This window comes from Aliiruegeria haliotis (assembly GCF_003003255.1).
GTDB classification, from domain to species: Bacteria; Pseudomonadota; Alphaproteobacteria; order Rhodobacterales; family Rhodobacteraceae; genus Tropicimonas; species Tropicimonas haliotis.
The window spans coordinates 1-57233 of sequence record NZ_PVTD01000011.1; the positions used below are offsets into that span (position 1 = coordinate 1).

Annotated in this window: 51 protein-coding genes and 1 tRNA gene (1 of these 52 running past the window's edge); 28 read left to right on the plus strand and 24 right to left on the minus strand. The window is 61.9% G+C overall.

From position 1 onward, the window contains the following. Positions 1–150: 150 nt before the first annotated feature. The 4 genes from CLV78_RS19420 to CLV78_RS19435 form a co-directional block, all read right to left on the minus strand. The gene (locus tag CLV78_RS19420; protein ID WP_106207163.1) at positions 151–876 is read right to left on the minus strand and encodes a hypothetical protein; all 726 of its coding nucleotides are present in this window, start codon (positions 874–876) and stop codon (positions 151–153) included. Positions 877–1622: 746 nt separating this feature from the next. Then, complete coding sequence (locus CLV78_RS19425) at positions 1623–1913, minus strand: hypothetical protein (RefSeq protein ID WP_146136735.1); 291 nt, start codon at positions 1911–1913, stop codon at positions 1623–1625. Continuing rightward, positions 1906–2184 carry a hypothetical protein gene (locus tag CLV78_RS19430; protein ID WP_106207167.1) on the minus strand — a complete coding sequence of 93 codons (279 nt, stop codon included), beginning with the start codon at positions 2182–2184 and terminating at the stop codon, positions 1906–1908. The genes CLV78_RS19425 and CLV78_RS19430 overlap by 8 nt, the downstream gene beginning before the upstream one ends. Continuing rightward, positions 2177–2446 carry a hypothetical protein gene (locus CLV78_RS19435; protein WP_106207169.1) on the minus strand — a complete coding sequence of 90 codons (270 nt, stop codon included), beginning with the start codon at positions 2444–2446 and terminating at the stop codon, positions 2177–2179. Before CLV78_RS19435 ends, CLV78_RS19430 begins: the two co-directional genes overlap by 8 nt. A 1859-nt stretch (positions 2447–4305) precedes the next feature. Between CLV78_RS19435 and CLV78_RS19440 the strand changes: the two genes are divergently transcribed. The 4 genes from CLV78_RS19440 (at position 4306) to CLV78_RS19455 (ending at position 9051) form a co-directional block, all read left to right on the plus strand. Continuing rightward, positions 4306–5052, plus strand: coding sequence for a hypothetical protein (locus tag CLV78_RS19440; RefSeq protein WP_106207171.1), 747 nt, complete (start codon positions 4306–4308; stop codon positions 5050–5052). Then, positions 5049–7370, plus strand: coding sequence for an integrase catalytic domain-containing protein (locus CLV78_RS19445; protein WP_106207173.1), 2322 nt, complete (start codon positions 5049–5051; stop codon positions 7368–7370). Before CLV78_RS19440 ends, CLV78_RS19445 begins: the two co-directional genes overlap by 4 nt. Next, positions 7367–8308, plus strand: coding sequence for an ATP-binding protein (locus CLV78_RS19450; protein ID WP_106207174.1), 942 nt, complete (start codon positions 7367–7369; stop codon positions 8306–8308). Before CLV78_RS19445 ends, CLV78_RS19450 begins: the two co-directional genes overlap by 4 nt. 542 nt (positions 8309–8850) lie before the next feature. Further along, the gene (locus CLV78_RS19455) at positions 8851–9051 is read left to right on the plus strand and encodes a hypothetical protein (protein WP_106207176.1); all 201 of its coding nucleotides are present in this window, start codon (positions 8851–8853) and stop codon (positions 9049–9051) included. Between the two features lie 95 nt (positions 9052–9146). On the opposite strand, the gene CLV78_RS19460 is transcribed toward CLV78_RS19455, so the two are convergent. The 3 genes from CLV78_RS19460 to CLV78_RS19470 all read right to left on the minus strand — a co-directional run bounded on the left by CLV78_RS19460 (position 9147) and on the right by CLV78_RS19470 (position 13452). Continuing rightward, positions 9147–10199, minus strand: a complete 1053-nt coding sequence (locus CLV78_RS19460) for an ABC transporter ATP-binding protein (protein ID WP_106207178.1) — start codon at positions 10197–10199, stop codon at positions 9147–9149. Positions 10200–10208: 9 nt separating this feature from the next. Continuing rightward, positions 10209–12353 (minus strand): ABC transporter permease, encoded by a 2145-nt coding sequence (locus tag CLV78_RS19465; RefSeq protein ID WP_106207180.1) that lies wholly within the window; start codon positions 12351–12353, stop codon positions 10209–10211. Positions 12354–12420: 67 nt separating this feature from the next. Further along, entirely contained in the window at positions 12421–13452 is a 1032-nt protein-coding gene (locus CLV78_RS19470; RefSeq protein WP_106207182.1) for an ABC transporter substrate-binding protein, read from the minus strand. A 221-nt stretch (positions 13453–13673) separates the two neighbouring features. Here CLV78_RS19470 and CLV78_RS19475 point away from each other — a divergent pair, with 221 nt between their 5' ends. The 3 genes from CLV78_RS19475 to CLV78_RS19485 are packed head-to-tail and all read left to right on the plus strand — an operon-like array spanning position 13674 to position 17462. Continuing rightward, complete coding sequence (locus tag CLV78_RS19475) at positions 13674–14405, plus strand: response regulator transcription factor (protein WP_106207184.1); 732 nt, start codon at positions 13674–13676, stop codon at positions 14403–14405. After that, positions 14402–16876 (plus strand): ATP-binding protein, encoded by a 2475-nt coding sequence (locus tag CLV78_RS19480; protein ID WP_106207186.1) that lies wholly within the window; start codon positions 14402–14404, stop codon positions 16874–16876. Before CLV78_RS19475 ends, CLV78_RS19480 begins: the two co-directional genes overlap by 4 nt. After that, complete coding sequence (locus CLV78_RS19485; RefSeq protein WP_158263611.1) at positions 16863–17462, plus strand: HAD family hydrolase; 600 nt, start codon at positions 16863–16865, stop codon at positions 17460–17462. Before CLV78_RS19480 ends, CLV78_RS19485 begins: the two co-directional genes overlap by 14 nt. A 259-nt stretch (positions 17463–17721) precedes the next feature. On the opposite strand, the gene CLV78_RS19490 is transcribed toward CLV78_RS19485, so the two are convergent. The 4 genes from CLV78_RS19490 to CLV78_RS19505 all read right to left on the minus strand — a co-directional run bounded on the left by CLV78_RS19490 (position 17722) and on the right by CLV78_RS19505 (position 22627). Next, positions 17722–19257: a sulfatase-like hydrolase/transferase gene (locus CLV78_RS19490; protein ID WP_106207188.1), complete on the minus strand. Its 1536-nt coding sequence runs from the start codon at positions 19255–19257 to the stop codon at positions 17722–17724. Between the two features lie 4 nt (positions 19258–19261). After that, positions 19262–20128 (minus strand): carbohydrate ABC transporter permease, encoded by an 867-nt coding sequence (locus CLV78_RS19495; protein WP_106207190.1) that lies wholly within the window; start codon positions 20126–20128, stop codon positions 19262–19264. Continuing rightward, complete coding sequence (locus CLV78_RS19500; protein ID WP_245925186.1) at positions 20125–21042, minus strand: carbohydrate ABC transporter permease; 918 nt, start codon at positions 21040–21042, stop codon at positions 20125–20127. Before CLV78_RS19500 ends, CLV78_RS19495 begins: the two co-directional genes overlap by 4 nt. Positions 21043–21112: 70 nt before the next feature. Next, a complete protein-coding gene (locus CLV78_RS19505; RefSeq protein WP_106207194.1) occupies positions 21113–22627 on the minus strand; it encodes an ABC transporter substrate-binding protein in 1515 nt (504 codons plus the stop codon). Between the two features lie 118 nt (positions 22628–22745). Between CLV78_RS19505 and CLV78_RS19510 the strand changes: the two genes are divergently transcribed. Continuing rightward, positions 22746–23663 (plus strand): LysR family transcriptional regulator, encoded by a 918-nt coding sequence (locus CLV78_RS19510; RefSeq protein ID WP_106207196.1) that lies wholly within the window; start codon positions 22746–22748, stop codon positions 23661–23663. Between the two features lie 186 nt (positions 23664–23849). Here the strand turns inward: CLV78_RS19510 and CLV78_RS23710 are convergent, their stop codons facing one another. Beyond that, entirely contained in the window at positions 23850–24842 is a 993-nt protein-coding gene (locus tag CLV78_RS23710; protein WP_158263612.1) for a LacI family DNA-binding transcriptional regulator, read from the minus strand. A gap of 115 nt (positions 24843–24957) precedes the next feature. On the opposite strand from CLV78_RS23710, the gene CLV78_RS19525 reads away from it, so the two are divergent. The 4 genes from CLV78_RS19525 (at position 24958) to CLV78_RS19545 (ending at position 29272) form a co-directional block, all read left to right on the plus strand. After that, entirely contained in the window at positions 24958–25965 is a 1008-nt protein-coding gene (locus CLV78_RS19525) for a phosphotransferase family protein (protein WP_106207200.1), read from the plus strand. Beyond that, positions 25962–27272, plus strand: a complete 1311-nt coding sequence (eno, locus tag CLV78_RS19530; RefSeq protein ID WP_106207202.1) for a phosphopyruvate hydratase — start codon at positions 25962–25964, stop codon at positions 27270–27272. Before CLV78_RS19525 ends, eno begins: the two co-directional genes overlap by 4 nt. Then, positions 27269–28132: a fumarylacetoacetate hydrolase family protein gene (locus tag CLV78_RS19535; protein ID WP_106207203.1), complete on the plus strand. Its 864-nt coding sequence runs from the start codon at positions 27269–27271 to the stop codon at positions 28130–28132. The genes eno and CLV78_RS19535 overlap by 4 nt, the downstream gene beginning before the upstream one ends. A gap of 387 nt (positions 28133–28519) precedes the next feature. Then, on the plus strand, positions 28520–29272 hold the full coding sequence (locus CLV78_RS19545) for an SDR family oxidoreductase (RefSeq protein WP_106207207.1): 753 nt from the start codon (positions 28520–28522) through the stop codon (positions 29270–29272). Between the two features lie 511 nt (positions 29273–29783). Here CLV78_RS19545 and CLV78_RS19550 read toward each other — a convergent pair. The 8 genes from CLV78_RS19550 to leuC form a co-directional block, all read right to left on the minus strand. Next, a tRNA-Pro gene (locus tag CLV78_RS19550) sits at positions 29784–29860 on the minus strand. 52 nt (positions 29861–29912) lie between these two features. Beyond that, entirely contained in the window at positions 29913–30893 is a 981-nt protein-coding gene (locus tag CLV78_RS19555; RefSeq protein WP_106207209.1) for a DMT family transporter, read from the minus strand. Between the two features lie 191 nt (positions 30894–31084). Next, positions 31085–32191, minus strand: a complete 1107-nt coding sequence (gene leuB / locus CLV78_RS19560; protein ID WP_106207211.1) for a 3-isopropylmalate dehydrogenase — start codon at positions 32189–32191, stop codon at positions 31085–31087. Between the two features lie 168 nt (positions 32192–32359). Beyond that, positions 32360–33424, minus strand: coding sequence for an endonuclease/exonuclease/phosphatase family protein (locus CLV78_RS19565; protein ID WP_245925188.1), 1065 nt, complete (start codon positions 33422–33424; stop codon positions 32360–32362). Positions 33425–33450: 26 nt separating this feature from the next. After that, positions 33451–34287: a hypothetical protein gene (locus CLV78_RS19570; protein ID WP_245925194.1), complete on the minus strand. Its 837-nt coding sequence runs from the start codon at positions 34285–34287 to the stop codon at positions 33451–33453. A 747-nt stretch (positions 34288–35034) separates the two neighbouring features. Continuing rightward, positions 35035–35640 (minus strand): 3-isopropylmalate dehydratase small subunit, encoded by a 606-nt coding sequence (gene leuD / locus CLV78_RS19575; protein WP_106207215.1) that lies wholly within the window; start codon positions 35638–35640, stop codon positions 35035–35037. Between the two features lie 99 nt (positions 35641–35739). After that, entirely contained in the window at positions 35740–36264 is a 525-nt protein-coding gene (locus CLV78_RS19580; RefSeq protein ID WP_106207217.1) for an HdeD family acid-resistance protein, read from the minus strand. A 42-nt stretch (positions 36265–36306) separates the two neighbouring features. Next, the gene (leuC, locus tag CLV78_RS19585) at positions 36307–37713 is read right to left on the minus strand and encodes a 3-isopropylmalate dehydratase large subunit (protein WP_106207219.1); all 1407 of its coding nucleotides are present in this window, start codon (positions 37711–37713) and stop codon (positions 36307–36309) included. Positions 37714–38016: 303 nt separating this feature from the next. Here leuC and CLV78_RS24055 point away from each other — a divergent pair, with 303 nt between their 5' ends. From CLV78_RS24055 to CLV78_RS19615, 7 genes are all read left to right on the plus strand, one after another. Beyond that, positions 38017–38163, plus strand: coding sequence for a hypothetical protein (locus CLV78_RS24055; RefSeq protein ID WP_158263613.1), 147 nt, complete (start codon positions 38017–38019; stop codon positions 38161–38163). Positions 38164–38312: 149 nt separating this feature from the next. Beyond that, entirely contained in the window at positions 38313–38744 is a 432-nt protein-coding gene (rsfS, locus tag CLV78_RS19590) for a ribosome silencing factor (RefSeq protein WP_425427971.1), read from the plus strand. Then, complete coding sequence (rlmH, locus tag CLV78_RS19595) at positions 38744–39214, plus strand: 23S rRNA (pseudouridine(1915)-N(3))-methyltransferase RlmH (RefSeq protein WP_106207221.1); 471 nt, start codon at positions 38744–38746, stop codon at positions 39212–39214. Before rsfS ends, rlmH begins: the two co-directional genes overlap by 1 nt. A gap of 45 nt (positions 39215–39259) precedes the next feature. After that, positions 39260–40132 carry a YdcF family protein gene (locus tag CLV78_RS19600; RefSeq protein WP_106207223.1) on the plus strand — a complete coding sequence of 291 codons (873 nt, stop codon included), beginning with the start codon at positions 39260–39262 and terminating at the stop codon, positions 40130–40132. A 110-nt stretch (positions 40133–40242) separates the two neighbouring features. Further along, positions 40243–41772, plus strand: a complete 1530-nt coding sequence (gpmI, locus tag CLV78_RS19605; RefSeq protein WP_106207225.1) for a 2,3-bisphosphoglycerate-independent phosphoglycerate mutase — start codon at positions 40243–40245, stop codon at positions 41770–41772. Then, a complete protein-coding gene (locus CLV78_RS19610) occupies positions 41769–42899 on the plus strand; it encodes a murein hydrolase activator EnvC family protein (RefSeq protein WP_106207227.1) in 1131 nt (376 codons plus the stop codon). The genes gpmI and CLV78_RS19610 overlap by 4 nt, the downstream gene beginning before the upstream one ends. A gap of 19 nt (positions 42900–42918) precedes the next feature. Next, complete coding sequence (locus CLV78_RS19615) at positions 42919–44262, plus strand: S41 family peptidase (RefSeq protein ID WP_106207229.1); 1344 nt, start codon at positions 42919–42921, stop codon at positions 44260–44262. Between the two features lie 349 nt (positions 44263–44611). On the opposite strand, the gene CLV78_RS19620 is transcribed toward CLV78_RS19615, so the two are convergent. Beyond that, positions 44612–45457 (minus strand): class I SAM-dependent methyltransferase, encoded by an 846-nt coding sequence (locus tag CLV78_RS19620; protein ID WP_146136737.1) that lies wholly within the window; start codon positions 45455–45457, stop codon positions 44612–44614. A gap of 137 nt (positions 45458–45594) precedes the next feature. On the opposite strand from CLV78_RS19620, the gene CLV78_RS19625 reads away from it, so the two are divergent. Then, positions 45595–46872 carry a lytic murein transglycosylase gene (locus CLV78_RS19625; protein ID WP_106207233.1) on the plus strand — a complete coding sequence of 426 codons (1278 nt, stop codon included), beginning with the start codon at positions 45595–45597 and terminating at the stop codon, positions 46870–46872. 6 nt (positions 46873–46878) lie between these two features. Here the strand turns inward: CLV78_RS19625 and CLV78_RS19630 are convergent, their stop codons facing one another. Both CLV78_RS19630 and ribA read right to left on the minus strand, forming a co-directional pair. Beyond that, entirely contained in the window at positions 46879–47358 is a 480-nt protein-coding gene (locus CLV78_RS19630; protein ID WP_106207235.1) for a L,D-transpeptidase family protein, read from the minus strand. Positions 47359–47381: 23 nt separating this feature from the next. Beyond that, positions 47382–48464 carry a GTP cyclohydrolase II gene (gene ribA, locus CLV78_RS19635; protein WP_106207237.1) on the minus strand — a complete coding sequence of 361 codons (1083 nt, stop codon included), beginning with the start codon at positions 48462–48464 and terminating at the stop codon, positions 47382–47384. A 162-nt stretch (positions 48465–48626) separates the two neighbouring features. Here ribA and CLV78_RS19640 point away from each other — a divergent pair, with 162 nt between their 5' ends. The 5 genes from CLV78_RS19640 to CLV78_RS19660 all read left to right on the plus strand — a co-directional run bounded on the left by CLV78_RS19640 (position 48627) and on the right by CLV78_RS19660 (position 52188). Then, positions 48627–49313: a response regulator transcription factor gene (locus tag CLV78_RS19640; protein WP_106207239.1), complete on the plus strand. Its 687-nt coding sequence runs from the start codon at positions 48627–48629 to the stop codon at positions 49311–49313. A 227-nt stretch (positions 49314–49540) separates the two neighbouring features. Beyond that, positions 49541–50329, plus strand: a complete 789-nt coding sequence (locus CLV78_RS19645; RefSeq protein ID WP_106207241.1) for an exodeoxyribonuclease III — start codon at positions 49541–49543, stop codon at positions 50327–50329. Positions 50330–50399: 70 nt separating this feature from the next. After that, entirely contained in the window at positions 50400–51320 is a 921-nt protein-coding gene (locus CLV78_RS19650) for a tetratricopeptide repeat protein (protein ID WP_106207243.1), read from the plus strand. A 26-nt stretch (positions 51321–51346) separates the two neighbouring features. Next, complete coding sequence (locus tag CLV78_RS19655; protein WP_106207245.1) at positions 51347–51994, plus strand: LON peptidase substrate-binding domain-containing protein; 648 nt, start codon at positions 51347–51349, stop codon at positions 51992–51994. Next, positions 51991–52188: a Trm112 family protein gene (locus tag CLV78_RS19660; RefSeq protein WP_106207247.1), complete on the plus strand. Its 198-nt coding sequence runs from the start codon at positions 51991–51993 to the stop codon at positions 52186–52188. Before CLV78_RS19655 ends, CLV78_RS19660 begins: the two co-directional genes overlap by 4 nt. 9 nt (positions 52189–52197) lie before the next feature. Here CLV78_RS19660 and CLV78_RS19665 read toward each other — a convergent pair whose 3' ends face one another. Further along, positions 52198–53427, minus strand: coding sequence for a UbiH/UbiF/VisC/COQ6 family ubiquinone biosynthesis hydroxylase (locus tag CLV78_RS19665; protein ID WP_106207249.1), 1230 nt, complete (start codon positions 53425–53427; stop codon positions 52198–52200). Positions 53428–53514: 87 nt separating this feature from the next. Between CLV78_RS19665 and CLV78_RS19670 the strand changes: the two genes are divergently transcribed. From CLV78_RS19670 to CLV78_RS19680, 3 genes are all read left to right on the plus strand, one after another. After that, entirely contained in the window at positions 53515–54846 is a 1332-nt protein-coding gene (locus CLV78_RS19670; protein WP_106207251.1) for an amidase, read from the plus strand. A gap of 207 nt (positions 54847–55053) precedes the next feature. Next, the gene (locus tag CLV78_RS19675) at positions 55054–56238 is read left to right on the plus strand and encodes an aminotransferase class I/II-fold pyridoxal phosphate-dependent enzyme (RefSeq protein WP_106207253.1); all 1185 of its coding nucleotides are present in this window, start codon (positions 55054–55056) and stop codon (positions 56236–56238) included. 15 nt (positions 56239–56253) lie between these two features. Further along, positions 56254–57233, plus strand: the start of a protein-coding gene (locus tag CLV78_RS19680) for a DNA translocase FtsK (RefSeq protein ID WP_106207255.1). Its footprint extends 1942 nt past the window's final position; only the first 980 of its 2922 coding nucleotides appear in the window; it begins with the start codon at positions 56254–56256; its stop codon lies off the right edge, out of view.

Sequence of the window (57233 nt, forward strand, 5' to 3'; positions counted from 1 at the left end):
CAAATCTCCTGAACCTGACCGGCTTAGGAGTTGGATATAGGGACGGTTCCGTCCCTCGAAAACTCCCCGCGATCCTGGCGGCGAAGACTTTGACCAGCCTTGGGGTTACCGAAAGAGCTCTCGAAACAGCAAAAAAAGGAAACCCTACATTTAGTGACGCGGTTGCTTGGCGACCTCCGCATCAGTGTCCAGTGTCAGAGCCGAATGCCAAAGTGGTGTCTTGATGAAGTGCCTCTCGCGCCATCGTCCTGTCTGGCCGGTTTCAACTCGTGCCAGAAGACCGATCCAGGTGAGAGGGCGAAGCACACCGGTGAAGAACACACTCTCGGCGTGGATCGCATCGATGCCTTTGCCACCGGGTTTGCCGTAGAAAACCTCAAAGAGTTCGCTGCCCGAAACGACGTTCTCGGTTTCGACATTCAAGACATTCAGCCAGATGTCCCAGCTACCGACCGGGCTGTCGCCAAAGCGGTCCGTCCAGGAGTGGTCGACATGCATCAGGTAGAAGGGCGTGATCACGCCGAAAAGCTTCCCTCGAGATTGGAACAACTCCGTTCCGGCGCGCGTCGCTCGAAAGGTGCCCTTGTAATGCCGCGCCAGCTTCAGTTCGAGATACAGATAGTGCAGGAGTTCCAGCGGCAGAACGTCGGCCTCGTTCAGTACCTTGTTAACACGTAGCAGCTCAGCCTCGGTGTGACCCGGCCAATCGATCTCTCGTACCGCCCAGGTCACGAACTCCCTCTTGAAAGCCTTCGTCTGCGTCAGGCCGATTGATCCGTGCTCGGTCATGTACCGAAAGATTGCCTCGGCGCCGCGCAGAAGAGGCGAGTGCCCCAGATCAGGGTGGTCGTCTGGGATGCTCTTGAACTCGATCACTCTAAGGCCTTCCCATCTCAGTTCCCATGCTCAACGAAAGCCCTAGCGTGCTACACGGTCGCAACGGAAGATTCTTGTGCAGTCTTTTTTCGCTGCCTGGCAACCCTGGTTAGCCTACCGGAGCTCGGGCTTGTGGGTCACCGCCTTGACCTCTCGAGCTTCTTGATCACGTCTTCCCTATCGGGAGGCGCCCACTCATCCGGTGCCCGCGATGATGGCCAACGAGGTAAATCTCTGGCTGGCGTCTGGTGCGAGAAATTCCGCTCACAGGTCGAATGGCAAAACAGCGGCCATCGATCCCGGTCGCCGCATCTCGAATCTGTATGGTGCATCGCGAGGGGAGCACCACAGTTTACGCAGTAGCATCGGACATTGATCATCGGAGCTGCCATGAAGGTGAGCGATTTCCCGAGAGTGCTCGTCGTCTTGCGCAAACGTTTAGACGACCCAGAAATCCCCGCAAGCCCACCCTTCCCGGTCCTCCACCGTTCAATCCTACCTCCACATCGTCAGTTTGATCCGTACACCACCAGCACAGGCGTTTGGCGGGTTCCCGTCCCGTCTGGGCTCCATAATGTCCGCACCGCTGGCACTTGGGCTCGCCATGAGCGTCATTTGGAATGTATTTGTTGATGCGCGCGACACCTCTTTCAATCATCGCCGGACGAACGCAACTCACGCACAACGTCAGCCATTCAACGCGGACATTCTTGGGATAGGCTGCATTCTGGCAGCGCTGGCAGGTCTCAGCTTTCATGAATCCCATCCTTCTGGCGAGCCCGATCCTTCCAATCGCTCCGGATCGGCACCGCGACCACAATCTTGGGATCGGTTTCGACCCACTTGATCAGGGTCAGCATTTCCTGCTCGTGGAGCCAGTGTTTATCGGCGTCCCTGCCTGCACCTTCGAAGACCCAGCCATTGGTGAGAACATGTTCAAGAGAGGCCGAACCATGGCCGTGAACTTCTACCTCGTAGCGGTCCTCGCTCAGGTAGAGACGGATCAACCTTTCATGATGGATGAGCCTGCTAGCCATCGTCATCGTTCAGATGTTTCATGAGATCGTCACCACGCACGATCTTGACGCCATCGGGGGTGTGGAACCGGATGCTGATGCTTGCGAATGCCTCTGGCGGTGGCTCCACCTCGTCCATGGCACGCGATGCCTCATCCATCACGCGAAACTGATCGTCTTCGCACTCGAACTCGGTGGTCTCTTCGCCCCAATTCTCGGTCCAAGTGACCCTGTAGCGAAAGTGGGAGCCTTCACCCTTGCCAAGTTTTTTGATGACAACCCGGTCAGTCATCGCTTTCACTTCCACGCAGGAGCGCAGCCGCTTGTTCAGCGGCCATCAGGTCCTCCAGCGTCAACCGAGGCTCGGCGATCTCCTTGGGATCCGCTGCATCAACGGCATCCGCTGCGGCCCTCAGGCATGCTGCGAGGCCAGCCTGTCGGACATGGTAGAACTGGAGGAGATCCCGGCGGCCATGTCGGCTCGCGATCCCCAGCTGATACAGAGTCGCACCGTCATCGCGCTGTTCGCTCATGTTCTGGACAAAAACAGCCATATCTTACCTCACTAAAATGCTTCGGTTTTCGTGTCGCTCACACTCAATCTGCCCCCGAATGCACAAGCCGGACACAGCTTGTCGTCGATGCCTCTCACGAACTGGACGACTTAGCCGCAGGTCGAGCACATGACGCACCTTCAAGCGCCAGAATTGAGGCCCTTCGCCCACACAGGCGGCTTGGAAACTTCAATCTTGAAACCAGAGTAGACGGGGAAATTCGAGGACATGTTGAGCTCCTCCAAGAATGGTAGGAGTGCAGGGACTCGAACCCTGAGCCACACAGTAATCTGCTGCTAGTAGGAGGTATAAGCTCCGCGCCGCACCTTGCCACTCCCCAACGAACTGACGATGTCAGTTGGGTATCGAGTGCCGGTACTGGGTGCGCGTGTAAGCCATGCTTTTAGACATAGGCCCGTGAACCGCTTGCGTCAATAGGGATGAAAGTCGCCGCAAAGATGGGCGTATAAGTACATGTTTTCAGATACTTACGGATTTCGACGTTGTCTGAAGGGCGTCCAGGCAGGTATCGCCTGGCATCAGCACCGAGCGTGACACTGATCCAACCTCATCGTTATCGACTGGAGGCCACGCAGAAGGCAGACAAACTCCATGGTCCATGTGGTCAATCGAGGTTCGATTGCACAGATTTCCCGTCTGCATTCCAAAAACACTTTGGAACTAGTTTCAAATCGTTGCATTATCAACCTCCCTGCGAAACTCCACTATTTGGCCCTTGATGATTCCAACTCTCCTGAACTCAAATGCAGAGATCAGCAGGTAATAATGTCATCCATGCCTTCCTGATTTCACCTCCTCTCATCGTGCCGGACAGTCTCCCATCGACAGACTGAACGTAGCAGTTCCGCCGCCAAAAAGCAATTAACCCACTGTTCTTGAATACTATTCTTGAATTTCACAAAATAAAAAAGTCCAAGCCAATTGAATTAGGCTCCGCCTAATTCAATTGCGCACCGATTTGAAGAATAGTTTATCCATGCGACAAGAATAGTGGCTCGAAATTGTGCCGATTTTTTGGTCACCGCCCCTTACCGCTCAATAGGCTTGGAAGAGTCGATCCATGCTCAACTGATTCGCCAGATTCGCACTCCCAAGATGCGCAACATTAAGTAGAGAAGCGATGGGACACGTAACATCGACTGAGTATTTCAGCTAGTTTTGCGAACAACAAAACGAAAGGCCGAATGCGAAACTTTGAGGCAAAACTGTTTCCAAATGGACGGACTTCCAAGTGGCGCAACTGGGTATTTTTGAGGGGCAGAATGCAAGTGATGCAAACACGACACATCCCACATGACATTCAGATTTCCCGAGAACAACCAAAAAACATGGGGCTTCATGCCCTCATCCCTCGTGTGTCGGTGGTGTGCTTCATGAAAAACGCACGCCACTTCACATTTTGCCTTGCGTTCTGCAATTGGATCGAGTGATAAAGAATGCCATGTTGAAGACAACGGCTCATATCCGCCTGATTGGCACCGTCTAACACACCGCCCCGCGCGGTCTGTTTCGGTGACTGCTTCTACGTTTCAGCTTTGCAAGCCCGACCTTCAGACCGCTCACATCCTCTCGGTAGAGCGCTTTTGTCAATGCAATCAAGTCGATCCAGAAAAGAAAACTCATGCCACCCTTGGGTGAGATGGGTTCCCGCATGGTCGGATCATGTCTCCGGCAACCCAGATCCTTTCCTCACAAAAATAGCTGTCTGAAGTCAGCAGCTTGGGCGTTCGATTAGTACGGATATCTTCCGTCTGTTGGCGAGCGTCTATCTCTTTCGCGCTCTTCGGCTGCGTTTTCGTTGCCGTGCGCCCGGACAATGTGAGGATAGTGGAACTTCTGTGTCTGATGGAATGATCGCCCACGACGAGTGGAATTACTCGCCACCCAAACTGGCAAAAATGCCAATCATTGAATTAGGCAGCATTAAAGGTGTGTTGCCATTTGATGGCGTAAGAAACCCCGGATCCCGGAGTTCAACCTCACACAAAGTCTGGTTTGGCTACAGAACTCCGGCAAACGATTGGCAAATCCAACTGGGGATTTGTGAAAGTGCCGCAGAATTTGCGGTAGCTCTCGAAGCCCTGATGTCGCCGAACATCTATGATGTCAAGTTTCAGCCGATGACTGTGCGGTTCGCCTTGGACGGGAAGCAGCGGCACTACACCCACGATCTCCTTGTAGTTTATAAATGCGGATTTCGTCAGCTGATCTTCGTTAGGAACGGGAAGAGCCTGAAGAAGCCGAAAACCCAGCGCGAGATTGATGCCATCTTCAAGGCCACAACCGCGCATCAGGCTGACGGTCTGATTGTCGTTAATGCCTCCGACTACTCACGACAGCGACGTGAGAACCTGTTTCGGATGCACCAACTGCTTCAAGAGGACGACCCGGAAGCGGATGAACTGGTTCTTTCCACGGCCAGGGGCCTCAAGACGCTTTGGCAAATGAAAGATATCTTCCCTCACGTTGACCTGGATCCGTGGAGGGTGTTTCGAGCGTGCTACCGTCTTGTCGCGCTCAAACATCTCAAGGCCGATCTGGACAATGTGTTGCTTGAGACCTCGCGGATCGAGGTGGCGGCATGAAACTCGAGCCCAAGTACAGATTTGAGAACGGAACCGGGATTGCCTTCGGCAACCAAAACCTCGTGCTCCACGCCATGAACGAGCAAGGGTATGAGTTCGCGGATTCCGAGACCGGCGAGGTGTCGGTTACGTCATTCTCCAAGTTCGCTAAGCTTCTGCAATCTCGTCAGATGCGTGTCACGGATACGAGCGGGCTGGCGTCAAGTGTGGTGGAACTACGCTTGGGAAGTCTGAAGATTGCGGAGCAATTGGCGGCGCCGCAGCGCGAGAATGGTGAGTTCCATTTCGCAATTTGTTCTGCCGCTGCGGCACTTCGAACCCACTTGCGCCATGAACGTGGGAATCCCAGTCTTCAGATGACTGAGCCCCTGCTAAACTTGGCCGGAAACCGGCAATTTATCTGCAATCTCGCCAGTGACATCTTCGGCAAGAAGGTACGCTTATCGCCTGCTCGCGGCGGGAATAATAGCGATTGGGTGCTGTACAAGGGGCGTACGCTCCTGAAGTACCTCAAACTGTTTGACGCGCTTGGAGTTGACGAGGACGCCATTGCCGCCCTGAGCACTCGGGAACATTTGAAGGGCAATCGAATCCCACGGATCGATATCAAGCTTCTGGAACTCATGACCCGAGCTTGGGAGGAAATCGGGCTTGATCTGAAATGCACCGCTCCGGCCAACGTGCATAGGCACCTCACGACACTCGTTCACGAGCTCAACAAGATCCGTAAAACGAACGAGCTAAGGCCTCTTATCGTTCCGTCTCAAAAGACGCTGAAGGCACATCGAGACAACTTGCTTAGTCCAACGGAGTACCTCGTTGCTACCAAGGGTGAAAAACACGCCCGCAACAAGAGGGGCCGAGGAAGCACAGATTTTCGGGCCTTGATGCCCGGAGAGCTTGTCGAAATCGATGAGTGCAAGCTGTCAACGGTTTCTTCTGCCAAAGAAATTGGCCTTTGGGCGAGCCTGACAGACAAACAGAAACAGCGTCTCGAGGAAATCGACAAGGAAATTCGGGATCGCCTTACGCTGCTTGTCATGATCGATGTTGCCTCAAGAATGCCGTTGGCCTGGATCCTGAGCGATCAGCCGAAGGCTGAAGCAACACTCGCACTTCTGAGAATGGCAACCCGCGACAAGACAAAAGAAAAGATCAAGTTTGGCTGTAGCGGCAACCCAGCTCCAGCGATGGGGTTGGGGAACATCAAGAGTGACAATGGCACCGGGCTCAGGAACGAGGCGGTTATCAGTAGTGCCGTTGGAGTGGGGTCGGCGTACACAGCAGTCAAAACCTATTCTCCAATTGACAAAACATACGTAGAGCGAGTGTTCGGGACTTGCGAGTCAGTTTTGATCAAGTTGCTCCACGGGTACACGGGGCGCAAAGCCGGAGAACTTCCCGGATATGATGCGAAAGCCAACGGTGTTCTGAGCACCGAAGAACTCTACGACATCCTGACGCGCTTTTTCATCGACGAGTATCCTTCGATGCGACACCACGGTGTTGGAATGGGAGGACGCCGTCCGGTTGAGGTACTCAAAGAACTCAACAATACGCGCGGTTTGTTTCGACCCATCTGCGAAGATCTACGCAGAAGGCACCTTGGTTGGAAGAGAGAGGTCAAGCCCAACGATGAAGGTGTCCGCGTGTTCGGAGGTATCTACTACAACTCCGATGAGTTTCAGCGTGAAATCGATAAACACCCGAAAGAAAGAGTTTCGGTCTTCGTCGATCCTGATGACGTGTCTGAGGCCACAGTCACCATTCCGGGCGTCGAACAGGTGTTCAGGCTTCCGCTACAGGTGACCGCCTTCAGGGACATGACTCTTCCGGAGGTTCTCGACCTGGTTCAAGCGTATCGCCGCGAACACCCCAATGTCACCGAGATCCATGAAGACCGCCTCGCCACAGTGCGCCGTGAGAGGCACACCCAACTTCTCCAGATTGGCGTCGAGAACAAATTGCCGCGCAGCTATTCGACCTTTGAGGAGGTCATCGCCAAGGCAGATGTCGTTTTTGCTGGCTCTCGTGTTGTTCCGAATCCCGAACCAACCGGGTCAGTGCGACCCGGAGAAATTGGCCCAGGCGTGAGCGGGCCCGGCGTTCTGTCCCTTAGGGAGGCTGCCCAGGATCAGGGAAATCCGGATGACCATCCGACGAGTGCTTCGCCTGAAGTTTCGCGCGCCGAAGCCGAAGTGCCTAGGCCGGTCGTTACGGATGATCGCTCGTCGGATGATGCACGCAACCCAAAACGCTCTGTGCCTAACAAACATCGGCCACTTGGACGGCCCAAAACTAAAGGTAGTTTCAAATGAACTTCATCAACCCAGAGAAGATCGCAATCGCAGCCAAGCTCAATCAAGCACATTTCGAATTTCCTCGCGCAGACACCCTGAAGCAGGCGTTTCAAAGGTGCGTGGAAGAACGCTACATGTGCCAAGAAATCAATGGCATGGAAGCGCGCGGCTTGGTCGTAACCGGTGCATCTCGCGTTGGAAAGACGCGCGAGCTGAAGAAACTGATCAGCGACTTCAATGAGAGCAAAACGCCCATGCCAGATGGGCGTCCAGCAAAGATTGTGAGTTGTTTGCTTGCCGGGCGTGTGACCTTCAAAGACCTTGCGCTCAGGACACTGACAGCGCTTCAATACGACCCCCAAAGGTCCCGAACCCAAGAGTACCTCTGGGAGCGAGTTCTTGATCAGGCCAAAGGCCAAGGCGTCATTGGCATCCACTATGATGAGTGCCAACACGTTTTCATCGAGGGCGCCAAGTCAAACCCGATCTTCCTGGACAGCTTCAAATCCATGATGAAGGAGCCGCGCTGGCCGCTGATGATGATCCTGTCCGGCGTACCATCGTTGTCAAAACATGTACGTTCCTACGAGCAGCTCGACAAACTGGTTGACCCGGTGCATTTCAGCGAGATCAAGCTCAAGCGCGATGAAGACCTGCTCGTCGCACTCTTGTACGGCTACGCCGATCAGGTCGAAATCGACATTGAGGGACTTGTTACTCGAGATTTCCTGGCCCGTCTCGATCATGCTTGCGCCAATAGGTGGGGGCTCGTGATCGAGCTTCTGATCGGCACCTTGATTGCGGCAAAACTGGAGCGAAAGAGCTGCCTGACGAAAGACGATTTCGTGGAGCAGTTTGCACTTCGGTCAGGTGTTCCTGCAAGCTACTCACCATTCGTCGTTGCGGATTTCGAGAAGGCTTACGATCCACGGGTGTTGTTTGAGCTTTGTGAGTAGCCAAGCCGCTTTCAACAGAACGAACAAATGAAAATGGACCCGCCATTTCGTGGCGGGTTTTTCTTTGATCGTCGCATGCACGCTTATGCTTCCGTGATGCATGCTTATGATGACGTGGCTTTCCAGCATAGCCGCAACACGCTGTTAATAAACAATTTATTCCGATGAAATTTCGGACTAACACGTGATTCGCGCACGCTTATGCCCAATTGGCACTTCCGGATCAAAGATCCAAAGAAAATCGATGCCCTTACCGGGCGTTGATTTTGACACCCTCCCGTCCCGGCCAGACTGTGACACAATCCTCGCCAAACCAGCCTGCCGCACGTCCCTATGGACGCCCCAATCGGCGCCATCGACCTGTGGGTCCCTACCTGATCCGCCGGGGCGTGGTCTTCTGCTTCCGCAGGATGCCTACCCAACATCATATCAAAAAACTGCGAAAAAACCTGTGCCTCTCGCTGCGAACCCCTCTGCACGCGGAGGCGATAAAAAGGGCCGGCCGGCTCCTCCTCGCCTAAAATCGCGAAGAGGCAAAAGTGATGCAAGATCTGAACAATCAGGCGCTGACAGCAGAAGAGGCCGCCGTGATCCTTGGCGACATGCTCCGACGTGACCTCGCGCGGATCGTACACGACAAGGACACCGCACAGATCCGAACGGACCAGATTATTGACAGGCCCATCGGAGCCCCGAATGCCGGTCCGACCGCATCCGTCGCGTGGCGCTACGCGGCGCAATGATTTCACCCAGGTCGAGAGATCGGCAGTCAACACAACAACTGCCATTGGCGCCGCACTTTGGGTCGGGACACATAGCCAAACGCCGGTGGTGCTCGTCACACCGAGACGAGGCGGGCCGCTGTCGGGTCGAAACCCACATGCACCGTGTCGCCCTTGCGGAAGGGTGCGGCGTCGGGCACCGTGACCGCGAAGATCTCGCCAAGAGCCGTGCTGAGCGTGTATTGCACCTGATTGCCGAGATAGGCCGCATAGCTCACCTCGGCGGGCAAGGTGTCAGCCGCAGCCTCGCGGGTCAGCCTCAACTGGTGCGGGCGCAGCACGAGATTGGCCTGTCCGGTGCTCGCGAAAGCCGTAGGCAACTCCAGGCGGCGTCCGTCGATCACGATATCGACGGTCTCGCCGGCGCGCGCCACCTCGACCGGAAGCAGGTTCGCGTCGCCGATGAAATCGGCAATGAACGCCGAGTTCGGGCGCTCATACAGATCGGCGGGGGTGCCTTCTTGCGCAATTTCCGCGTTCTTCATCACGATGATACGATCGGAAACGGCCATGGCTTCTTCCTGATCGTGGGTAACATAGATCGCGGTGAGGTTCAGGCGCTGCTGGATTTCGCGGATCTCCTCGCGGACGTGCCGGCGCAGCTTGGCGTCCAGATTGGAGAGCGGTTCGTCCAGCAGAAGCACTTCCGGTTCCAGAACAATCGCGCGCGCTACGGCCACGCGCTGCTGTTGCCCGCCGGACAGTTCGGATGGCAGGCGGTCGCCGAAGCCCTCCAACCCGACCATCGCCAGACCCTCCTCAACCCGCGGGCGGATCTCACTCTTGGGTGCGCGTTTTACCGTGAGGCCGTAGCCGACGTTCTCCGCCACGGTCATGTGTGGAAACAAGGCGTAGGATTGAAACACCATCGAAACCCTTCGGTAGGTCGCAGACAGGTGGGTCACGTCCTCGTCCCCAATGAATATGTGGCCTGACGTCGGCGCCTCCAGCCCGGCCACGAGCCTCAGCGTCGTCGTCTTGCCGCATCCGGACGGCCCCAGAAGCGTCACCAGCGTGCCCGGAGCGATATCCAGATCGAGGGGCTTCAGGGCGACAACGTCGTCAAAGTGCTTCGTGACGCCTTCAAATCGAACGGATCCCTTGGTCATGGGGCTCTCCTAGTGGGCTTCGACGCGATCTGCGCGACGCAGGGTGCGCCGGCCGATCACGAGTTGCATGGCGATGATGACGGTGAGCATCGTGACGATCAGCACCGAGGCATAGGCAATGGCGATGCCGTATTCGCCGTTTTCAACGCGACCGACGATGAAGCTGGTGGCCATGTTGTGGCGCGCGGAAACAAGGAAGATCACCGCAGACACGGACGTGATCGCGCGCACGAAACTGTAGGTCAGCGCAGCGAGGATGGCGGGCCCCATCAGCGGCAGGATCACCCGTCGCAATGTCGTTGCGGAGTTTGCGCCGAGCATGATCGAAGCCTCGTCGAGCGACTTGTCGAGCTGGCTCATCGCAGCGATGCCGCCGCGCACGCCCACCGGCATGTTGCGGAAGATGAACACGATGATCAGGATCAGGCCGGTGCCGGTCAGCTCGATCGGCGGGAAGTTGAACGCCATGATATAGGCCACGCCGATTACGGTACCGGGGATCGCGAAGGAGAGCATGGTCGAGAACTCGAAGGCGTCCTTGCCGGTGAACTTCTGACGCACCAGCAGATATGCCGTGGCCAGCCCCACCGCGGCCGTAAGCGGCGCGGCGATGGCCGAGATCGTCAAGGTCGTGAAATAGCTGTCCCAGGCAGCGCCCGTGAAGTGCACCCCGTTCCGCACCACGATCTTGAAGCCGCGCAGGTAGTGCTCGAACGTGAATGTGTGGTCGTACCCCCAGAGCTTCACGAACGAGCCAAAGATGATAAGCGCATAAAGCACCATGGTGAAAAACGCCCAAGGCAGTGCCAGAAGGTAGGCCGTCCACCGCAGCGCAGGGTTCAGCGCGGCATGCCGGCCGGAATCGGCCTTTCCGGTAACGGTCGCGTAGTTCTTCTTGCCCACCCAGAAACGTTGCGCGAGGAAGGCCGACAGCGTGAAGGTCAGCAGCGTGATCGACAGGATCGCCGCCTGCGCCGGATCGGCGATAGTGCCGACGATGGCGAAATAGATCTCGGTCGAGAGCACGTTGAAGTTGCCGCCAAGGACCAGCGGGTTGCCGAAATCGGCAATCGACTCGATGAAACCGAGCAGGAAGGCATTGGCAAGACCCGGGCGCATCAACGGGAACGAGACATAGCGGAATGTTTGCCAGCGGTTGGCGTCAAGCGTCTGGCTCGCCTCCTCCATGGAGGGGCTGACGCCCTCGACGACGCCGATGAGCACGAGGAAAGCAATGGGCGTGAATGACAGCATCTGGGCCAGCCAGACACCATGGAACCCATAGAGCCAGCGGGTCTTTTCCCAACCGAAGGCCCAGGAGAAAAACTCGGTAATGGTGCCCGCGCGGCCGAACAGAAGGATCAGTGCGAGGCCGATGACAAATGGCGGCGTGATGATCGGCAATACCGTCAGAACGCGCAGCAGTTTCTTTGCCCGGAAATCGGTCCGGGTGAAGATCAACGCGAACATCAGGCCCATGAGCGTGGTGCCCGCGGCGGTGGAGAGACCAAGCAGGAAGGAGTTGATGGCCGGCCCGCAACTTCCGCCGCCGGTGATGCAGCCAATGCCCCAGATGGACGACGAAAGGAACCGCGGCAGGAACTCACCGAAACCGAGGCCCGCGCCCCCTTTCAGCTCGAAGGCCCGCACGAGAATGAAGGTGAGTGGAAAAAACACGAAGATCGCAACGAGCGCGACAATGGCTCCGACGAGGCCAGTGACAAAAGCGTCGCCCCGTCCCTTGCCAAGTCCGGAGATGCCCGTTGTGGCGATGAAGAGAAGGGCTGCGGCGGTTACGAAGGCACCGCCGCCAATGCCCGGATTGTCGGCGTCCCAAAGCCCGTAGCGGGTCCCGACCAGAAGGGCTTGCCCGATCAGCAACGCGAGCCCGGCAGTGCCAGACACGAACAGCCCACGCGCGGTCGCAAGCTGCGTTCGTGCGAATGCCAACGAAAGGGCCGCACCGACGAAGCCAATTGCGGGCAACCAGAGCCATGGCTTGCCGTTCAGCGCCGCGTCGATCGCCGATATGTGCGTCCCAGACCTGTCGACGAGCCAGCCAAACCGCCAGAACCCGTTCTCCGTCAGGTACCAAGGCAGCAGGGCCCAGCCAATCACGCCCACAACGAGCCAGAACACCGCAACGCGTCTCATGCCGCCACTCCCCAATAGGTCCGGCCCCGCGCGCGGCGGGGCCGGTCATATCATGCACGTCTGAGGATCACTCCTGGACGACGCCGCCGGCGCCTTTCACTTCCGCTTCCCACCGATCAAGCAGGCGCGCACGGGTTTCGGATGCACCGTAGGTCGCGAAGTCGTAGTCGATCAGCTTCACCGCCGCCATGTCGGGGGCATCCGGGTCAGTCGACGCATCCGGGTTCGACGGGATGTTGTAGACGCCAACCTCAAGTCCGGCGGATTGGGCGGGAGCAGAGATCACGTACTCAACCCACTTCTTGGCGGACTCCATGTTCGGCGTGCCCTTGATGATGGACACTGCACCCACCTCGTATCCGGTGCCTTCACAGGGCGCGACGATTTCCACCGGGAAACCCTGTTTCTTGAGGTTCACCATGTCGTGCATGAAGCCGATGCCAATGGTGTTTTCACCACGCGCGGTGGCCTTGCCCGGCGCCGAGCCCGACTTGGTGTACTGGTTCACGTTCTTGCCAATCTCGGCCAGAAGCTTGAAGCCCTCGTCCTCGCCGAACAGCTGTACGAGCGTCGCCAACTCGGTATAGGCCGTGCCCGACGATTTCGGGTTCGCAACCTGAATCTCTCCCTCGTATTCGGGCTTGGCAAGGTCGCGCCAGCAGGCAGGGGGTTCAAGCCCCTTCTCGGCAAGGATCTCGGTGTTGTAGATGATGCCGAGCAGGCCAACGTGCACACCAACGGCCTTGCCGCCGGACATTTCGGTCATGCTCTGCGACCAGCCGAGTTGGCCGGACACGTCAACGCCCGACGGAACCGTCAGGTCTTCGGCTGCGGCGATCAGGTGCGGATCGCCCGTGCCGCCCCACCAGACATCGACCTTGGGATTTCCGGCTTCGGCGCGGATCTGCGCGAGCGTCTCGCCGGTCGACTTGCGCACGATGGCAACGTCAATGCCGGTATCGATCTGGAAATTCTGCGCCATCAGATCGCACCAGGACTGTTCGTTCGAGCAGACCACGTTGAGCGACTGAGCCATCGCGGCGGATGCGCCGAGGCTTGCCGTCAGCACCACGGCGCCGAGTGTGAATGTCTTGTACATGTAATCCTCCCAGATTTGCCGCGCGGTCCTCCACCGCATGGTCGCGGAAAGTGTGGCATCAAGCAGAACGCCAAGCGAGCGATGTGAGCGTTATCAGCGCGCGTTTCGGCTGTTTTTTGATGAACAATGTTACAAACCCGGCCAAAGAGGATGACGTTTACCCCTGTCAGGGCGCATGTTGGCCACCAGATCGTCGAGCGCAGGGGAGGCGCGTGAGACAGATGACGGACCCCAAGGACAGACGACCCGTGGTTGCGGTGATCGATGATGACGCCAACCTTCGGCGGACCGTCACGGCATTGCTGCACGACAGCGGATTCGAGGCCGTCCCGCTGGCCGACGGCGCCGCCTTTCATGCGCGCGGACCGAAGCCCGGGGTTGATCTTGCACTGATCGACCTGAGACTGGCGAACGAGAATGGATTGGAGCTTGCGCAGGCCCTGCGTCGGCGACACGGACTTCCCATCGTGATGCTTACCGGCCGTGGTGATGAAACCGACCGGATCGAAGGGCTCGAAACCGGTGCCGACGACTACATGATGAAGCCGTTCAACCCGCGCGAGTTGATTGCCCGAATTCGTGCCGTCCTGAGACGCGCCGGCCATCCCGGCATGGTGTCACCCGACCGCGATGACGCGCATCAAATTGCGTTCGGCGGGCTACGACTGGATCTGGAGCGGCGGGATCTTGTCGCCGCCAATGGCACCGAGATCGCGCTGACCAATGCCGAATACAGGATTCTGCAATACCTGGTTCTGAACCCGGGCCGCGTGATTCCACGCCCGGAACTCATGGCCGAGCTTGGCGCGGATCTGAACCACTACGGCGACCGAACGATCGACGTGTTGATCCTGCGGCTTCGGCGCAAGATCGAGCCCGTGCCCTCAAAACCCGTCCATCTGCAAACTCGACGCGGCCAGGGCTACATTTTCCTGACTGGCTCCTCGCCATGAAACGCATCTCTGTTCGCGCACGTCTGCTTTTCGCGCTTGCCGCCCTGACCCTTGCGACCTTCCTTGTCGGAGCAATAGCGTGGGCGGTCCTTGAACGCACGACGTCCCGCGTCGACAGGTTGCATGGCGATACGCTTTCTTCGGTCGACGCTGCAATGACCCTCTCGCGACAAGCCGCCGCGATCGCCACGAACGCCCCCTACCTGCTTCTCCTCGACAGCCCGTTCCGCATTGCACAGGAGGGCGAGGAAACAGTCACAGTGATAGACGAGATTGCCGCAGGGCTGGCCGAAGGGGACCCGCTTGCCGAAACACTCGCCGACATGCGGACGGCGACGCTCGAAATGGTCTCCGATATGCAGGCGCGAGCTGGCTATCGCGATCAGACACTTCGCACCAATGCGACCCTGGCAAAGGCCGAACGACGCTTCGCCCAACTGGCGGCGAGTACCGATACCCCGCTTGCGGAGCGGCAGGACTGGTTCGCGCTCCAAAGGCTTGCGGATGCCTTGCTTGGCGCGGGTCGGGCGGAGAACCTGATCGGGGTCGGTGAGTTTCAGCGCTCCTATCACCACTTGCGACGGGTCGCCAACACGGACGGGATGCGGGAGGGTCACGACGATCTGGCTGAACTCAGGACGCTTGCAGAAGGGCGGGAGGGCCTGTTCGAGTTGCGCAGGCTGGAACTCATGCACCAGATCGGCGCACAGGGAGCGCTGGTGCGGGTTCGGCTGGGCGCGGCGGCAGTTATCGCCCACGCCGAAGCGGTGACCGCCGGTGCGCAGACCGCAATCGCCGCCGAGCGGGCCGAAACCACCAGCGCAATCGCGCTCCGCAAAAGCACGATCCTGGTGGTTGTCCTTGCGTCGGCCGCTCTCGCATTGTCAGCCGCGCTCTATGTCTCCGGCTATGTCACTGGCAACCTGCGCGCCGTTTCGGATGGGATGATGCGTCTGGCCGCTGGCGACCGTTCCCTTCGACTTTCCCGCGGCGAAGGGGCCGGCGACGAGATCGGTAAGCTGTTCCACGCTTTCCGGACCTTTCGGGCGAATGCGATCCGGCTTGACCGCTCGAACCGGCGTCTCGCAGAACGCAACGCCCTGTTCGAGAAGATGATGAGCGGCATCACCGATGGGGTCGCGATCCTGTCGGATACCGGCACAATCATTGCGCGGAATGATCGGCTTGCGCAGGTGCTCCGGCTCGACCCGGCCATGGATATCAAACGTGTTGGGCTCGATGAACTGGTCGCTAAGGGGGGCTGGAAGGAGACACCCGGCCCGACCGGAATCCAGATGCTGGCGACGGACGACGGCCACTTTGCCGTGCGCCGCGAAAGCCCGTTGCCGGGGGGCGGCGCCGTTGTGCTGATTGCCGATATTACGGAGCAGCGCCAGATCGATGACCGGATGCAGCAAATCCGCAGGATCGAGGCTCTCGGAAAGGTCACGGGCGAGGTCGCACACGATTTTGGCAATATCCTGTCGACTATCAACGGCAGCCTCCACCTGATGGAAACGGCGTCGCCCGATGTTCAACGAGAGCTCGTGGGCTCGATTGCGAACGCCGCCGAGATCGGGACCGCACTGGTGCAGCGCCTGCTTGCCTTCGCCCGTCGACAGAAGCTCATGCCAGAGGTGGTGGAACTCAACGCGCTGATCGAGGGTATGGCCGACCTCGTGGCGATGGCACTCCGCGAGGAGATCCATCTTGAAACCCGGGTAGCGCCCGAAGCCATAGACGTTTGCGTTGACCCCGGGCAGCTTGAAAGCGCCTTGCTCAACCTCTGCCTCAACTCCGCACAAGCGATTGACGGCGCCGGGGCGATCACGATTTCGGTCGCCACGGATGGTGATCGCGCGGTGATCGAGGTGTCCGATACCGGATGCGGGATGAGCGCCGAGACTGTCGAGCATGCGATGGAACCATTCTACACCGCGCGCGCCGATGGCACCGGCACGGGGCTCGGGTTCGCCATGGTCTACGGCTTCATCAGCCAGTCCGGTGGCGAGGTCCAGATCCTCTCCGCACCCGGTGCGGGAACAACGGTTCGAATGTCCCTTCCCCGGGCCAACCCCGTTATCTCGCCGGGCGTTCATTGGGATCGCGTGCTGATCGTCGAGGACGACCCCAAAGACCTCGCGGCGGCCCGGGCAATCCTGAAAGACCACGCGGCACGAATTGTCGAGGAAACGACGACCGACGGCGCCCTTGCCCGGCTTGATGCGCAATCCTTCGACCTTGTCGTCTCCGACCTCTCGCTCGGCGGCAGCCCGGGTGGATGGCGCATTGCGTCCGCGGCTTTGTCGTCGGGGGCAGCGCGCTCGGTCGCGATCGTTTCCGGTCGGTTGCCGGCGACAACGCCCTTCAACGGGCAATATGGTGCGTCGCTCGTGACCCTCACCAAGCCATTCGACATTGCGACCCTCCATGCTGCACTCGGAAAGGACACCACACATGACCGCGCATGACGCGAAGGCGGTGATCTTCGATTGTGACGGCACGCTGGCGCTTACGGCGAACCTGCATTTTGACGCCTTCAATGCCGCGCTCGCCCGACAAGGCGCACACATGAATCGTGAGTGGTATGATGCACGCAAAGGCCTCGACCGGAACGACCTGATCACCGAGTTCTCGGCTCAACACGCAATCGAGCTGGACCGAGCCCGCATCGTTGCCGACAGCCGGGCGATCACTGTGGAACGCGCCGCGCACAGCGCGGTGGAGAACCCGCCGGTCGCAAATCTGGCAAGACGGCTGAAGGGCACGGTGCCGATCGCGGTCGGCTCGAATGCGGAGACCGACGTGGTCCGCGCAATCTTGCGTGGAGCAATGCTCGACCAGCTGTTCGACGTGGTGGTCACGGTTGTCGAGGCACTCCATCCAAAGCCGTCTCCGGCGATATTCCTTCTCGCCGCAGAACGGCTCGCCGTTGCCCCGAATGAGTGCCTGGTACTGGAAGATTCGGAGCAGGGTATCGAGGCCGCAATCGCTGCCGGAATGAACGTGCTGGACGTACGGCTTCCCGAAACCCTATCGCGGATCGACACCTGGTAGAAACGCTCACGCGACGCGGGGCTAGGCGTCGTTTGCTCTTTGCCGAGCCGTGAGGCTATCGGTGTGGGTCCTGACCCCGGGGCTGCGCGCGACGGGCACAGTGGGGGTTCCCCGGGCCGAAAAACCAAGCATCCGGGCGGCCATCCGCACCACTCGGGTCGCGCATCGTGTCGAGATATCGCCCCTTGAGCTCACATCTGCCTGGCGCTCTGGGAATTGTCACGCGATCGGTACCTGCCGCGCGACACCGCCGATGGCTTCACGCCTGCGCGACGCGTGGGGTTTTCATCGGCTCCGATTGCAGGATGGCCTGGATCATCCTGTGCATCAGGTCTCGCTTGAGAGGTTCGTGCTGCGGATCGTTCCACAGGTTGCGCACTTCGCCGGGATCCGTTTGCAGATCGAAGATTTCACCATGCCCTCCTTCCCGGTAGACCGAGATCTTGTACCGCGCATCAACATAGGTGGTGACGTGCGGCATTGCCGGATTGTGGCGGTTCTCGCAAAGCGCATGGTTGCGTGGCGCCACCTCATTCCCTTGCCAACAACCCACCTGCGATACGCCTTGCAGATCATCGGGCGCCCGTCCCGTTGCGGCCTCCAGGAAGGTCGGTGTCAGATCCAGCAAGCTCTGGATGTCGTCGCTCACGCGGCCGGCGGGCACCTTCGAGGGCCAGCGCACGATGAACGGGACTTTCAGCATGTCCTCGTAGTGGAATGGTCCCTTGGCAACCAGCCCGTGCTGGCCAAGGAAGTGGCCGTGATCGGTGGTGAACACGACCAGCGTGTTGTCGGCGATCCCAAGCTCATCCAGACGGTTGAGGATGCGGCCGACCTCCCTGTCGAGAAAGGACATCATGCCATAGTAGGTCGCCATGTCCTTCTTCAGGTCGTCCTCCGGATACAGGTGGCTCGCACAGCCATGCGCCTCATGCGGATCGTGCCAGCCGTCAAAATCCGGCGCTTCCTGCTGCGTTTTCGCGAAATGCGGAGCGTTTCGATCATGCTCCCCCGCTGTGAGCCTGCCGGGTTCCATATCGTCCGGATCGTACATCGACGCCCAGGGCTCCGGCACAGTGTACGGCGGATGAGGGTCGGGGAAGGACGTCCAGAGGAAGAACGGCTGCCCGGCCGCGGCTTTCTCGTCGATGAACGCGCAGCTGCGTTCGCCAATCCAGGTCGTGTAGTGATACTCCTGCGGTAGGTCCCAGCTTCTCCCCTTGCGCGCCCAATACGGTGCGCCCGGGGCCATCTCCGGCGCTTTCGTTGCAGTGTCGCCGGGAACCGGCTGGAAATACTCCTTCCAGTCCTTCAATCCCTTGTCTTCCATCCACGCGGCGTAGTGCTCGCCGACATGTGGCTCGTCGGCGTGATTGCGGCACAGCTCGATATGGTCGAAGCCGAAATAGGGACCGTTGAAGCCACGCCAGAAATCGAGGTCGCGCAGGATCGGCTGTTTTTCGAGCGAATCCCCGGCCAGCGGTTGGAAATGCGCCTTGCCGATCAGCGCGCAGGTATACCCTTCAGCCCCAAGCTTCTCACCAACCGTCGGCACATCTTTCGGCAGACCGCAGCCAATGGTCCAGGCGCCGTGCTGGCTCGGGTACAGGCCGGTGATGATCGAGGCTCGGGACGGCGTGCAGGTCGGAGCCGGACAATAGGCGCGGTCGAAACGGGTTCCCTCGCGGCAGAGCCGGTCCAGGTTCGGCGTGCGGATCCTCGGGTTGATGGTCCCGAGCGCCGTGAAGTGCTGCTGGTCCGTGGTGATGAGCAGGATATTGGGGCGATCAGGCATCCGATTAACCTTTCACGGCGCCGGCGAGGCCATTGATGAAATAGCGCTGCAAGAGGATGAACAGCACCACGATGGGGACAATGGAGATGGTCGCGGCAGCGGCCATGCCGGTCCAGTCGATGAACTGCTCGCCCTTGAAGGCGTAGATGCCAACAGAGAGGGTGCGGATGGCCGGGTTGGCGAGCGTGACAACCAGCGGCAGCAGGAAGTCGTTCCAGGCGTGCAGCACCTGCATGATGACGACCGTCACGACCATCGGGCGCGCAAGCGGCAGCATGACGTACCAGAAGATCCTCAGGAAGCTCACGCCGTCTACTCGCGCGGCCTCCTCCAGTTCGCGCGGAAGCTGCGCGAAATAGCCTGCGAACAGCACGACGAAGATCACCATCGCATGGCCCGACGTGGCGATGGTCAACCCGAAGAGGTTCGACGACAACCCAAGACGCGACAGCAGCTCGAAGACCGGGATGATGGTGAACCCCTGCGGGATGAACACTGTCGCCACGAAAGCAAAGAAGATGACATTTCGGCCTGGAAAGCGGTAGCGCCCGAGCACGTAGCCCAGCATCGAGGTGCAGGTTGTCACGATCACCACCGAACCGACGGTCACGATCAACGTGTTGAAGAAGTAGCTGCCCATGTGCGCCTCGGTCCAGGCGCGGGCGTAGTTCTCGACAGCCCAGCCCTGCGGGATAAGGCCGGGATTGGAGAACATCTCTGCATTGGACTTGAGCGAGGTCGAGATCATCCAGACGAAGGGATAGATCCATATCAGGCAAATGACGGTCAGGAAGGCCGAGACAAGCCCGATCCGCCAGTTGGCGCGATGGTCGCCAAAGACGATGCGGAGCGGAGACAGACGCGATCTCATGAGCGGATCTCCTTGGCGCCGGCACGGGCACGTCGCGTGGCAATGGCCTGCCCGATGGTCAGCGACAGGACGACGAAGCCGAAGAACACGCCCGCCGCCGCCGCATAGCCGAGCCGCGGAATAGAGCCGTCGCCGGTCGCGAATGCGGTTCGATAGATAAAGATCTCCATCACCTCGGAGGCGAAGAACGGCCCGCCATTGGTCATCGACATGATCAGCGGGAAGACATTGAGCGCCCCCACCGCCGAGATGAGCGTGATCGCCACGGCGAAGGGCAGCACGATGGGCAGCACGATGTACCAGACCAGCTTCGCGCCCCGGCACCGATCGAGCTTGGCGCTGTCATAGACATCGTCGGGCACGGTCTGAAGCGCGGCGAGCCAGTAGATCATGGTGATTCCGAGCCACTTCCAGACATAGACGCCAATCACCGAGGGCATCACGGTGTCGGTGCTGCCGAGGAAATCCACCGGCCGGGTGATGATCCCGAGATCGAGAAGCAGCCCGTTGACCGGCCCGTTGAAGGGCGAAAGCAGGAAGGTCCAGATGATGCCGATCACCGCCACGGGCGTGACCACGGGCAGGAAGATCATGGTCCGGAACCATGTCGACATCTTCAGAAGTTGGTTGTTGAGCAGCACCGCGAGCACGAGCGAGATGGTCATCTGCAACGGCACCGTGCCCAGCAGGAAGATCAGCGAGCGGCGGAAGGCATCCCAGAAGATCGGGTCGGAGAAGAGCTTCACGAAGTTCCCGAAACCGACGAAGACCTTGTCCGAATTGAAGCCGGACCAGTCGTGCAGCGCGTAGTAGCACGCCGCGAATATCGGGTAGAACACGAACATGCCCCCCAGGATCAGTCCCGGGAGAAGCATGAGGTAGTGATACCTGTATCGGTGCAGTGTCTCGAACACCTGCCAAACCTCGCGTGTTTTGGGATGGGGCCGCCCTGACAGGAGGAGGCGGGCGGCCCCTTTCAGCCGATCAATAGTCGGCAGCTCCGAAATCTTCGTCCGGATTCCAGTTCGAGAAGACGAGATCGGCCCGATCCACCGCGGCGCCGTCTGCCTTGGCCTTGGCAAAGGCGGCGTCGAGCGCGGTGTTGTAGCGATCCTTGAGCGCCTTCATCTCCTGTGCGACGCCTGTCAACTCGCCGGCGACCAGCCCCTGCACGGTGCGGGCAAAGTTCACCTCGGGTGCCTGGAAGGCCCCGATTACCTTGCCCAGTTCGGAATTTCCGACCACAGGGTTCGGTCCGACGCGGATCACCTCGTTGAAGTGTTGCAAAATCGCCTTTGAACGGTGGGACATATCTGCCCCGTCCAGCGCCTCGGGGAAGATCGGCGGATCCCCCGCGCCCACTATGTTCGCCCAGGCAGTCTGCCCCTCGACCGTGCCGAGGTAGTGGAAGATATCACCGGCGATCGGGCCAAGATCCGACCCCTTGAACAGCCACATAGTGTTCGGCGCGAGCGCTCCCTGACCGATGGTGAGCTTGCCGGTGGGGCCTTCATCGGGCACCGGCCCGGAGGAGACGCCGAAGTCGAACTCGGGGTTCTGGCCTTCCCAGCCGCCAATGTTCCATGGGCCTTGCAGGATCATGCCCGCGGCACCCTGAGGCATGAAGGCGCGCGCTTGCGGAGCGTTCATTGACATGATGCCGGGGAAGACGGACCCGTCCGATTGCATGGCGATCAGCAGTTCGATTGCGGCGATATACTGGTCGCTGTCGAAGACGTAGTCGCCGGTGCGGAAATCGATATCCGCCTCGATCACGCTGTCGCCGCCGGCAGACGCCCCGGCCATCCGGCCCATGTTGCGCACGGTCTGGCTCCAACGGCCAAGCTGGTTGCCGCCGATGATGAAGCCGAAATAGCGGCCTTGCCCAGCCTCGGTGATCTTCTTCGCCGCCTCGCGGAAATCGCTCCAGGAAAGCGGCTTGTCTTCGGGATCAAAGCCCGCCGCTTCCATGTACGCCTTGTTGTAGAGCAGATGGGTGCCGTAGCGCTTGTTCGAGGTGAAGGGCAGGCCATATGTCTTGCCGTCGAACTCGTTGATGCCCGGCAGGAAGGCACCGGCGGGGAAGCCGGCCTTCCACTCCGCGATGTTCGGGATGAAATCGTCATAGGGCTGAACCCAGCCCTGCGCCACGGCATCTGCCGGATTCACGTTCTGCGGCAGGGCAAAGACATCGTGGGCAGAGTTGTTGCGCACACCAAGCGGCACAACCTGCGCGATCTCGTTCCAGGGCAGCGCGTCATAGACGACCTCGATACCGCGATCCTTGGCATAGTCCGCGAAGAACTTCTTGTAGAACACTGCCTTCTGGTCGCCGGAATCGATCCAGCGAAAGGTTGCGCCATTGGGTATTTCGTTGATTGCGGCCGGAACGGACTGCGCACGGGCACGCCCCGCTCCCATTGCCGAAACGGCCAGTCCTGCGGTTGTTCCCAGTACAAATGCGCGGCGCGACAGGCCGCCGCTGGATTGTGTCTTCATGATCTCCTCCCAGATCTGACTCAGAGCGAGTCGTGGATTTCCTCGACACAGACCCTTGCCGTTTCGTGCAATAAATGGAAATTGACATTTTTTTGTTTTCGATAGATTTTTCTGATCGATGCTGGACAATCTGGACTTCCTGAGGCGTTTTGCGGCCGTTGCCGAACATGGCACCATCCACCGGGCGGCCGAGGTTGTCGGCATTTCGCAACCAGCCCTTACGCGCTCCATCAAACTGCTGGAGGAGCAGGTCGGGGCAGCCCTTTTTGAACGTCGGTCTCGCGGCGTCCACCTGACGCCATTGGGCGAACGTGTACTGGCCCAGGCCCGCCACCTGATCCGGGAAAGCCAGCTGGCAGAGACCGAGATCCTATCCTATCGCGAGGGTGAGCAGGGAACCTTCCGGATCTCCGCCGCCCCCGTCTGGATGACGGCGATCCTACCCCAGGTCGTGGCGCAGTTGCATCGGCAGTTCCCCTCTCTCGCCATCCAGTTGGAAGCCGCCAACTACAGCGAGGCCCTTCCGAAACTCGCGAATGCCGAATGCGATGCGTTCTTCGGTGGATTCCAGAGGATCGAGGCCTTGCAATCGTTCCTCGTCCGCCGCCCCTTGTTCCATTCCCATCTCCAGATACTCGTCCGAAAAGGGCATCCGATTTTTTTCCATGATGGCATCACCCCCGACCATCTGCTGGAGTATCAATGGGTCTCTTTCCAAAGCGATGGCGCCTATCTGGACGCCGCCCGTCAGGCGGTCCAGGCTCGAACCGGCAAATCCATCACCGCAGCGGTGCAGTGCGACTCCATGCTGACGGCGTTGGAGCTTCTGCGCCAGGGGGATTATCTCGCCCTCCTTCCCTCCAGCTTCCTGTTTTCCACCTATGGCGACGGGCTGACAGCGGTTCACTCCGGGCTCGACACCATCGTTTTCGAATCCGGACCCATCTTTCGCCGCAGCCTGCTGTCGAATTCCGCCTTCACGCGATTGCTTGAGCTGGCCGAGAACCGGGCCAAGGTTCTGGGGTTGCTGTCATGAATGAAGCACCGACGGGCGCATCATAGACGCCACTTCGGTTTTTGACCGTCGGCACCCCGTGTTGCACGACGGCGGAACTAAGGATCTGAGATCAGTTTTTCGTTCTTGATACCAGCGTGACCCCCTCAAAAAATCCAGCACGGGTGACACGAAAAGAACCGGCGGAACACTAGCCAGGCCCCGCAGTCAGCCAGAGCTGCGGATGATGAGTTCGGCCGGAAGAGACACGGTCTTGTGATCCTCCGTCTGGCCCCGGGACAGCAGTTCGGCGGTGCATCGTGCGAGGTCGTCAACCGGAAGCGACACCGTGGAGATGCCGCCCTGTATCCACTCGTAGAAAGAGGGATCGCCATATCCGATGAATGCCAGCCCTTCGGGAAAGTTCACGCCGTGGCGCAGGCACGTCTCCAGCGCGCCATTCGAGATCTCGAAGCCACCGCAAACCAGAGCCGTCGCGGCCTCAGGGCCATGCAATATCCGACCGGCGCTGCGCCGACCCATCTCGAAGGATGGCGGTGACGTCTGAACAAGTTCGGGCAACGGTTCCATCCCGTTGCGCCGCATGGCGTTGCGGAATGCCGAAAGGCGTTCGCGACCGGATGACAGGGCCGTATGCGCCCCGATATAGGCAATGCGATCATGCCCGTTGGCAGCGAGACGATCCACGGCGGCGCCGATTGCGGTGACATCTTCGAGCAGAAGGCAGGCGGCCTCTGGAAGCCCGGTCCGCTGTCGGATCAACTGGACCACCTGCATGTCCTCCAGATACCTGTTCGTCACCACGTCCGGTTCGCCGGGGGCCGGGACAAGCACAACGCTGTCGGCCTGAACCTCGCGGAGGCGAAGCAGGGCATGCGCCTCACGTTTCTGATCGTCGTTGGTCAGGTGAGTGATGACCTGGATTCCATGCGGCTCGCAGGCCAGCGCAAGGGCGTTCGCGAACCGGGCATAGAATTCGTTGACGATGTTCGGCAGCAGCAACCCGATAATCCCGGTCGCGTCTCCGCGCATGGCCGTCGCGGCCGCGCTCTTGACGTAGCCAAGCTCCCTTGCCCTTTCGAGAATGGCCTTGCGTGTTTCCGCCCGCACACTCGGGTGGTTGGTCAGCGCCCGGGAAACGGTCATGTGTGAAATGCCGAGGTCCTGCGCGATAGACTTGATCGTGACCCTCTGTGCCAATGCGGCCCCTCCCGTCGGTTCCAGTCTCCTGACATTCTCTCGAAGCGCTGTCTTGACAGTATAAGCACCTAAACCATATCTGTTCACGTGAACAAAGAAAAGATGACGCGGGGCAATGTCGCAAGACCTGGCAGAACGATGCGCTGAACTTGTCGCGGAACTGGGGTTGGCAAACCCCGGAACGGATGTCCGGATTCGCCCCCTCACAGGCGGGGTGGCGTCCGACATTGCCGTCGTAGAAACCGAGCAGCGCGACGTGGTTGTGAAGTTTGCGCTGGCGAAGCTCAAGGTCGCCGAGGATTGGTTCGCACCGGTGCATCGCAACAGGGCAGAATACGCCTGGTTGAAGTTCGCGCACGACACTTGCCCGGCGAATGCGCCGAAGATCTTTGGCCGCTCCGAGGCTCTGCAGGGTTTCGCCATGGAGCTCCTGAAGGGCGAACACGTCTATCTGTGGAAGGATCGCCTGCTGTCTGGAGCCGCGCCGGATGGGGAGGCTGCAAAGGTTGGCGGCTTGCTCGGCCGTCTCCACGCAGTGTCCTCCCGCACGGATTTCGACCGATCCGCATTTCGCAACCGCGATGATTTTCATGCCTTGCGACTGGAGCCCTACCTGTCCTTCACGGCGGGTCGGCATCCGGATCTTGCAATGCGCATCAACGGGCTGGCCGAGGCGCTTCATGGCTCCGATCAGGTTCTGGTGCATGGCGATGTCAGCCCCAAGAACATCCTCGTCCGCGATGGCACGCCGATCCTTCTGGATGCCGAATGCGCCACGATGGGCGATGCGAGCTTCGATCTTGCGTTCTGCCTCAACCACCTCGTGTTGAAGGCGCTTCACATGCCTACCAACCGCGATGCCCTGTGCGCGGAGGCCCAGTCGCTCTGGAATGCCTATGCTCCGCATGTCTGCTGGGAGGCGGCTGCCGATCTGGAGGCGCGCACGGTCGCGCTCCTGCCGGCGCTGATGCTCGCGCGTGTAGACGGAAAATCGCCGGTCGAATACCTGGACGAGACCGGGCGGCGCAGGGTGCGGACCCTCTCGCGACCGCTGATTGCGGAGCCCGCGGCGACGATTTCGGACTTCATCGATATCCTCAAGAAACAAGCGAGACACCAATGAGCAGCGAAATCGCCTCCGTCGAGGCGCTTCGGGTCTGGGACAGCCGCGGCAACCCAACCGTCGAAGTGGCCATCACCACCGCAAGTGGGGCGCAGGGGCGAGCCATTGCCCCGGCGGGCGCGTCACGTGGCAGCCGGGAGGCACTGGACCTGCGCGACGGCGGCTCGAAGCTCGGCGGCATGGATGTTCGCAAAGCCGTGGCCAATGTGAACGAGGTCATTGCACCCAAACTGATCGGCATGGATGTGAACGACCAGCGCGGCATCGACGACACCATGATCGCGCTGGATGGGACGCCGCTGAAGTCGACCCTTGGCGGCAACGCCGTTGTGGCGAGTTCCCTGGCGGTGATGCATACGGCGGCAGCGGCCGAGGGCGTTCCCCTTTGGGCGCACCTGGCGAAGAAGTACGAGCGGCAGCCGTCGATACCGCTGCCCGAGATCCAGATCTTTGGTGGTGGGGCTCATGCCTCGCAGCGGATCGACATCCAGGACTTCATGGTCATGGTGCCGGGCGCCTCGGATTTCGAAGAGGTCATGGAGGTCACCAGCGAGATCTTCCGCGCTGCGGGGTCGCTAATGACCCAACGGGGTGGTGCCGTTGGCGTGGCGGACGAAGGTGGCTGGTGGCCGTCGTTTCAGACCAATGAAGAAGGGCTGGAACTGCTGGTGGAGGCCATCGAACTGGCCGGCGAGACGCCCGGCGACCGGGTGGTCATTTCGCTCGACATCGCGGCCTCAGAATTCGCATCGAACGGCAAGTACCGCCTCGGCCTCGAAGATCGCGACCTGAGCTCCGACCAGATGATCGCCCTGCTGGGCAAATGGATCGACACCTATCCCATCGCCTCCATCGAGGACCCGTTGGACGAGGACGACCGCGAAGGGACCATTGCCTTCACACAGGAATTCGGCGACCGGATCCAGATCATCGGCGACGACTACATCACCACCAGCGAGACGATGTTGCGCAAGGCCGCCGGTGAGGGGGCCTGCAACGCGGTGCTGGTCAAGGTAAACCAGGCCGGCACCGTGTCCGAGATGCTCGACACCTTCATGGCGGCCGAGGACTTGGGCTATCGCAACGTGATCTCCGCACGCTCCGGCGAAACGGAGGACGTGTCGATCACGCATATGTCCGCCGGGCTCGGCGGGGGGCAATTGAAGGTCGGGTCCTTCACCCGCTCCGAACGGATGGTAAAATGGAATGAATGCCTCCGCTTGCAAAACGCGCCCGGCATGGGCGGTTTCGCGGCCGGGGAGAGCCTCGCCAACACCTGGTGGGGCAAGAAAGGACAGCAAAGATGAAACTGATGCGTTTCGGCGACCGCTACGGCGCCAAGACACCCTGCATTCTGGATGCCGACGGCACGCCGCGCGACGTCTCCTCCATCGTCGGCGACTTCGGGCCGCGGACCATGTCACCCGAACTGCTGGCGAAACTGAAGGCCGCCGATCTGTCGGCGCTTCCGACCGTCGACACAGCCGGCAAGCGCATCGCGCCCCCGGTGGCGCAGCCCTTCAATATCTGGTGCGTCGGGCTGAACTACTCGGATCACGCGGAAGAAGCCGGGATGGCGATCCCGGATGAGCCGATCCTCTTCAACAAGTCCTCGGCGACGTATTGCGGACCCAATGACAACCTCCTGTACTCGCCGAAGATGACCAAGCTCGACTGGGAGGTCGAACTGGGCATCATCATCGGCAAGCCGACACTCGGTATCGCGAAGGAACAGGCGATGGATCACGTCGCCGGTTTCGTGCTGGTCAACGACGTGTCCGAACGCGCCTGGCAGTTGGAGCGTGGCGGGCAGTGGGTCAAGGGCAAGTCCTTCCCGAACTTCTGCCCCACCGGACCATGGCTCGTATCGCCGGACGAGTTCGAAGACGTGCAGAACCTCAACCTCTGGCTCGACGTCAACGGCCAGCGGATGCAATCCGGATCGACGGCAAAGATGATCTTCGACGTGGAGACCATCGTCTCCTACATGAGCGAGTTCTGCCAGCTTGAGCCGGGTGACCTGATCTGCACTGGCACGCCCCCGGGTGTGGGCGCTGGAATGACCCCGCAAACCTGGCTTCAGGTCGGTGACACATGCGAGCTCGGAGCCGACGGGCTTGGCACCCAGCGGCAGGACGTCGTTGCCCTCGCGGACCGAACGCAGTGAATTCGGACCGCCTCACTTGCACGGGCAACGTCACTCCCGGCCGATGCAAGAGCATCGGCCCGGCAGGTGTCGAGCGGCCGTTGCAGGAAGGCGACCCGCGGGCCTCCACCCGCTCCGCATCGAAGACCGCCGTGCTCGGTATGATCCGGTCGCGCGGCAGGGAACATGTGAGGAATGCAATCGTAGCGGATGCGCTCGCGCCGGCGGCGCGCGCGTTTGTCCGAACAGGACACGCTGGAAGCTTCAACCTAAGACGCTCCGGGACCCCGCGTGCCCGGTTCATTTTGGTCGAGGAGGTCGTCGGGTTGTGTTCCGAGGAGAACTCCCGTGCCACGGGAGCCGTATTCGACTTTTCCAGCCGCCGCGCCACACACTGAGGAGACCACAATGGCAGAGCCTTCAAGCACGAGATTGGCAGGCAAGGTGGCGGTCGTAACCGCCGCGGGCCAAGGGATAGGCCGCGCCGTTGCGGAACGCCTGCTGGCCGAAGGCGCAGAGGTCCATGCCTCGGATCTGAATCCCGAGACCATCGCGACGTTGGATGGGTGTGCCACCGAGGTTCTGGACGCAACCGATGCCCGCGCCGTCGATGCCTATTTCGGGCGCTTCGCACGGATTGATGTGCTGGTGCACGCAGTGGGCTATGTTCACCAGGGCACGATCGAGGAGTGTAGCCCGGACGACTGGCGACGCAGTATGTCGATCACGCTGGACAGCGCCTACCATGTGCTGGGCGCCGCTGTACCCAAGATGAAAGCGCACGGCGGAAGTATCGTCACGATCGCGTCGGTCGCGTCCTCGCTCAAGGGGTTCCCGAAACGTGCCGCCTATTGCGCTGCCAAGGGCGGCGTGATCGGGCTGACCAAGGCGATGGCGGCGGACTACGTCCCGCAGGGCATTCGCTGCAACGCCGTCTGCCCCGGCGTGGTGGATTCTCCGTCACTTCAGGAACGGATCGGGGAGTTGGCGGAGCAGATGGGCAGCCGCGACGAGGCGCTGAGGTTCTTCATCGATCGACAGCCTTCTGGCCGCTTCGCCGCTCCGGAGGAGATCGCGGGCCTTTGCGCCTATCTTGCAAGCGACGACAGCGCATTTGTCACGGGACAGACACTCAACATCGATGGTGGAATCACCATCTGACCAACGGCGCGGAGCAAAGGCCGGGCCAGTGGGAGCGGTTGACGCGTAGATAGGGACGGGTCAGTCGATCGGCCCGACAACACGAAGAAACCCAACCGCAGGTCGTTGCCGCGATCCGTCGTTTTCTCGCAGTTGCCACGCAGATTTTTCGACCAGATTCCGAGTACTTGGATCGAGGACGTACAAGGGGCGAATTGCCCCTGCCCTCACAAGGTTAGGCGATTCCGGCGCTACCGAACGGAGCCGCCCGTGCATTGGGAATGCGGTAGGGGCAGGTGTCAGAGCCAAGTGCGAGACTGAAACCATGTCCGAGCGTATTTCAGGAGACGACCCTGCTTGCCGTTCTTCCGTGCCGGCTGACGCTTCATTGCCGCTTGCTGCCATGTTTGCTGATTATCGCCCCGCCGTCTGCCTCTACGCTTCGGGCGCTCGGAGTGGCGTGAGAGCGACAGGAAGTTGCTCGCCAACGCGTACAATCCTGGGCAACATCTTTTACAATAAATGGTTGAATTGGTCGGAGTGAGAGGATTCGAACCTCCGACCCCTGCCTCCCGAAGACAGTGCTCTACCAGGCTGAGCTACACTCCGACCGTGACGCAGGCGATTACAGAACCCGGCCGGGAAAGACAAGGGCCAGCGGTCACCCTTTCGTCGGATTGTCCAGTTTTTTTGCGGGCTCGCCATTTCGACGGAGAAAGCTGCCGGCGCGCAGGAATGTGCCGGTCTCGTGGCGGGTGCGCGTTCGCAGGACCGGGCGATTGGACACGCTGCTGGTCCGGCTCTCCCGCATCAGGATGTATATGCCGCTGCTGATGATCACGCCGGCGCCTACAATGGTCGGCAGATCCGGTCGTTCACCGAAAAAGATCATCCCGTAGAAGGTCGCCCAAAGGATTTGAGAATACTGCATCGGTGCGACGATCACTGCTTCTCCGGTCTTGTACGCGGCGATAACGCCAAGCGTGGCGCAAAATGCCAGCACTGCAACTGCGGCCTGCGCGGCAAAGTCGATCCCGGAGGGCGGGATGTACACGAAAGGCAGGATTGCGCCCATCACGATCACATTCGCGACCATGGGGTAGAGGAGGAAAACCACGCTGCGTTCCGCATGGCCGACCTTGCGCACGATCACCGAGGCCAGCGCGCCACTGAAGGCCGCGATCAGGGCTGCCGCATGTCCGAGCGTCAGTTCCGCAGCACCCGGACGCAGCACAATCAACACACCGATCAAGCCCGCGAGGACTGCGATTGCCCGGTGGATGCCGACTTTCTCGCCCAAAAGCGGGATGGACAGCAGCGTGATCACCAACGGCATCGCGAAAATGATGGCGTAGAACTGCGCCAGCGGCAGCGTGGTGACGGCATAGAAACCGCAGGCACCTGTCACCATGACGGCGAAGGTGCGCGTTGCGGTCCAGCCCGGATGGCGCGGCCGAAGGTTTGCGTCCGTGTTGTCGTGCATCAGCATCAGCGTTGCGAGCGGAAAGCCCAGCAAGACGCTGAAGAAGACGATCTGAAACGTCGAATAGGTACCGCCGAGGTATTTGACCACGACGTCATGTGTTGAGAACAGGCCGAAGGCCAACAGCCCGAAGAAGGCGGCTTTGGTGTTTGCGTGCATGGGAACGGTCCCGACTCTCGTCAACCGGGGAATAACCTACCGTTACTGCCGTTCAAGCGCCGTGAAAAGAGGGCGTGGCGGGAAATCGCCGGTGGCCCTCGGACACCATTCGCAATGCTGTGCCGGTTTGCCAGCGCAAGGCCTGCGCAATGGGTGTGCGGCCCCCGCGATCCACGGGGGCCGCATGGGAACTACAGAGAGGCGTCGAGTGCCGCGATGATGGCGTCGCCCATTTCGGCGGTGGAGGCCGGGGTGTCGCCTTCGGCCTGCATCAGGTCAGCCGTGCGCACGCCCTGGGCCAGTACCTGCTCCACTGCGGCTTCCAGCCGGTCTGCTTCAGCGCCGAGGTCGAAGGAATAGCGCAGCGCCATGGCAAAGCTGAGGATACAGGCGGTCGGGTTGGCCTTGCCCTGCCCTGCGATGTCCGGAGCGGAGCCATGCACCGGCTCGTAGAGCGCCTTGGGGCGGCCATTGGCCATCGGGGCACCAAGGCTGGCGGACGGCAACATGCCGAGCGAACCGGTCAGCATGGCCGCCACATCGGAGAGCAGATCTCCAAAGAGGTTGTCGGTGACGATCACGTCGAACTGCTTGGGCCAGCGGCAGAGCTGCATTCCGCCCGCGTCGGCATACATGTGCGACAGCTCGACGTCTGGGTATTCCTCGTCGTGCACCTTCTGGACGACCTCCCGCCACAGGATCCCCGACTCCATCACGTTGGCCTTCTCCATGGAGCAGACCCTGTTGTCCCGGCGCTTGGCCAGTTCGAAGGCGGAGCGTGCGACGCGTGCAATCTCGCTCTCGGTGTAGCGCTGGGTGTTGATGCCCACGCGCTCGTTGCCTTCCGTCATGATGCCCCGGGGTTCACCGAAATAGACGCCGGAGGTCAGCTCGCGGACGATCATGATGTCGAGACCGGACACCACGTCGCGCTTGAGAGAGGAGAAATCCGCCAGCGCGTCGAAACATTGCGCGGGGCGCAGGTTGGAGAAAAGGTCCATCTCCTTGCGCAGGCGCAGCAGGCCGCGTTCCGGTTTCACCGAGAAGTCGAGATCGTCATACTGCGGGCCGCCAACTGCGCCGAGCAGAACCGCATCGACTTGCTGGGCCTTCTCCATCGTCTCGTCGGACAGCGGCACGCCATGGGCGTCGTAGGCCGCGCCTCCAACGAGATCCTCGGAAACGTCAAAGGCCAGATCGCGTTTTGCGCCGAACCAGTCGATGACCTTGCGAACCTCGGCCATGACTTCGGGGCCGATGCCGTCGCCGGGAAGGATCAGGAGGGAGGGGGTGCTCATCGTCTTGTGTCCTTGCAGGAAATGTCCCAGCGGGGTTACCCGCGCCCGCCTGAGGGGTCAAGAACCCCGGTACATCCGCAATCGCATCCGCCTCCGGTCGTTGCCGCGGTGACGCCCAACAACTGCCGGGGCAGGAGTGATCCCTTGCCGCAATGGACCGCAGGACCACTACGGCAGGCGGAGATCGACCCAGACCAGCCTGTGGCGGGAGGCAGCCTCAACCAACTCCAGCCCCACGCCCCCGGACGGCCAGAAAACCCCGGCATCAACGACCTCGACATCCCGGGAAGGAAGGACATAGTCCACGCGCAGGTTGCCCGGCCCATTGTCCTCCGGCTCCGACCAATCGGCGGTGTCGAGTCCCGGATCGCCTTCGTGGCCACGGCTTTGCGCAACGGCGCCACCGTCGCTGCGCGGACGGGCATCCTGCAGGCGCGGGTGAGAAAGAAGCTCAGTGATCTGCCGGTGCAGCCCCTCGCCGTCCTGTGGATCGAGATTGGCCTTGCCCAGAACGACCAGCGGACCGTCGGCTCTCACACCCATGGCGCCATCGAGAACGCGCGCCCAGAGGGCGATCTCATCTGCATTGCGCAGCCCGTTTCGATCTTCCGTCCCGTCAAACACCGGCGGCGTCGCCGCAAAGGCCAGAAGCGTCAAAGTGGCCCCGTCTGGCAAGCTGACTGGCACCATCAGATGCGTCGTGGAGGAGAGGCGCTGTACCTCCTCTACAGCCACGGAGAGGAATGGCCCGGCATCGGTGAAGGGCAATCGCGCGCCGGGGAGATCCCTCCACAGCAATCCCGAGAAATCGACCACCCCGGTCTCGTGCAGGGGAAACCTGCTGAGAAGCGCAACCCCGCCCTGCCCCGCAAAGCGCCCGTAGCCTTGCGCGTCGCGCGGCTCACCCAAGCGACCGTTCCGGTCCAGATCGAGCCCAGTCGCCTGCCCTGCATTGGGCCGGGCACTAAAGGCATAGGGATAGTCGACCCCGCTTTCCGACAGGACGCGCGCAAAGGCCTCCAGCGCGGCCCGCCCGTGATCGTAGTCGAAATCGGTCAGAAGCACGACGTCGGGCCGAACCGTGGCAATGACATCGGCAACGGCGGATATCTGTGGATCCTGCCCTTTCAGGATATCACGCAACAGAAGGCCCGGACCCTTTCGAGACAACTCGGTGGAGAATGTCGCGACGCGGATCGTCTCGGGCCCGGCAGACGCAATCGTCGCGAGCAACGTCAGTACAGCCGAGAAAAGGAGCGTCAGGCGGCGAGAATAGCCTCTGCGTCCGGCACCTCGGCGCGGCGACGCTTGAGCAGGATCATGTCTGCGATCCGCGCCATCGCAATGCCGCGCATGAACAGGCTGAGAGGCAGAAACGCCCATAGCGACACCATCCAGATCATTGTCTGCGGTTCGGTCGCCATGGCATTTCCGAATAGGTCCGCCGCAGCCTTGCCGATCGCCGGGATCAGGAATGGCAGCAGAAACCCTAATGCAAGGTTAACGCGTGCATCGCGATTTAGCCGGTCGACAACGTCGCCTCCGGCCGTCGGGTCAAAAGTCGGCAGGTTGATCCAGACATTGAAGGCGCCCGATTTGGCGGGCCAGTTCTTCAATTTCAGGATGAGGTAGAAGAAGGTAATCGCCAGCAGGCCGATCAGGTAGGCCATCCCGGCCGCAGTCCGGGTCATGGAGACGGCCTCAGCCGATGCCCCTTCCGGAAGCCCGAGGATAACAAGGCGAACCGGCGAATACGGGAAGTCCAGGGCGTGGCCGATCACCAGACCGACGGCTTCAATGAAGAGCGTCAGGCCATTGGGATCGGTCTGTCCGCGCGCGATGATCGCCAGAACGAAAACGGTCAGGAACAAGGACATGTACCGGATCCGGTTGAATGGCGGCGCATCCCGGAACTCGATCAGGCTGGGATAGACGGATACGTAGTCGAAAAAGGTGAGGCCGGCGCAAGCCAGCGCGATCAGGACAACGATCTGCGTCGTGTCAACGCTGACCGAAGGCAGCAGAAGCGACGGAGTTGCCACCAGAACGGCAACGAGTATGGCGCGCACCCCTGCGCTAGTCATCTTGCTCAGCACGACCCGATCCCCTTGTTCCGGTCGGTCGCGATACGATGCCGCGGCCTTTTTCCGGACACTGCCCGCCGGGCTCGACGGATTGCCACATTTCTGCCCAATTTAGTGCCCGCTTTCCCCTAACCCCTCAAGTCTCGGTTAAGGTTAACAAAAACATTCGGGCCGTTTTGCGGGAGAACTGGTGCGCCTTTGCATCAAGAATAAGGACAAAAAGTGGCCGCCGCGGAAGCAAGCCCAAGATATGGTGGCATCCGCACGACCACCCCCAAGCAGGCGATATCACCCGGGTGCGAAACGCGTTCGTTGCGGTGTCATGGTCGATTCAGACTGCCGATTTCCCAACATGTCGCGCAGCTCGAGCCATGTTTCCTTCGGGTGATTGGAGTTTTGTTGTGGGTGCGGCACAGTCGGCAGCGGAGTTTTCTTGGTTCTGTCAGGAGAGAGTAAAACCGCATGGCCACCCGTGCGCTGCGTCGGCTTGGTGGCTTACAAACAGCCAAGCTGGTCGGCCAGGGAGCACAGATCCGATCGCGATGTTGCCCGAACTGGGCTCAAACTGTTTGACGATTCTCAGCGTTCGACTCGAAGCGGCTACGACGATGTTGGGGGATTCGGTCCGATGAGGGTAGCGACGGGCCGCGCAGGTCACGAACGGCCTTTCCCCACCACCGCCGGCCGGAGCTTACAGAACGATGGACCGCTGAAGCGTCCGGAAGGGCGGTTCGACCGCCCCTCCGGGTTTTCAGCGCATCACACCCAGGGGCGCGACTGTGCTGCGGCTTCCTCGAAAGAGTCGATGGACGCGACCTTTTCCATGGTCAAGCCGATATCGTCGAGACCATTCAGCAGGCAGTGCTTCTTGAAGGCATCCACTTCAAAGGAGATCGAACCGCCGTCCGGACCGGTGATGGTCTGGTTTTCCAGGTCGACCGTGATGATGGCGTTCGAGCCACGCTCTGCGTCATCCATCAACTTGTCGACCTCCGCCTGCGGCAGGACAATCGGCAGGATGCCGTTCTTGAAACAGTTGTTGAAGAAGATGTCGGCGAAACTCGGCGCGATGACGCACCGGATGCCGAAATCCTTGATCGCCCAGGGTGCGTGTTCGCGCGAGGAACCACAGCCGAAGTTCTCACCGCAGACGAGGATCTCCGCGTTCCGGTAGGCGGGCTTGTTGAGCACAAAGTCCGGCACTTCCTTGCCCTCGGAATCGAAACGCATTTCGTCGAAGAGGTTCACGCCCAGACCGGAACGCTTGATCGTCTTCAGGAATTGCTTGGGAATAATCATGTCCGTGTCGACATTGATCAGCGGCAGGGGGGCGGCAATGCCGGTCAGGGTGGTGAATTTGTCCATTGTCTGGCTCCTCGGAAGAGGCGTCCGGAGCAGGTCCGGATAGCTTTTTTGAAGTCGGAGACGGCCCAGCGGGCCGCCGGTCAAGTCATGGCGGAAGCGTCAGATATCGTCGGAATAGGCGCGCAGAAAGAGCCCCAGAACAACGAGGGCCAAGCCGTTGAACAACAGCTCGAGTCCCAGAAGGATGCCCAAAAGCTTCGTCGAGGCCTCGGCGAAGTTGGCAAAGATGTACCCTGCCAGCAGGATCGAGAGCGCCCCGGAGAGCAGCATCATCCAGAAGAACCCTGTTTCACGCATACGGAATGCCCAGAACAGGCGCAGGATACCGGCCGAGCCGATGAACAGCGTAACCACCAGCGTCAGCGACAACGTCCCTTCGAACGGATTTCGCACGAAGGAAACGCCGAGGATCACCACCAGCAGTCCGATCATGACCGAGAGGAACTTGTTCAGGGGGGTGTCGTCAGTCAAGCCGACAACTGCCTGAATTCCACCGGCCAGGATCAGCAGCGACCCGGTCACGACCGCGATGGCAAGCGACACGGCGACGGCATTGCCGAGCGCAAGAATGCCGAACAGCACGGAGAGAAGTCCGATCATCATCCATCTTGCCCACTCGCTCATGTCACCATGTCTTCCATGTTGCGCCGCAGAATCCCTTGATCCTTACATCACTTCCCGCACGTCTGTCAGCCTTCCTGTGATGGCGGCTGCGGCTGCCATGGCCGGGCTCATCAAGTGGGTGCGCCCCTTGAAACCCTGCCGCCCCTCGAAGTTCCGGTTCGAAGTCGAGGCACAGCGCTCCTGTGGCGCGAGTTGGTCCGGGTTCATGGCAAGGCACATCGAACAGCCGGCCATACGCCACTCGAACCCCGCGTCCTCGAAGATCTCGGCAAGGCCTTCTTCTTCGGCCTGCGCCCGGACGAGGCCCGAGCCGGGTACAACCATCCCGCGGACGCCTTGGGCGATTTTCTTGCCTTTCACGATCTCTGCTGCAGCGCGCAGGTCCTCGATCCGTCCGTTCGTGCAGGAACCGATGAAGACAGCGTCGATCGGCACTTCGGAAAGCGGGGTGCCCGGTGTCAGGCCCATGTACTCCAGCGAGCGGCGGGCCGCGTCGACCTTGCCGCCCTCGAAATCTTCCGGCGCCGGAACAGTATCGGTGATTGGCAGCACATCTTCGGGCGAGGTGCCCCATGTCACGACCGGCGCGATGTCCTCGCCCCTGATGGTCACGACCTTGTCGAACTCGGCGCCTTCATCGGTGTAGAGCGTTTTCCACCAGTTCAGCGCAGCCTCCCATTGGGCGCCTTTCGGCGCATGCGGGCGCCCTTTCACGTACTCAAAGGTGGTTTCATCCGGAGCGATCAGTCCGGCACGCGCGCCGCCCTCGATTGCCATGTTGCAAACCGTCATGCGCCCTTCCATGGACAGGTCGCGAATCGCTTCGCCGCAATACTCGATCACGTAGCCGGTTCCGCCGGCGGTTCCGGTCTCACCGATCACCGCGAGCGTGATGTCCTTCGCGGTCACTCCCGGACGCAGCTTGCCGGTGATCTCGACCTTCATGTTGCGGGACTTCTTCTGGATCAGCGTCTGGGTGGCCAGGACGTGCTCGACCTCGGAGGTGCCGATGCCATGGGCCAGTGCACCGAACGCGCCGTGGGTCGCGGTGTGGCTGTCGCCACAGACCACCGTCATACCCGGAAGGGTCCAGCCCTGCTCCGGGCCGACAATGTGAACGATGCCCTGACGGATATCGTCAACCGGGTAGTAGTTGATGCCGAAATCCTTGGCGTTCTTGTCGAGCGCCTCGACCTGGATCCGGCTCTCCTCGTTCTTGATCCCCTGCTCGCGATCTGTCGTGGTCGGAACATTGTGGTCCGGCACGGCGATGGTTTTTTCGGGTGCGCGCACCGGCCGGCCGGCCATACGCAGGCCTTCGAATGCCTGCGGGCTGGTCACTTCGTGCACGAGGTGGCGGTCAATGTAGAGCAGACAGGTGCCATCCTCGGCCTCATGGGCAACGTGGGCATCCCAGATCTTGTCATACAGGGTCTTGGGGGCGGTCATTTTGGTCTCCCGACTCGGGTAATGAAGTGGACATGGGAAAGCGAGCGTCGCGCGAGGCAACGCCGAGGGCGGCTCATAGGCGGCCGGTGACCCTCTGGGTCAGACCGTGAAAACGCCAGGGCAGGCGTGCGTGGTCATCCATGTCGAACTTTCTTGCCATCGGTGCCCGATACCCCAGCCGGGCCTGTCCTGCAAGATACTCCGCGCCGGGGAAAGAACGCCGCAGGGGTTGACGTGGAGGCCCAAAGCGCTTTTATCCCCCTTTCGTCATCCCGACACATGAAAACCAAGGAGTGGCCTTCGATGAGACGGCTCTACAGGAACGTTCACATTGCGATGATTGCGGCGCTTCTGCTTGTCGCCGTCGCATTCGAGGCGAGCGCCGTCCACGGGACCGATCTGGCACATGAGCGCGCGGATCGGGTCCTCATCCATGTTGGACCGCAATAATCATGGGCGCTGTTGCCCACAAACCATGCACCGAACCCGTGGCGGAACCGCCCACGGGCGTCGTCGTTGAGCCGTCACACATCCGATGCTATCGTGGGGTCACGTCCAGCGTCGGGGCTCAGACGACGCGCAACCAGGAGGGCAATGTCCTGTCTCACCATGCGGAGGCCGCCACGCAAACGGCGGCAGAAGAGGCATCCATGACGATGCCGAACGAGTTCGCAACCGCCGCGAAGGCCACGTTGCTGGAACGCATCCTTTCCTCTCTCGAAGAAGACAAGGCCGAGGAGATCGTGACCATCGATCTGCGGGGCAAGTCGGAAATGGCGGATCACATGGTGGTTTGCTCCGGCCGCTCGTCGCGTCAGGTCGCCTCCATCTCAGACAAGCTTGTCGAGCGCGTGAAGGCCGATTTCGGTATTTTCAGCAAGGTCGAGGGCAAGGACACCGGCGACTGGGTCCTGATCGACACCGGCGACGTGATCGTCCACGTGTTCCGCCCCGAAGTCCGCGAGTTCTACCAGCTCGAAAAGATGTGGCTGTCGGTCGGCGGCACTGACAAGGCCGGCACACAGGCCTGATGCGGCTTCACATTGTGGCCGTGGGACGCCTGCGGTCCGGCTCCGAATCCGAGTTGATCTCGGACTACCGCCAGCGGGCGGAACGGACCGGACGGCCTCTCGGCATTTCCTCCGTTTCCGTTCTGGAAGTGGATGAGCGCAAGGGTGGCAGCAAGGCCGGCGAGGCCGCGCTGCTGGCAAAGGCGCTTCCACGCGGCGCGACTGTCGTCGCCATGGACGAGCGTGGAAAGGTCATGACTTCCCCCGATTTTGCACAGCGGATCGCCGGATGGCGGGACACAGGCACGCAGGACCTCGCCTTTGTCGTTGGCGGGGCCGACGGGCTGGATCCCGGCTTCGTCCGGCAGGCCGACATGGCCCTCTCCTTCGGGAAGATGGTCTGGCCGCACATGTTGGCGCGGGTGATGCTGACCGAACAGATCTACCGCGCCGCCTCGATCCTCGCCGGCACACCGTATCACCGGGTTTGACCGGAAGAAGGCCGACCCTCGCCACCCCAGAATGCCGACGCTGGGATGAACTCCCTTCCGTATCGGCTGGAAATGCCGCACAAGGGTGCGCGGCCTTCCGAGCGGTGCGTCGCTTCTCTGTGGACAAGCCAACCGAAGCGGCGCGACGTGGACACCCTGTTCTTCCTGGCCTCCAAGATCATCTGGAGCGCATTGAAACCCGAAAGCTGGATCCTGCTCGCGGTCGGGATCACATGCCTCATGGTCTGGCGGAACCGCCTCCGTTCGGCGCGGATCTGGGCAAGCTGTTCGCTCCTGCTGATCCTCGCAATCGGTTATTTTCCGATCGGCGGCTGGCTCGTCGCCCCGCTGGAGCACCGGTTCCCCCCAACACCCGACCTGGTGAAGGTGGACGGCATCATCATGCTTGGCGGCGCGGAACAATGGCCACGCCACAACCGACCACAGGCGCATGACGGGGCGGAACGGTTCATGGACACGATGTACCTGGCCAACCGGTTCCCGGATGCAAAGGTGCTGTTCACCGGCGGGTCGGCGTCTCTGTCGAACCTCGAGATCGAATCTGCCCCGAACGCAGAGTCGCCACGGATCTTCTTCGACGACATGGGGCTGGCGGAGGATCGCCTGTACCTTGAGCGCGCGTCGCGCAACACCGCGGAGAATGCGGCCTTCAGCCTCGACCTGATGGCACCGCAAACGGGCGAGACCTGGGTCCTCGTCACCTCCGCCTTCCACATGCCACGCGCCTACCGCACCTTTGAACGGGCGGGTTGGCCCGGACTGATCGCCTGGCCTGTCGATTTTCGTCAGGATTGGCGGCCCATCTCGGGCTGGGACCTCGCCCAGAACCTCTACCAGCTCAATCTCGTGATGAAGGAGTACATCGGCCTTGTGGCCTATGGCGTCACCGGACGTTGATCCAAAGCCATGCAGCCTGCGAAACCGCGACTTGAGCCCCCTGCGACGCGGTTGCTGTTCCAAATGAGCGCTAACGCCACTAGGAAAGCAGCAACCAAGGAGACCTCCCCATGAGCACACCGAAACCTGTCGTTCTCTGCATCCTTGACGGCTGGGGCATCGGCACCCGCCCCCCGAAGGAAGAAGGCAATTCGCCGGTTCTCGCAAAGACTCCCACATACGACCGCCTGATGGCCGAATGCCCGACCTCGACGCTGATCACCTTTGGCAACGACGTCGGTCTGCCCACCGGCCAGATGGGCAATTCGGAAGTCGGCCACACCAATATCGGCGCCGGGCGCGTCGTGGCTATGGACCTCGGCCAGATCGACCTCGCGATCGAGGAAGGCTCCTTCGCCTCGCGCGACGCCTTGCAGGCGTTCATTGCCCGGATGAAGGAAACCGGTGGCACGGCCCATCTCTCCGGTCTCGTGTCCCCGGGCGGCGTGCACTCGCACCAGAACCATATTGTCGCCGCAGCCAGAGTCATCGCCGAAGCTGGCGTTCCGGTGCAGGTCATCGCCCTGACCGACGGCCGCGACGTGCCGCCGAAATCCGCCGCCGGACAAGTTGCACAATTCGAGGACGACCTGCCCGAAGGCGCGAGGATCGGTGGCGTCGTGGGCCGCTACTACGCGATGGATCGCGACAACCGATGGGAACGCGTGCAAAAGGGATTCGACCTCTTTGTGTCCGGCACAGCGGACTTCGAGGCAGAAAGCGGTGCCGCCGCTTGTTCCGCCGCCTACGAGCGTGGTGAAACCGACGAGTTCATCCTGCCGACCCGAGTCGCCGGCTACGTGCAGCCGAAAGATGGCGACGGCCTTCTGTTTCTGAACTTCCGCGCCGACCGCGCCCGAGAGATCCTGAAGGCACTCGCTGAACCGGGGTTCTCGGAGTTCGACGCCTCCGCCCGCCCGGATTGGGGGGCGATTTGCGGCATGGTGGAGTATTCCGACCAGCACAACGAATACATGGACGTGATTTTCCCGGCGCAGGAAATCGTCAACACCCTTGGTGAATGGGTCTCCAAGCAGGGCAAGACGCAGTTCCGCCTGGCCGAAACGGAAAAGTATCCCCATGTCACGTTCTTCCTGAACGGCGGCGTGGAGACACCCTACGAGGGGGAAGATCGGTTCATGCCCAAATCTCCGAAGGTCGCCACCTACGACCTCCAGCCGGAGATGTCGGCGCCGGAAGTGACCGAGAAATTCGTGGAAGCGATCGAGGCCGGCTACGACCTGATCGTGACGAACTACGCCAACCCCGACATGGTCGGGCACACCGGCATCCTCGAAGCCGCGATGGCGGCCTGCGAAGCTGTAGACACCGGGCTCGGCAAGGTGGTGGCCGCGCTGGAAAAGGTCGGCGGCGCCATGATCGTCATCGCCGACCATGGCAATTGCGAAACCATGTTCGCCGAGGACGGTGGCCCGCACACTGCCCACACCACCAACCTCGTGCCCGTGATCCTCTTCAACGGTCCGGAGGGCGCAACGCTCAGGGAAGGCAGGCTGGCCGACGTGGCGCCGTCAATCCTCGACCTCATGGGCGTCGAGCAGCCCGAGGAGATGACCGGCGTGAGCCTGATCGAGAAATGATCCGCGCCGGGCTGGTTGCCGCATCACTGCTGCTGGCCGGTCCGGGCGTTGCCGAGACCGCCCCGGCGGCTTTGGCCAACGAAGCGGCCTCCCACCTGAAAGAGGCCGCGGACGGTCTGGAGCGCGCCGGTGGTGCGCGCGACCGTGTGCGTGCATTGACCGAGACGGTGCAGGCCTACGAACAAGGACTGTCCGCCTTGCGCTCGGCAATGCGCCAGGCAAATCACGAAGAACGTGTGCTGTCGGCACAGCTTTCCGCCCGCGACGAAGAGATCTCCCAGCTGCTGGGTGTTCTGACGTCGATGGGGCGTTCTCCTGCGCCCTTGCTGCTGCTGCACCCCTCCGGCCCGCTTGGCACGGCGCGCTCCGGCATGATGCTCTCCGAAATCGCCCCCGAGGTGCAGGCGGAGGCGCGCGCGCTGCGGGCCGAGCTAGAGAAGCTGGCCGAATTGCGCGCCCTTCAACAGAATGCCGGCGCGGCACTTGCCGACGGGCTGCGTGGCGCACAGGAGGCACGCACCGCCCTTTCCCAGGCGATGGCAGCCCGCACCGACCTGCCCCGGCGCTTCGCTGCGGATCCTGCGCGCATGGCCGCGTTGATCGCCACGGCGGAGTCGCTCTCCGCCTTCGCCGAGGGGCTGGCAGATGTCCCGCCGCCCGACCAACCGACGATGGATTTCACCGCCCGCAAGGGTCGGCTGCCACTGCCGGTGTCCGGCATCCTTCTGCGAGGCTTCAACGAACCCGACGCCGCTGGAATCGCGCGCCCCGGCCTGCTGCTCGCCACCCGTCCCGGTGCGTTGGTCACGGCACCGGCAGAGGCGACGATCCGCTATGTAGGGCCGTTGCTCGACTACGGAAACGTGATCATCCTTGAGCCCTCATCAGGCATTCTTCTGGTGCTTGCCGGACTAGGTGGCGTCTATGGTACGGAGGGAGAAGTCGTTCTCGCCGGACAGGCGCTCGGATTCATGGGGGGGCAGGAACCGCGGGCGGAAAATGCCGAGTTCCTGGCCGAACCCGCAGAGAGTGGTGGCGCCGAACGCAGTGAAACGCTTTATATGGAGCTGAGAGAGGGCGAGAGCCCGGTGGACCCCTCAGAGTGGTTTGCCGCGACACAGGGATAACAAGGAAAACGAGGACCGCATGAAGAAGTTCGTCATGGCCGCCATTGGCGGTGTTCTGGCTGGCGGGGTGGTGACCACGCAGGTCGCCGGGCCGCTGATCGCTCAGGAAGCGGCGAAGAACAGCTCCATCTACGAGCAACTCGACCTGTTCGGGGACATTTTTGAGCGGATCCGCGCCCAATATGTCGAGGAAGTGGACGAGTCCGAGCTGATCGAGGCCGCGATCAACGGCATGTTGATCTCGCTCGATCCGCATTCCAGCTACCTGTCGCCCGATGATGCCGACGACATGCGCGTGCAGACGCGCGGCGAATTCGGCGGCCTCGGCATCGAGGTCACGCAGGAGGAAGGCTTCGTGAAGGTCGTTTCTCCCATCGACGACACGCCGGCCGACGAGGCGGGCATCGAGGCGGGCGACTTCATCACTCATGTGGACGGCGAAAGCGTCCTTGGGCTGACGCTGGACGAGGCAGTGGACATGATGCGCGGCCCGGTGGGCTCCGAGATCATCATAACCGTCGTGCGTGAAGGTGCGGACGAGCCATTTGACGTCACCATCATCCGCGACACGATCAAGCTGACCGCGGTGCGCACGCGCACACAGGGCGATTCAGTCGTGCTTCGTGTGACCACCTTCAACGACCAGACCTTTCCCAACCTCGAGGCCACGTTGAAAGAGGCCGTCGAGGAAATCGGAGGCATGGACAGCGTCAACGGGTTCGTGCTCGATCTGCGCAACAACCCGGGCGGGCTTCTGACGCAGGCGATCAAGGTATCGGATGCCTTCCTCGACAAGGGAGAGATCGTCTCCACCCGCGGCCGGAACCCACAGGACGGCGACCGCTACAACGCCACCGAAGGCGACCTTGCCGAGGGCAAGCCGATCGTCGTGCTGATCAACGGTGGCTCGGCGTCCGCTTCGGAGATCGTCGCGGGTGCGCTGCAGGACCACCGCCGCGCCATCGTCGTGGGCACCAAGAGCTTCGGCAAGGGATCGGTGCAGACGGTCATGCCGCTCAAGGGTGATGGCGCGATGCGCCTGACAACCGCGCGCTACTACACGCCCTCGGGCCGGTCTATCCAGGCGCTCGGGGTCTCCCCCGACATCGTGGTGGAGCAGCCCCGCCGTTCGCCGAACGAGGAGGAGGAAGAGGACGACACCGCAACCAACCGCTTCTCCCGCTCCGAAGCAGACCTGCGCGGCTCCCTCGACAACGACAGCCTTTCCGAAGACGAGCGTCGCCAGATCGAGGAAGATCGCAAGAAGGCCGAGGACGCCGCCGCGTTGCGCGAAGAGGATTATCAACTGGCCTATGCCATCGATATCCTCACCGGCCTGACCGCCCTTGATCCGAGCGAGTAGGCGCCGCCTCTGAAACGAAGTGAGGGCCGGTCGGAGCCAATCCGTCCGGCCCTTTTTTTGGCCAAGAGGGCAGGTCCGCGATGGCCGACATGGCCACCCCTGCTCGGTATGGTTGCAACCAGCAGGCGTGGTTTTGCTCTACCCGAGAAGGCAGCGCAAACCGCGCACTCTGCGAACGCGGCCGGCTTTTGCAGCCACACGGGACCCGAAGCTTCGGTGCACCCTCGGGGGACCGCCCCATATCGTCAGACCACTGGACTCAGGTGTGTGCAGCACTGGACGTCCGGCACAGCCCAACGGACAGGGGCATTGCCGGGATGCTAATCCATCCGGGCCGGATCCCGAACACCTAGGGCTTGCGGAACTGGTAGGCGCGACGCTTTCCCGGATTGGCTCGCAGTCCGTCGATCATGTCACGCAAACGCTGCTCCAGCCCCCAGTCGGAGAAACTCCGCGCGGCGACTTCGAGATGCGCGACAAGCTCACTATCGGAAAGATGGGCCGTGCGTGCAGTCGCCAGCGCCTCCCGGTCCGGCGCCTCGGTGCACAGGAAGACGACCGTGTCTCTTGGCGCGTAGGCAAGCGGTGTGAAATGCACCGGCATGCGTTCCATCTGGACCGGCACCCACGGCTGGCTCCAGTGGAGAAAGTCCTGTTGGACAATCAACGAACGGCCTGGAACGAGGTAGGGAAAGAACGCCTCCGCCATGCGGTCCATGGTCTCCGCCGCTTTTGATGCATCCATCACCAGGATCTCGATCGGCCCACCCTCCCAACTCATCTGGTCGATCTCACCCCGGTGGAAGTGGATCGCATCGCCCCACGGTGCCAAAAGGTCACGTGCCAACGGCAGGATGTCGTTCCCCTCGAAAGGCGACAGCCCCTGCTTGTAGAGGATCGACTGTTTGACGTCCTCGTCGGCGGTAAAGCGGTCATAGGCGTGGATCGCGGATACGAGCCCGGCAATGCGATGCCCCTCGGCCAGCCGTGCCGTGGATCCGCCCGCAAAACACCCGAGATCGACAATCGCCCCCGCGCCGTCCGCCCAGAAGGCGGTAAGCCAATGGTAGAGCTTTTGCTCTTCGAGGCTCAGCATGGTCGGCACCGAGCGCGCGCGCCCGAGGCTGCGGTCCATCAGGCGTCGCCAGGGGGCATGGCGGATCGCCTCGGTCTTGGTGTCGAATCTTTGTTCCATGGCCGCGGCATAGCAGAGCACACCCTGCCAAACCATCGGCGTCGCACGGCCGCGCCGTCCGGCCCACGGGAAGGTGAGCCGATTTCCTGTGCCCGGGCGCCGGAAGAACGACGACAATCGCAGGACGCGCCGATAGAATGGTGCCCGGACTCAAGAAAACAGGACAACGCCTCGTGCTCCTTCGTGCCCTCGTGATTGCTGCGCTACTCCATTTGTCGACCGATGCCGCGCTGGCGCAGAGTCGCGCGGTAATCGAGGGTCAGTTCCGTGGCTGGCTGGAGCAAGACATCTGGCCGCGTGCTCGGGCCAAGGGGGTCTCTCGATCCACATTCGAGCGTGCATTCGACGGCGTCGCCCTGAACTGGGACCTGCCCGATCTGGTTCCGCCGGGTACAACCGCGAAGACTCCGAAACGGCAACGTCAGGCCGAGTTCAGCACACCGGCCAAGTACTTCAGTCGCGGCGCAATCGATGGCGCAACCTCCGTCGGGCGGCGGATGGCCAATCGTCACGCTGCGACACTCGCCGCCGTGGAGCGGCAAACGGGCGTGCCGGGGCGGATCATCCTTGCGATCTGGGGACGGGAAAGCGGCTATGGGCGGGTCAAGATCCCGCACAACGTGTTCGAGGTGCTCGGCACCAAGGGGTTCATGAGCACCCGCGCGACCTACTTCTCCGACGAACTCGTGGCGGCTCTGCAAATCGCCGAAGCCGGACACGCACCCGGCCGAACCATGAAGAGCAGTTGGGCCGGCGCACTCGGGCAGCCGCAGTTCATGCCGTCGAACTTCCTCGAATACGCCGTGGACGGAAGCGGCGATGGCAAGGCGGATATCTGGGGCTCCGAGGCCGACACAATCGCCTCGATCGGCAACTACCTCGCGCGCCACGGCTGGGTCAGCGGGCGCGACTGGGGCTTCGAGGTGACTGTGCCCGAGAGTGTTTCCTGCACGTTGGAGGGCCCTGATCAGGGGATGCCTATCACGGACTGGGAAGCGATGGGGATCACCCGGGTCTCCGGCCGGCCGTTTCCGGATCATGAACGTAGGGGCGAAGGCTACCTCCTGATGCCGGCCGGGCGGTTTGGTCCCGCCTTTATCGTCACGCCAAACTTCTATGTCCTGAAGGACTACAACACCAGCGACCTCTATGCGCTCTTCGTGGGGCACATCGGCGATCGCATCCAGTATGGCGTGGGCGATTTCCAAGGCCGTTGGGGCAAGGTCGGCGGGCTCTATCGCTCGGACGTGGCAGCGATGCAGGCCGCGCTTGTGGCGCAGGGACATGACGTCGGGGGGGTGGACGGGCTGCCCGGCTACAAGACCCGACGCTCCATCGGACGGTGGCAGGAAGCGACGGGACAACAAGCCACCTGCTTCCCGACGGCACAGATGAAGTCCGCGCGGAAACCCTGAGCCGCCTCACGGCACGACCACTCGGTCTCCCAGCATCAGGCGCGCGGCAATCCAGAACAGGTGATCGCGGCGAAATGCGATGCAGCCCTCGGTCGGGTGGCGCGGCTTTCGCCAGACGTGGAGGAATATAGCCGACCCCCGGCCCGGAACGGCGTCCGGGTAGTTCCAGTCGCTGACAAGTACGAGGTCGTAGAGCGGGTCGGCGCGACGCAGTTTTTCGTGGCCGAAGGGATGTGGTGCGCGAACGCGATGATTGTAGGCTGGGTCGCGACTATCGTCGGACCACAGGTCGCGCGGCCCGATGGGTTGCGCCCATCCTGCGGGGCACGGGATCCTGTCCGGGCGGTACAGCATCCCGACGACACGGTGAACGCCGCGCGGCGTGGCGCCGTCTCCCTCGCGCTTGTCGGGCAGGACACCACCGCGCCCGATGGCCGCCGGAAAGCGATGCCCGGCGAACCGGACGCCCATCGGTGTCAGCACCATGTCACGCGGGCTTTCGCCCGGTATCACAGCAGATGCCCGGACTTGGCCGCCTTGGTCGCCAGGTAAGCCGCGTTCTCGTCCGTCTTGCCGACCTGCAACGGCACGCGTTCGGTCACGGCGATGCCCTGAGCCCGCATCATCGCGATCTTGGCCGGGTTGTTGGTCATCAGCCGGACAGAAGAAAATCCCAGTTCCCTCAGCAGAGCCGCACCGATGCGGAAATCCCGCTCGTCATCTTCGAAGCCGAGCCGATGGTTGGCCTCCACCGTGTCAAACCCGAGATCCTGAAGCGCGTAGGCCCGCATCTTGTTGGCAAGCCCGATCCCGCGCCCTTCCTGGTTGAGGTAGAGCAGGATCCCCGCTCCATCCTTGCCCATGGCGCCAAGGGCACCGCGCAACTGTGGGCCGCAATCGCATTTCAACGACCCCAGCAGGTCGCCGGTAAAACAGGCGGAATGCAGGCGCGCCAGCACCGGCTCGGTACGGTCGGGCTGACCGATTTCCACCGCGTAGTGCTCCTCGCCCCCATCATCGGGTCGAAACACGTGCAACCGCCCGGCGCGGGCCAGCACCATCGGCAGGCGGGCAGAAACGACCTCGTTGTAGCCGGCGGCGTCCTTCGGCGCGGCATCGGTCGCAAGATCCAGACAGGTGAGCCGCTGTGCCGCCGCCCTTTCGGGATCCTCCAGCGGACAGACCAGCATTGCCGGCAGCAGGCGGGCCTCCTTTGCCAAGGCGATCGCCTCGCGATGAAACGTGACATCACCGCCTCGCTCGGTCCGGAACGGTCCTTTCATCGGGGTCGTCAGGTCGTCGGCCGGATCGGCAACCGATTGCGCCCAACGGAGTGTCGCGGCTTTCGGCAACTCGATCCGGGCCAGATCGCCGTCATAGGCGCGCGCCTTGAGCGTCTCTGCCCGGCGCGCGGTGATGGCCAACACGGCACCATCAATCGCGCCGAGGGCCGCGAAACGCCCCTCCGACAGGCACTCGACCGCCACGACAAGGGCTGCGGCACCGTCGCGGTACAGGCAGACCGGCACGCCCATTCGAAGGTCCGAGCGGGCGCGGGCGCGACGTTCTGCGGGATTCGGGGCAAGTGTCATGGGCCTCTCCGATGTCAGGCCTTCGCGTTACCATGTAACAATTCCGGTCGGAAGCTGAAACAATTCCCGTGATCGTCACACATGGGCGTGAGATCATTGCAGCATTTCTTGTCGAAACGGAGAGCCGGGCGCATCTGGAACGCAAGCAACGGAGACGCAACCATGGGAAATCTTAAAAAACTTCTTCTTGTCGACGATGACGAGGATCTGCGCGAGGCCCTGAGCGAGCAACTCGTGATGACCGAGGATTTCGATGTCTTCGAGGCAGGCAGCGGCACAGAGGCGATGGAGAAGGTCAAGGCGGGCCTGTACGATCTTGTCATACTGGACGTGGGCCTGCCCGATACGGACGGTCGCGAGCTTTGCCGGTTGATGCGAAAGCAGGGCGTGAAATGCCCGGTGCTCATGCTGACAGGCCATGACAGTGACGCGGACACGATCCTTGGCCTCGACGCCGGCGCAAACGACTATGTCACCAAGCCTTTCAAGTTCCCGGTCTTGCTGGCACGTATCCGCGCCCAGCTTCGCCAGCACGAGCAGTCGGAAGATGCCGTTTTCCAGCTCGGGCCTTACACGTTCAAGCCGTCGATGAAGCTTCTGGTGACGGAAGACGACCGCAAGATCCGCCTGACCGAGAAGGAAACCAACATCCTCAAGTTCCTGTACCGGGCGACCGAAGGTGTCGTTGCCCGGGACGTGCTTCTGCACGAGGTCTGGGGCTACAACGCCGGTGTGACCACCCATACGCTGGAGACGCACATCTATCGCCTGCGGCAGAAAATCGAGCCGGATCCGTCGAATGCACGCCTGCTGGTGACGGAATCGGGCGGATACAGGCTTGTCGCCTGAGGTATTCCATACTCGGGGACCCGGCTTACGTTGTGTTAACCTCGTTGTATGAACATCCCCTTGTCGCGCCGGGGTAATGGCGCGGCATCCTCCCTGTTGGACTGGGCCGGGCTTTGCGCCCGGCCCTTTTTTCCTCCCCGCCGCGTGTTCCTCCCGCGCCGCGCTTCGCGGTTGAGCCCGGCGCCCCCCGCCGCTAGGGTCCGCCAACCCTCAGCCGGAGCCGCGTCATGCCCTTCACCCTCGCCACATGGAACATCAACTCGGTCCGCCTGCGGGCTGGCCTCGTCGCCCGCCTGCTGCAGGAGGAAGCGCCCGACATCCTATGCCTCCAGGAATGCAAGAGCCCGGTGGACAAGATCCCCGCTGAGGTTTTTGCCGAGCTGGGATATACCCACATGGTTGCGCGCGGTCAGAAGGGCTACAATGGCGTCGCCATCCTGTCGAAGCTGCCCGTCGAGGATGTCGGCGACAAGGATTTCGCAAGCCTCGGCCACGCCCGACACGTCGCCGCACGGCTTGAGAATGGAACGGTCATCCACAACTTTTACGTCCCTGCCGGTGGCGACAAACCGGATAGGACGATCAACGAGAAGTTTGGCCAGAAGCTCGACTACCTGACGGAGATGCGCGACTGGTTCCGCGCCGAGACGCCCCGGAAGGCCATCCTCGTGGGGGATCTCAATATCGCACCGCGAGAGGACGACGTCTGGAACCACAAGCAATTGCTCAAGGTTGTCAGCCACACTCCGATCGAGGTCGAGCACCTTGCGGAGACGCAGGATGCAGGCGGTTGGGTGGATGTCACGCGCGCGGATATCCCGGAGGGGAACCTCTATAGCTGGTGGTCCTACCGCTCGCCCGACTGGAACGCTGCCGACAAGGGCCGCCGGCTTGATCACATCTGGGCGACGCCAGACATTGCCGGTGCCGCCCATTCGAGCCGCATCCTGCGCGATGTGCGCGGATGGGAGCAGCCCTCCGATCATGCCCCGGTCTTTGCCAATTTCGATCTCTGAGCGCCCTCCCCTTGCAAGGTGAGGAACGATGGGCCATCTAACGCCCAACCAAGACTTGAGGAGCCACCTGATGCTGGAATTCGGCCAGAGCCCGTCCGCCCCCGCCGCCGACCTGATCAAGGACGGCAACGAAGCCACTTTCATGGCAGATGTCGTCGAAGCCTCGCAGGAGGTGCCGATCATCGTCGATTTCTGGGCCACCTGGTGCGGCCCCTGCAAGACGCTCGGCCCGATGCTGGAACAGGCCGTCACCGAGGCCAAGGGCAAGGTGAAGATGGTGAAGATCGACGTCGATCAAAACCAGCGGCTTGCGCAGATGCTGGCCCAACAGGGCCTGCCGCTGCAATCGATCCCAACCGTTGTCGCCTTTCACCAGGGGCAGGTTGCGGACATGTTCCAGGGCGCGCTGCCCCAGTCCGAGCTCAAGGCCTTTGTCGATCGCGTGGCCGCCCTTGCCGGAGACGACGGGCTCGGCGAAGCCATCGAGGCGGCGGAAGCCATGCTTGCCGAAGGTGCCGCTGTCGACGCCGCGCAGACCTTCGCGGCGATCCTCGGCGAGGAGCCCAACAACGCTGCCGCCTATGGAGGTCTCGTACGGGCCCACCTGGCGCTCGACGACACGGATCAGGCGGCGGCGCTTTTGGACAACGCCCCGGCCGAGATCGCCGGGTCTCCGGAGGTCGAGGCCGCGCGGGCCCAACTGGAGTTGGCTAAACAGGCCGCCGATGCCGGTCCGCTGGCCGAGTTGCGCGCCGCCGTGGAGGCCGATCCGGCCAATCATCAGGCGCGTTTCGATCTGGCCACCGCACTGCATGCCGCTGGCGAGGTGGAGGCCGCCATCGACGAGTTGCTGGAGCTTTTCCGGCGCGACCGGGAATGGAACGACGCCGCCGCGAAGACGCAGTTGTTCACGATTTTCGACAGCCTGAAGCCGACGGATCCGCTGGTTCTGAACGGTCGCCGCAAACTCAGCTCGATGATATTTGCCTGACGCCGGGTTCCGGCTAGGTTAGCAGCATGATCACAACTTCCGATCTGCCGGACACCATTCCGCTGTTCCCACTTCCCGGCGCGCTGCTCCTGCCGCGTGCCCGGTTGCCACTGCATATCTTCGAGCCACGTTACCTCGCGATGCTCGATGATACCCTGAAAACCTCGCACCGGCTGATCGGCATGGTGCAACCCCGGGAGGTCCCCGATGGCGAGGCGGATCGCCTGCATTCGATCGGCTGCGCCGGGCGGTTGACTGCCTTCTCGGAGACCGAAGACGGGCGCTACATGATCACCCTCTCCGGTGTGTCCCGCTTTCGGATCAAGAAGGAGATCGAAGGTTTCACCCCTTATGTCCGCGCCGACGTGGACTGGGGCGGTTTCGACCGCGACATGGGTGGGCCCGAACAGGACCCGTTCTTTCGCAGGGAGCCCTTCCTCGACCTGCTTGGCCGCTTTTTTGAGGCCCGCGCCCTGTCAACCGATTGGGACAGCCTGAAGGAAGCCGATGACGAGTTGCTGATCAACTCGCTCTCCATGCTCTGCCCCTTCGAGGTCGGCGACAAGCAGGCACTTCTGGAAGCGCCAAGCCTGGCCAATCGTCGCGAAACCCTCGTGGCTCTGCTCGAGTTCGCACTGCACACGGGCGAGGATGGCACGGAGGTGCTGCAATGAACGGGACACCGGAAAGCCACTCCCCCGCACATGACCGCAAGATGCTGGAGGCGCTGGTCTGCCCACAGACCCGGACCGTGCTCAGCTATGACGCCGACAGGCAGGAGTTGATCAGCCGTGCGGCCCGGCTCGCCTACCCGATCCGCAACGGGATACCGATCATGCTCGTGGACGAGGCGCGCCAGCTCGACTGACCTGCCCCGTCAGGCAGGGCGCCCTTTCAACAGGTTCGGAATGTCGCCGGAGACCCCGGCCGCCTCGCGGATGAAACGGCGCCGAAGGCCGGGCATGGCGTCAATGACCCCCATGCCAAGGCTGCGACCGAACCGAAGGAGCGGGTTGTCGTTTGAAAACAACCTGTTCACGGCATCCATAGCGAGGGCAAGAGCCGCCCTGTCGAAACTGCGCCACTGGCGATACCGGTCGAGGACCAGCAGCGAGCCGATATCCTCTCCGCGACGCCGCGCCTCCGCCAGAACCTGTGTCAGTGTCGCGACATCAGCCAACCCCTGGTTGAACCCCTGACCGGCAATCGGATGCACACCCTGAGCCGCATCGCCGATCAGGGCGATCCGCGGTTTCACCGTGTGATTGGCCATTGTCAGGTTCAGCGGATAGCTGAAACGCTTGCCCGCGAGCTTGATCTCGCCAAGGAAATCCCCGAACCGCGGACGCAGGGCATCCAGAAACCCCTCGTCATCAAGGGCGGCGATATGCCTGGCCTGCGTAGGATCCTCGCTCCAGACGATGGAGCTGCGATTTCCCGGCAAGGGCAGGATTGCCAACGGACCGTTTGGCATGAAGAACTGGTGAGCCGTGCCATTGTGGGGCAATTCATGCTCCACGGCACAAACCAAGGCCGTCTGGTCATAGTCCCACCCGGTGCGCTGGATGCCGGCGCGCATCCCGACGCCGCTCTGCCGTCCGTCCGCGCCAACCAGCTGCGCACCGGTCAGGACGTCGCCCGAGGCCAGCGTCACCGAGGCGCCCACCCCCGTGATCTCCTGCGCCACGACCGTTTCCTCGGACCGTTGCTCGATCAACGGGTTGGCGTCGATTGCATCCAGCAGGGCACCGCGCAGGTAGCGGTCCTCCAGCAGGTAGCCCATCACGCCCTCGTCGATTTCACCATGGTCGAAGTGCATCGCGAAGGGCCAGACCGGCCCCTGTCCGGCGCGGCCGTCGCTGGTGACAATGTGCAGGATCGGTTGAGCGTGCTCCGCCACTTTCTGCCAGATCCCGAGCGCCCCCAGAAGCCTTTGCGACGCCAGTGCAAGCGCGTAGGATCGTCCGTCGAACCCCTCATCTGCCCGTTTCGCGGTGGAGAGCCTGTCAATCACGATGGAGCGCAGCCCGGCCTGCGCGCAGGCAAGGGCGAGCGACGGTCCGTTCAGGCCGCCGCCAACGATCAGGATATCGGTGTCGTGTGTCATTGCCGACAGACATACCCTGAAAGCCGGGATTGTCCATGCGCTGTCCGGCCGCTACCGTCCACTCCGGGCAATTTTCCGGAGGATCGCATGGACGCGTGGCTGACAATGAGTGCAGGGGACCTGGGGCGCGGTATCAACTCGGGAGAGATCGACCCGGTCGCGCTGACGGAATGCTACCTCGACGCCATCGAAGCCCATGAATTCACGCCGCGAATCTACGCCCGTATGACCCGCGACCGGGCGCTGTCCGAAGCAGGCGCAGCGGCCAAACGTGCCCGGCTGGGACTGCGCTTATCGCTGCTCGACGGGGTCCCCATCAGCTGGAAGGACCTCTTCGACACTGCCGGTGTCGAGACCGAGGCCGGCTCCGCACTCTTGCAGGGGCGCAAACCGGAGACCGACGCCGAGGTGCTGCGGAACGCAACCCAGGCCGGCCTCGTATGCCTGGGCAAGACCCATATGACAGAGCTGGCCTTTTCCGGGCTGGGTCTGAACCCGGTCACCGCGACGCCCCCCTGCGTCAATGACCATGCCGCCGCCCCGGGTGGCTCGTCCTCCGGGGCGGCCACATCCGTGGCCTTCGGACTGGCGGTCGCCGGGATCGGGTCGGACACAGGCGGATCGGTGCGCGTGCCCTCGGCTTGGAATGACCTGGTGGGTCTCAAGACAACCTCCGGGCGGCTGTCGCTGCAGGGTGTGGTGCCGCTCTGCGCCCGGTTTGACACGGTCGGGCCCCTGTGCCGAACCGTCGAGGATGCTGCACTGATGCTCGCCGCGCTTGAGGGGAGCCGTACCGCCGATTTGCGGGGGGCATCACTTCAACGCACGAAGCTGGCCATCCTGACAACCACCGCGATGGAGGATGTGCGCAAGGCACCTCTGGCGGGGTTCCGTCGCGCCACCGAGGCCCTCGCAGCCGCCGGAGCGACGGTGGAGGAAATCGCCGTGCCGGAAATCGCAGAGGCGATGGCCCTCTCGCCCATCCTCTTCGCGTCAGAGGCCTACGGTACCTGGAAGGCCGAAATCGAGGCGCAACCCGATCTGATGCACGCAGCCGTTCGGGAGCGGTTCCGGGGCGGAAAGGACTTCACGGCTTCGGATTACGTGGCCGCGTGGCAGACCCTCGATCGTCTGCGGGCACGCTACCTGGCGGAGACTGCGGCCTACGACGCCGTGCTGGTGCCGACCTGTCCGATAATGCCACCCGACGCCGCCCGCCTGGACCGGGATCCCGATTTCTTTGTTACCGAGAACCTGATGACCCTTCGGAACACCCGGATCGGCAACCTGATGGGGCTGTGCGGTTTGACCCTTCCAACCGGTGTGGCTTCAACCGGCCTGATGATGCTGGGCGCCCCGATGGCGGAGGAGCGGCTGTTGCGGCTCGGCGCCGCCGCTGAGGCTGCGCTCAAGGGGTGAAACGCCGGCATTCTCACCCGGAAGGGCAGTTTTCATTTCTGTCAAGGGTTTGTGAGGCGAAATTCAACACTCGGGGTATTGGCTGAAATGCCACAAGCCCCCCTCCGGGTCAGACAATTTCTGGACCCGGGAGGGCGGTGTAGCTAGTCTGTATGCAAACGGGGCGAAACGACCCCGACCCTGAGGCAGTACAGATTTAGCGAGCGCATGACGTTCCCCGAGCGGTTTTCGAACCTACCTGAATACGCGTTTCCGCGCCTGCGGAAACTGCTGGCCGCATCCGAACCGGGCGGCGAGGTCATCAACATGACCATTGGCGAGCCACGCCATGCCATGCCCGATTTCGTCGGTGATGTGATCGCGGCGAATATCGACGAGTTCGCCAAGTATCCCCCCAACGACGGCACGCCGGAACTGCGCGCAGCTATCGCCGAATGGATCGGGCGGCGCTTCGACGTGACGGTCGATCCCGAGACCCAGGTGATGACACTGAACGGGACACGCGAGGGGCTGTTCAACGCGGCCATAGCCCTCTGCCCGGAGCAAAAGAACGGGGAGCGGCCGGCGATCCTCATTCCCAATCCCTTCTACCAGGTCTATGCGGTGGCCGCGGTGACGGCCTTCGCCGACCCGGTCTTCGTGCCGGCCACAGCCGAAACCGGCTTCCTGCCCGACTATGCCTCCCTGCCCCGCGACGTGCTCGACCGCACCGCTATTGCCTTTCTCTGTTCACCGTCGAACCCGCAAGGAGCGGTGGCCGACCGGGCGTATTGGGAACAGCTGATCGCCCTGGCGGAGACGCACGATTTCCAGATCTTTGCCGACGAATGCTATTCGGAGATCTACCGCACCACGCTGCCGCCCGGCGGGTTGGAGATGGCCCGGGCCGTCGGCGCCGATCCGGAGCGCGTGGTCATTTTCCACTCTCTGTCCAAACGTTCGAACCTGCCGGGGCTGCGCTCCGGCTTCGTCGCCAGCGGGCCGGAGAGCATGAAGCGCCTGCGCCAGTTGCGGGCCTATTCCGGGGCACCCCTGCCGCTGCCACTTCAACGCGTGGCCGAACGCGCCTGGGCGGACGAGGACCACGTGGCCGCTTCGCTGAAGATCTACCAGCAGAAATTCCGTCTCGCCGACGAGATCCTTGCCGGGGTTCCCGGCTACCAGGGGCCGGAAGGCGGCTTTTTTCTCTGGCTGCCGGTGACGGACGGAGAACAGGCCGCCCGAACCCTCTACGAGAAAACCGGTGTCCGGGTTCTGCCCGGCGCCTACCTGAGCCGCGATGTGAATGGAGAGAACCCCGGAAAGGGCTACATCCGCGTCGCGATGGTGTCCGATATGGATGAGTTGCAGCGCGGGCTGAGGCAGCTGCGCGCATGCCTGTACGAGCAATAAGGACAACAAGATCCGATGGCATACCAGACACGACAGCGTGACCCCCTTCTCGACAGTTCCATGCAGGAAGCGATCGAGAAACGTGGGCGGGAACTGATCGGCATCGCCCTGCTGGCACTGGCCGCGGCAATCGTCGCCATGCTCGCCAGCTACACTCCGCAGGACCCGTCCTTCTTCTCGGCGACCGACGCGCCGGTGCAGAACATGCTCGGCAAGTTCGGGGCGTCCTTTTCCGCCCCGCTGTTCATCGTGGTGGGTTTCGGAAGCTGGGTTCTGGCGCTGGTGGCACTTGCCTGGGGGCTGCGTCTGGTCCTTCACAGCGGCAGCGAGCGGGCAATCGGGCGGGTGATCTTCGCTCCGATCGCGGTGGCCGTTTCCGCGGTCTACGCCTCCACCATCGTGCCCACCTCGGACTGGACTCACAGCTTCGGCCTCGGCGGGCTCTTTGGCGACACCGTTCTGGGCGCGATCCTGAACGTGCTGCCGATTTCCGCGAGCTTCGGCGTCAGGCTTCTGGCGGTCCCGATCTGGGTCGCGTCGATCGCGTCCATCCTCTACGTAACAGGCTTCACCTCCGAAGAACTGCGAAAGGCTGGCCGTTTCGTGCTCGTTGGGGTGGTATTGCTTTATGCCGGTTTGCTGCGCGGCGCCGGGATCGGCCTTGCCGGAACTGCGCTTGCCGCCAAGGGACTTGCCAACAAGACCGCCGATGCGAAGGCTCGGCGGAGCGAGGTTCGTTCCACTGCTCGGGTTTCCGACCCGGAGGACGACACCGACATGGACATCGTGATCGACGATGACCCCGCGATCGCTGCCCCGGCGGAGACAACCCGGCGCGACACCGTCGGCGGCGGGTTGCTTGCATCCGTCGGCTCGCTGGTGCGCCGCCCAGCCGTCACCCCTGACGTTGTCTCGGCAGACAGCCCCGACCACCTCGACTCGCCAGAGAGCGAGACCACCGAAGCCCCCGGCGAGGACCGCATCAAGGCCCGGAT

Excerpts from the sequence above, each read along its gene's own strand:
- CLV78_RS19425 (WP_146136735.1), bottom strand. The coding sequence starts at position 1,913 with ATGGCTAGCAGGCTCATCCATCATGAAAGGTTGATCCGTCTCTACCTG.
- CLV78_RS19430 (WP_106207167.1), bottom strand. The coding sequence starts at position 2,184 with ATGACTGACCGGGTTGTCATCAAAAAACTTGGCAAGGGTGAAGGCTCC.
- CLV78_RS19435 (WP_106207169.1), bottom strand. The coding sequence starts at position 2,446 with ATGGCTGTTTTTGTCCAGAACATGAGCGAACAGCGCGATGACGGTGCG.
- CLV78_RS19445 (WP_106207173.1), top strand. The coding sequence starts at position 5,049 with ATGAAACTCGAGCCCAAGTACAGATTTGAGAACGGAACCGGGATTGCC.
- CLV78_RS19450 (WP_106207174.1), top strand. The coding sequence starts at position 7,367 with ATGAACTTCATCAACCCAGAGAAGATCGCAATCGCAGCCAAGCTCAAT.
- CLV78_RS19455 (WP_106207176.1), top strand. The coding sequence starts at position 8,851 with ATGCAAGATCTGAACAATCAGGCGCTGACAGCAGAAGAGGCCGCCGTG.
- CLV78_RS19460 (WP_106207178.1), bottom strand. The coding sequence starts at position 10,199 with ATGACCAAGGGATCCGTTCGATTTGAAGGCGTCACGAAGCACTTTGAC.
- CLV78_RS19465 (WP_106207180.1), bottom strand. The coding sequence starts at position 12,353 with ATGAGACGCGTTGCGGTGTTCTGGCTCGTTGTGGGCGTGATTGGCTGG.
- CLV78_RS19470 (WP_106207182.1), bottom strand. The coding sequence starts at position 13,452 with ATGTACAAGACATTCACACTCGGCGCCGTGGTGCTGACGGCAAGCCTC.
- CLV78_RS19475 (WP_106207184.1), top strand. The coding sequence starts at position 13,674 with ATGACGGACCCCAAGGACAGACGACCCGTGGTTGCGGTGATCGATGAT.
- CLV78_RS19480 (WP_106207186.1), top strand. The coding sequence starts at position 14,402 with ATGAAACGCATCTCTGTTCGCGCACGTCTGCTTTTCGCGCTTGCCGCC.
- CLV78_RS19485 (WP_158263611.1), top strand. The coding sequence starts at position 16,863 with ATGACCGCGCATGACGCGAAGGCGGTGATCTTCGATTGTGACGGCACG.
- CLV78_RS19490 (WP_106207188.1), bottom strand. The coding sequence starts at position 19,257 with ATGCCTGATCGCCCCAATATCCTGCTCATCACCACGGACCAGCAGCAC.
- CLV78_RS19495 (WP_106207190.1), bottom strand. The coding sequence starts at position 20,128 with ATGAGATCGCGTCTGTCTCCGCTCCGCATCGTCTTTGGCGACCATCGC.
- CLV78_RS19505 (WP_106207194.1), bottom strand. The coding sequence starts at position 22,627 with ATGAAGACACAATCCAGCGGCGGCCTGTCGCGCCGCGCATTTGTACTG.
- CLV78_RS19510 (WP_106207196.1), top strand. The coding sequence starts at position 22,746 with ATGCTGGACAATCTGGACTTCCTGAGGCGTTTTGCGGCCGTTGCCGAA.
- CLV78_RS19525 (WP_106207200.1), top strand. The coding sequence starts at position 24,958 with ATGTCGCAAGACCTGGCAGAACGATGCGCTGAACTTGTCGCGGAACTG.
- eno (WP_106207202.1), top strand. The coding sequence starts at position 25,962 with ATGAGCAGCGAAATCGCCTCCGTCGAGGCGCTTCGGGTCTGGGACAGC.
- CLV78_RS19535 (WP_106207203.1), top strand. The coding sequence starts at position 27,269 with ATGAAACTGATGCGTTTCGGCGACCGCTACGGCGCCAAGACACCCTGC.
- CLV78_RS19545 (WP_106207207.1), top strand. The coding sequence starts at position 28,520 with ATGGCAGAGCCTTCAAGCACGAGATTGGCAGGCAAGGTGGCGGTCGTA.
- CLV78_RS19555 (WP_106207209.1), bottom strand. The coding sequence starts at position 30,893 with ATGCACGCAAACACCAAAGCCGCCTTCTTCGGGCTGTTGGCCTTCGGC.
- leuB (WP_106207211.1), bottom strand. The coding sequence starts at position 32,191 with ATGAGCACCCCCTCCCTCCTGATCCTTCCCGGCGACGGCATCGGCCCC.
- leuD (WP_106207215.1), bottom strand. The coding sequence starts at position 35,640 with ATGGACAAATTCACCACCCTGACCGGCATTGCCGCCCCCCTGCCGCTG.
- CLV78_RS19580 (WP_106207217.1), bottom strand. The coding sequence starts at position 36,264 with ATGAGCGAGTGGGCAAGATGGATGATGATCGGACTTCTCTCCGTGCTG.
- leuC (WP_106207219.1), bottom strand. The coding sequence starts at position 37,713 with ATGACCGCCCCCAAGACCCTGTATGACAAGATCTGGGATGCCCACGTT.
- CLV78_RS24055 (WP_158263613.1), top strand. The coding sequence starts at position 38,017 with ATGAGACGGCTCTACAGGAACGTTCACATTGCGATGATTGCGGCGCTT.
- rlmH (WP_106207221.1), top strand. The coding sequence starts at position 38,744 with ATGCGGCTTCACATTGTGGCCGTGGGACGCCTGCGGTCCGGCTCCGAA.
- CLV78_RS19600 (WP_106207223.1), top strand. The coding sequence starts at position 39,260 with ATGAACTCCCTTCCGTATCGGCTGGAAATGCCGCACAAGGGTGCGCGG.
- gpmI (WP_106207225.1), top strand. The coding sequence starts at position 40,243 with ATGAGCACACCGAAACCTGTCGTTCTCTGCATCCTTGACGGCTGGGGC.
- CLV78_RS19610 (WP_106207227.1), top strand. The coding sequence starts at position 41,769 with ATGATCCGCGCCGGGCTGGTTGCCGCATCACTGCTGCTGGCCGGTCCG.
- CLV78_RS19615 (WP_106207229.1), top strand. The coding sequence starts at position 42,919 with ATGAAGAAGTTCGTCATGGCCGCCATTGGCGGTGTTCTGGCTGGCGGG.
- CLV78_RS19620 (WP_146136737.1), bottom strand. The coding sequence starts at position 45,457 with ATGGAACAAAGATTCGACACCAAGACCGAGGCGATCCGCCATGCCCCC.
- CLV78_RS19625 (WP_106207233.1), top strand. The coding sequence starts at position 45,595 with ATGGTGCCCGGACTCAAGAAAACAGGACAACGCCTCGTGCTCCTTCGT.
- CLV78_RS19630 (WP_106207235.1), bottom strand. The coding sequence starts at position 47,358 with ATGGTGCTGACACCGATGGGCGTCCGGTTCGCCGGGCATCGCTTTCCG.
- ribA (WP_106207237.1), bottom strand. The coding sequence starts at position 48,464 with ATGACACTTGCCCCGAATCCCGCAGAACGTCGCGCCCGCGCCCGCTCG.
- CLV78_RS19640 (WP_106207239.1), top strand. The coding sequence starts at position 48,627 with ATGGGAAATCTTAAAAAACTTCTTCTTGTCGACGATGACGAGGATCTG.
- CLV78_RS19645 (WP_106207241.1), top strand. The coding sequence starts at position 49,541 with ATGCCCTTCACCCTCGCCACATGGAACATCAACTCGGTCCGCCTGCGG.
- CLV78_RS19650 (WP_106207243.1), top strand. The coding sequence starts at position 50,400 with ATGCTGGAATTCGGCCAGAGCCCGTCCGCCCCCGCCGCCGACCTGATC.
- CLV78_RS19655 (WP_106207245.1), top strand. The coding sequence starts at position 51,347 with ATGATCACAACTTCCGATCTGCCGGACACCATTCCGCTGTTCCCACTT.
- CLV78_RS19660 (WP_106207247.1), top strand. The coding sequence starts at position 51,991 with ATGAACGGGACACCGGAAAGCCACTCCCCCGCACATGACCGCAAGATG.
- CLV78_RS19665 (WP_106207249.1), bottom strand. The coding sequence starts at position 53,427 with ATGACACACGACACCGATATCCTGATCGTTGGCGGCGGCCTGAACGGA.
- CLV78_RS19670 (WP_106207251.1), top strand. The coding sequence starts at position 53,515 with ATGGACGCGTGGCTGACAATGAGTGCAGGGGACCTGGGGCGCGGTATC.
- CLV78_RS19675 (WP_106207253.1), top strand. The coding sequence starts at position 55,054 with ATGACGTTCCCCGAGCGGTTTTCGAACCTACCTGAATACGCGTTTCCG.